At 47.9% G+C, this 57,671-nt stretch carries 52 protein-coding genes and 1 pseudogene (1 of these 53 running past the window's edge); 9 read left to right on the forward strand and 44 right to left on the reverse strand.

The window, feature by feature from the left end; translation table 11 throughout:
* The 3 genes from RSX24_RS29725 to RSX24_RS29735 all read right to left on the reverse strand — a co-directional run.
* On the reverse strand, positions 1–824 hold an 824-nt coding region (locus RSX24_RS29725), incomplete at its 3' end, for a hypothetical protein (protein ID WP_343262649.1).
* 286 nt (positions 825–1,110) lie between these two features.
* Positions 1,111–2,694, reverse strand: coding sequence for an RHS repeat domain-containing protein (locus tag RSX24_RS29730; protein ID WP_343262650.1), 1,584 nt, complete (start codon positions 2,692–2,694; stop codon positions 1,111–1,113).
* 153 nt (positions 2,695–2,847) lie between these two features.
* Positions 2,848–3,315 (reverse strand): hypothetical protein, encoded by a 468-nt coding sequence (locus RSX24_RS29735; protein WP_343262651.1) that lies wholly within the window; start codon positions 3,313–3,315, stop codon positions 2,848–2,850.
* 515 nt (positions 3,316–3,830) lie between these two features.
* Between RSX24_RS29735 and RSX24_RS29740 the strand changes: the two genes are divergently transcribed.
* The 3 genes from RSX24_RS29740 (at position 3,831) to RSX24_RS32390 (ending at position 5,013) form a co-directional block, all read left to right on the forward strand.
* Entirely contained in the window at positions 3,831–4,148 is a 318-nt protein-coding gene (locus tag RSX24_RS29740; protein WP_343262652.1) for a transposase, read from the forward strand.
* Positions 4,149–4,285: 137 nt separating this feature from the next.
* Entirely contained in the window at positions 4,286–4,498 is a 213-nt protein-coding gene (locus RSX24_RS32385) for an IS3 family transposase (RefSeq protein ID WP_438286906.1), read from the forward strand.
* On the forward strand, positions 4,480–5,013 hold the full coding sequence (locus RSX24_RS32390) for an IS3 family transposase (RefSeq protein ID WP_438286907.1): 534 nt from the start codon (positions 4,480–4,482) through the stop codon (positions 5,011–5,013). The genes RSX24_RS32385 and RSX24_RS32390 overlap by 19 nt, the downstream gene beginning before the upstream one ends.
* A 45-nt stretch (positions 5,014–5,058) precedes the next feature.
* On the opposite strand, the gene RSX24_RS29745 is transcribed toward RSX24_RS32390, so the two are convergent.
* From RSX24_RS29745 to RSX24_RS29780, 8 genes are all read right to left on the reverse strand, one after another.
* Positions 5,059–5,418 (reverse strand): hypothetical protein, encoded by a 360-nt coding sequence (locus tag RSX24_RS29745; RefSeq protein WP_343262653.1) that lies wholly within the window; start codon positions 5,416–5,418, stop codon positions 5,059–5,061.
* A 60-nt stretch (positions 5,419–5,478) separates the two neighbouring features.
* Positions 5,479–5,853: a hypothetical protein gene (locus tag RSX24_RS29750; protein ID WP_343262654.1), complete on the reverse strand. Its 375-nt coding sequence runs from the start codon at positions 5,851–5,853 to the stop codon at positions 5,479–5,481.
* Positions 5,854–5,934: 81 nt separating this feature from the next.
* Positions 5,935–6,486, reverse strand: a complete 552-nt coding sequence (locus RSX24_RS29755; RefSeq protein ID WP_343262655.1) for a hypothetical protein — start codon at positions 6,484–6,486, stop codon at positions 5,935–5,937.
* 284 nt (positions 6,487–6,770) lie between these two features.
* On the reverse strand, positions 6,771–7,109 hold the full coding sequence (locus RSX24_RS29760) for a hypothetical protein (protein WP_343262656.1): 339 nt from the start codon (positions 7,107–7,109) through the stop codon (positions 6,771–6,773).
* A 596-nt stretch (positions 7,110–7,705) separates the two neighbouring features.
* Positions 7,706–8,092 (reverse strand): hypothetical protein, encoded by a 387-nt coding sequence (locus tag RSX24_RS29765; protein WP_343262657.1) that lies wholly within the window; start codon positions 8,090–8,092, stop codon positions 7,706–7,708.
* 1,033 nt (positions 8,093–9,125) lie between these two features.
* On the reverse strand, positions 9,126–9,983 hold the full coding sequence (locus tag RSX24_RS29770; protein WP_343262658.1) for a hypothetical protein: 858 nt from the start codon (positions 9,981–9,983) through the stop codon (positions 9,126–9,128).
* A gap of 912 nt (positions 9,984–10,895) precedes the next feature.
* Positions 10,896–12,614 carry an RHS repeat domain-containing protein gene (locus RSX24_RS29775; protein WP_343262659.1) on the reverse strand — a complete coding sequence of 573 codons (1,719 nt, stop codon included), beginning with the start codon at positions 12,612–12,614 and terminating at the stop codon, positions 10,896–10,898.
* Positions 12,615–12,858: 244 nt separating this feature from the next.
* Positions 12,859–13,569 (reverse strand): hypothetical protein, encoded by a 711-nt coding sequence (locus RSX24_RS29780; RefSeq protein ID WP_343262660.1) that lies wholly within the window; start codon positions 13,567–13,569, stop codon positions 12,859–12,861.
* A 921-nt stretch (positions 13,570–14,490) separates the two neighbouring features.
* On the opposite strand from RSX24_RS29780, the gene RSX24_RS32395 reads away from it, so the two are divergent.
* On the forward strand, positions 14,491–14,649 hold the full coding sequence (locus RSX24_RS32395) for an IS3 family transposase (RefSeq protein ID WP_356724755.1): 159 nt from the start codon (positions 14,491–14,493) through the stop codon (positions 14,647–14,649).
* Between the two features lie 340 nt (positions 14,650–14,989).
* Here the strand turns inward: RSX24_RS32395 and RSX24_RS29785 are convergent.
* From RSX24_RS29785 to RSX24_RS29885, 21 genes and pseudogenes are all read right to left on the reverse strand, one after another.
* Positions 14,990–15,645, reverse strand: a pseudogene (locus RSX24_RS29785) (hypothetical protein).
* Positions 15,646–16,168: 523 nt separating this feature from the next.
* On the reverse strand, positions 16,169–16,606 hold the full coding sequence (locus tag RSX24_RS29790; RefSeq protein WP_343262661.1) for an SMI1/KNR4 family protein: 438 nt from the start codon (positions 16,604–16,606) through the stop codon (positions 16,169–16,171).
* A gap of 275 nt (positions 16,607–16,881) precedes the next feature.
* Positions 16,882–17,337: a DUF6630 family protein gene (locus tag RSX24_RS29795; protein ID WP_343262662.1), complete on the reverse strand. Its 456-nt coding sequence runs from the start codon at positions 17,335–17,337 to the stop codon at positions 16,882–16,884.
* A 14-nt stretch (positions 17,338–17,351) separates the two neighbouring features.
* Positions 17,352–18,329: a hypothetical protein gene (locus RSX24_RS29800; protein ID WP_343262663.1), complete on the reverse strand. Its 978-nt coding sequence runs from the start codon at positions 18,327–18,329 to the stop codon at positions 17,352–17,354.
* A gap of 19 nt (positions 18,330–18,348) precedes the next feature.
* Entirely contained in the window at positions 18,349–21,135 is a 2,787-nt protein-coding gene (locus tag RSX24_RS29805) for a phage baseplate assembly protein V (RefSeq protein ID WP_343262664.1), read from the reverse strand.
* Positions 21,136–21,239: 104 nt separating this feature from the next.
* A complete protein-coding gene (locus tag RSX24_RS29810; RefSeq protein ID WP_236421140.1) occupies positions 21,240–21,716 on the reverse strand; it encodes a DUF4280 domain-containing protein in 477 nt (158 codons plus the stop codon).
* Between the two features lie 66 nt (positions 21,717–21,782).
* The gene (locus tag RSX24_RS29815) at positions 21,783–22,346 is read right to left on the reverse strand and encodes a serine protease (protein WP_343262665.1); all 564 of its coding nucleotides are present in this window, start codon (positions 22,344–22,346) and stop codon (positions 21,783–21,785) included.
* Entirely contained in the window at positions 22,343–23,614 is a 1,272-nt protein-coding gene (locus RSX24_RS29820) for a pentapeptide repeat-containing protein (RefSeq protein ID WP_236421098.1), read from the reverse strand. Before RSX24_RS29820 ends, RSX24_RS29815 begins: the two co-directional genes overlap by 4 nt.
* Before the next feature lie 143 nt (positions 23,615–23,757).
* Positions 23,758–25,182, reverse strand: coding sequence for a contractile injection system protein, VgrG/Pvc8 family (locus tag RSX24_RS29825; protein WP_236421099.1), 1,425 nt, complete (start codon positions 25,180–25,182; stop codon positions 23,758–23,760).
* A complete protein-coding gene (locus RSX24_RS29830; protein ID WP_236421100.1) occupies positions 25,179–25,817 on the reverse strand; it encodes a hypothetical protein in 639 nt (212 codons plus the stop codon). Before RSX24_RS29830 ends, RSX24_RS29825 begins: the two co-directional genes overlap by 4 nt.
* 80 nt (positions 25,818–25,897) lie before the next feature.
* The gene (locus RSX24_RS29835) at positions 25,898–26,668 is read right to left on the reverse strand and encodes a DNA and RNA helicase (protein ID WP_236421101.1); all 771 of its coding nucleotides are present in this window, start codon (positions 26,666–26,668) and stop codon (positions 25,898–25,900) included.
* A gap of 101 nt (positions 26,669–26,769) precedes the next feature.
* A complete protein-coding gene (locus RSX24_RS29840; RefSeq protein WP_343262666.1) occupies positions 26,770–29,421 on the reverse strand; it encodes a molecular chaperone in 2,652 nt (883 codons plus the stop codon).
* Positions 29,422–29,498: 77 nt separating this feature from the next.
* Positions 29,499–30,188, reverse strand: coding sequence for an iron-dependent peroxidase (locus RSX24_RS29845; RefSeq protein WP_343262667.1), 690 nt, complete (start codon positions 30,186–30,188; stop codon positions 29,499–29,501).
* A 6-nt stretch (positions 30,189–30,194) separates the two neighbouring features.
* Positions 30,195–31,487, reverse strand: coding sequence for a normocyte-binding protein (locus RSX24_RS29850; protein ID WP_343262668.1), 1,293 nt, complete (start codon positions 31,485–31,487; stop codon positions 30,195–30,197).
* Between the two features lie 39 nt (positions 31,488–31,526).
* A complete protein-coding gene (locus RSX24_RS29855) occupies positions 31,527–33,380 on the reverse strand; it encodes a serine/threonine protein phosphatase (RefSeq protein ID WP_343262669.1) in 1,854 nt (617 codons plus the stop codon).
* A 45-nt stretch (positions 33,381–33,425) separates the two neighbouring features.
* A complete protein-coding gene (locus RSX24_RS29860; RefSeq protein ID WP_343262670.1) occupies positions 33,426–34,298 on the reverse strand; it encodes a PP2C family protein-serine/threonine phosphatase in 873 nt (290 codons plus the stop codon).
* Positions 34,295–34,828 carry an FHA domain-containing protein gene (locus tag RSX24_RS29865; RefSeq protein WP_236421106.1) on the reverse strand — a complete coding sequence of 178 codons (534 nt, stop codon included), beginning with the start codon at positions 34,826–34,828 and terminating at the stop codon, positions 34,295–34,297. Before RSX24_RS29865 ends, RSX24_RS29860 begins: the two co-directional genes overlap by 4 nt.
* A gap of 43 nt (positions 34,829–34,871) precedes the next feature.
* Positions 34,872–35,429, reverse strand: a complete 558-nt coding sequence (locus RSX24_RS29870) for an FHA domain-containing protein (RefSeq protein ID WP_236421107.1) — start codon at positions 35,427–35,429, stop codon at positions 34,872–34,874.
* Positions 35,430–35,479: 50 nt separating this feature from the next.
* On the reverse strand, positions 35,480–35,947 hold the full coding sequence (locus RSX24_RS29875; RefSeq protein WP_343262671.1) for a DnaJ domain-containing protein: 468 nt from the start codon (positions 35,945–35,947) through the stop codon (positions 35,480–35,482).
* 119 nt (positions 35,948–36,066) lie between these two features.
* Positions 36,067–36,492, reverse strand: coding sequence for a membrane-associated protease 1 (locus tag RSX24_RS29880; protein ID WP_236421108.1), 426 nt, complete (start codon positions 36,490–36,492; stop codon positions 36,067–36,069).
* Positions 36,493–36,621: 129 nt separating this feature from the next.
* Entirely contained in the window at positions 36,622–38,790 is a 2,169-nt protein-coding gene (locus RSX24_RS29885) for a transcriptional regulator (protein WP_343262672.1), read from the reverse strand.
* 809 nt (positions 38,791–39,599) lie between these two features.
* Between RSX24_RS29885 and RSX24_RS29890 the strand changes: the two genes are divergently transcribed.
* On the forward strand, positions 39,600–41,675 hold the full coding sequence (locus tag RSX24_RS29890; protein WP_343262673.1) for a vWA domain-containing protein: 2,076 nt from the start codon (positions 39,600–39,602) through the stop codon (positions 41,673–41,675).
* A gap of 104 nt (positions 41,676–41,779) precedes the next feature.
* Here RSX24_RS29890 and RSX24_RS29895 read toward each other — a convergent pair whose 3' ends face one another.
* Both RSX24_RS29895 and RSX24_RS29900 read right to left on the reverse strand, forming a co-directional pair.
* Positions 41,780–42,769, reverse strand: a complete 990-nt coding sequence (locus RSX24_RS29895) for a serine/threonine protein kinase (RefSeq protein ID WP_236421111.1) — start codon at positions 42,767–42,769, stop codon at positions 41,780–41,782.
* A gap of 238 nt (positions 42,770–43,007) precedes the next feature.
* Positions 43,008–43,883, reverse strand: a complete 876-nt coding sequence (locus RSX24_RS29900; RefSeq protein WP_236421112.1) for an alpha/beta fold hydrolase — start codon at positions 43,881–43,883, stop codon at positions 43,008–43,010.
* Positions 43,884–44,364: 481 nt separating this feature from the next.
* Between RSX24_RS29900 and RSX24_RS29905 the strand changes: the two genes are divergently transcribed.
* On the forward strand, positions 44,365–45,369 hold the full coding sequence (locus RSX24_RS29905) for an outer membrane protein assembly factor BamB family protein (RefSeq protein ID WP_343262687.1): 1,005 nt from the start codon (positions 44,365–44,367) through the stop codon (positions 45,367–45,369).
* Between the two features lie 84 nt (positions 45,370–45,453).
* On the opposite strand, the gene rnhA is transcribed toward RSX24_RS29905, so the two are convergent.
* Positions 45,454–46,116 (reverse strand): ribonuclease H, encoded by a 663-nt coding sequence (gene rnhA, locus RSX24_RS29910; protein ID WP_339273934.1) that lies wholly within the window; start codon positions 46,114–46,116, stop codon positions 45,454–45,456.
* A 118-nt stretch (positions 46,117–46,234) separates the two neighbouring features.
* A complete protein-coding gene (locus RSX24_RS29915) occupies positions 46,235–46,618 on the reverse strand; it encodes a hypothetical protein (protein ID WP_236421115.1) in 384 nt (127 codons plus the stop codon).
* Positions 46,619–46,844: 226 nt separating this feature from the next.
* Between RSX24_RS29915 and RSX24_RS29920 the strand changes: the two genes are divergently transcribed.
* A complete protein-coding gene (locus RSX24_RS29920; protein WP_343262674.1) occupies positions 46,845–47,501 on the forward strand; it encodes a DUF421 domain-containing protein in 657 nt (218 codons plus the stop codon).
* A gap of 87 nt (positions 47,502–47,588) precedes the next feature.
* On the opposite strand, the gene RSX24_RS29925 is transcribed toward RSX24_RS29920, so the two are convergent.
* The 4 genes from RSX24_RS29925 to RSX24_RS29940 all read right to left on the reverse strand — a co-directional run bounded on the left by RSX24_RS29925 (position 47,589) and on the right by RSX24_RS29940 (position 51,024).
* Entirely contained in the window at positions 47,589–48,179 is a 591-nt protein-coding gene (locus tag RSX24_RS29925) for an NADPH-dependent FMN reductase (RefSeq protein WP_236421117.1), read from the reverse strand.
* A gap of 361 nt (positions 48,180–48,540) precedes the next feature.
* Positions 48,541–49,107 (reverse strand): nitroreductase family protein, encoded by a 567-nt coding sequence (locus tag RSX24_RS29930; protein WP_343262675.1) that lies wholly within the window; start codon positions 49,105–49,107, stop codon positions 48,541–48,543.
* Between the two features lie 38 nt (positions 49,108–49,145).
* Entirely contained in the window at positions 49,146–49,913 is a 768-nt protein-coding gene (locus tag RSX24_RS29935) for an ABC transporter ATP-binding protein (RefSeq protein ID WP_343262676.1), read from the reverse strand.
* A 1-nt stretch (position 49,914) separates the two neighbouring features.
* Positions 49,915–51,024: a FecCD family ABC transporter permease gene (locus RSX24_RS29940; protein WP_339273939.1), complete on the reverse strand. Its 1,110-nt coding sequence runs from the start codon at positions 51,022–51,024 to the stop codon at positions 49,915–49,917.
* A 148-nt stretch (positions 51,025–51,172) separates the two neighbouring features.
* Here RSX24_RS29940 and RSX24_RS29945 point away from each other — a divergent pair, with 148 nt between their 5' ends.
* A complete protein-coding gene (locus tag RSX24_RS29945; protein WP_343262677.1) occupies positions 51,173–52,252 on the forward strand; it encodes an ABC transporter substrate-binding protein in 1,080 nt (359 codons plus the stop codon).
* A gap of 96 nt (positions 52,253–52,348) precedes the next feature.
* Here RSX24_RS29945 and RSX24_RS29950 read toward each other — a convergent pair whose 3' ends face one another.
* Positions 52,349–53,707 (reverse strand): amino acid permease, encoded by a 1,359-nt coding sequence (locus RSX24_RS29950; protein WP_236421142.1) that lies wholly within the window; start codon positions 53,705–53,707, stop codon positions 52,349–52,351.
* Between the two features lie 293 nt (positions 53,708–54,000).
* On the opposite strand from RSX24_RS29950, the gene sigK reads away from it, so the two are divergent.
* Positions 54,001–54,702, forward strand: a complete 702-nt coding sequence (gene sigK, locus RSX24_RS29955) for an RNA polymerase sporulation sigma factor SigK (RefSeq protein WP_236421123.1) — start codon at positions 54,001–54,003, stop codon at positions 54,700–54,702.
* Between the two features lie 121 nt (positions 54,703–54,823).
* Here sigK and RSX24_RS29960 read toward each other — a convergent pair whose 3' ends face one another.
* The 3 genes from RSX24_RS29960 to RSX24_RS29970 form a co-directional block, all read right to left on the reverse strand.
* The gene (locus RSX24_RS29960; RefSeq protein WP_343262678.1) at positions 54,824–56,065 is read right to left on the reverse strand and encodes an MFS transporter; all 1,242 of its coding nucleotides are present in this window, start codon (positions 56,063–56,065) and stop codon (positions 54,824–54,826) included.
* A gap of 37 nt (positions 56,066–56,102) precedes the next feature.
* On the reverse strand, positions 56,103–57,026 hold the full coding sequence (locus RSX24_RS29965) for an ADP-ribosylglycohydrolase family protein (protein ID WP_236421125.1): 924 nt from the start codon (positions 57,024–57,026) through the stop codon (positions 56,103–56,105).
* A gap of 330 nt (positions 57,027–57,356) precedes the next feature.
* Positions 57,357–57,671, reverse strand: the 3' portion of a protein-coding gene (locus RSX24_RS29970) for a DUF8580 domain-containing lipoprotein (RefSeq protein WP_343262679.1). It continues 591 nt past the right edge of the window; 315 of the gene's 906 nt are visible here — the last part of the coding sequence; its start codon lies beyond the right edge, outside the window; it ends in the stop codon at positions 57,357–57,359.

Genomic DNA, 57,671 nt, shown 5'->3' on the forward strand with positions numbered 1-57,671 from the left:
AAATCATCGAAATGCGTTGGATTCGGCAAACCTTGCTTTTTTCGTACATGAAGCAAAAACAAGATTTCATATGGATAAAAGGTATAGCGAAAATCTCCGAATTCTAATGACTGCCCCAGCTCCGCAGCTAGCACAGAATGGTACTCTGACATTTTACCAATCAGTTGTGTGATCTCATCCAGGTCAGGCGTGTTCCAACGCTCTAACACTTCACTGTATATGCCAAGTTCTTCCGGAATAATATCATGATCCAGACCTTTTTCAGCCAGCTTCGATCTAACCCTCGTATGGATATTTTGATTCACACCAAAAAGCGTTTTGTCAGAACTTCGCAAATATAACTCAAGCAAATACCAAACATGTCGATTATCATCATTGGCCCTCATGATGTTTTCCCCGAGATATTTTTCAATAAAGTCAAAGAAGACAGCCTCTTCTTTTTCCCATCCATACATGTTGAAATGAATTAGAGCGACTATACTTAAATCAAAAGAATAATGAATCAACATCATGTTCGGGTAACAATCTTTATATATATGTCGGACCATACATTGGTAAAAAACAACCTTTTGTGCCTGCTTTAGCCCCATTGCATTTTTCTCACCTTTAATCAGCACGCGATATTTCCATTCCGATAACCAGTAAGAAGATATTCGAAACATCCTAACTAGTAACTTATGGTCCTGCTCTACTTCATGGTGTTCTATTACATTAAAAATTTCTCGTTGTGCCTCTTCGTATCTCATTTGAACGTCTTCGATACCATCCATAACATTTTTCACGTATCTCTTGTATGCCAATTGCAACTTTTTAGTGTTTTTCATCCGTCTCTCCTACAGATCTTCATGAATTATTTGAGTGTTTTACTCCAATCCTTCACTTTTACAACATCCACGCTAAATCCAGCATGTAACATCTATATATTGCCTAGTTTAGAAGCCCCTTCTCCAAAATCACTTTTCTTAGAAAAATCGTATGTATTTATTCTTCAAAACCCTGACTATATGTATATCGGTTTCTTAATCAACATTTGTAATAATACGGATGTAATTGATAAATTGACCACAAAAGTAACAATTGTTATTCGAGTTCTTTAGCATCCACAATTTATTATCGCAGCCAGAAGCAACAGGTATGAAAATAATTATCGTCCGACGTTTCTGTCTTTCGTTGCAATGATTTAGACAGCGTAATATGCTCAACAAAATGTGCTCCTGGTATTGAATTTTCCATTTGTAGCAGAATACGATATGCATTATCCTCTGCGAGTGCATTCATTCTTGCAGTACGCTCACTTGGCGATAAATGTTTGTACTTATCTCTTAAGAGTTCGCCAGGAGATTTATATACATTCCCCTTATCCTCACACATATACCCACTCGGGTCCACATATCGGATCGGGTTGTTGGCAACATACGCATACAGGTTCAGGCCGTCTCCACGGTACGTGTCTTCCTGTGTAAATCGCGCGATGATCGGATTGTAGAACCGGGCGCGCAGATAGTAATGTCCTGTCAACGCATCTTGCATTTCTCCCGCATAACGGAACGGATTTACGCGTTGCTCTCTTGCAGACAGCATGTTCCCAAAGGCATCATACGTATAAGCATTCAGGATCTGGCCCTGTGGTCCAGTCAGATGGGTTACATCACCGTGGATATTATTTACATAATAAGCCACATCGCCCTGATCGTCCAGTTGCGTTAGCCATTCATGACCACGGATATAGGAAGCCTGTACCCGCTCTGTTTCATCCAACTCGTTGACGACATGCCAGCCATCATGCACAAAATGACGTACGGTTCCGTCCGTGTCCAGCCTGCTTCGCAAACCTTCGGGGTCGTAGCCGTGCTGCACGATTCGTCCATCCGCTTGTTCGACTCGAATGGTACGGTTGAATCCATCATAGACGTAGCTTGTCGTCTGCTCTCCTTGATGCTCCTGAATCAGATTGCCTTGCGCATCGTAAGCGTAACGGATGTTTTTCCCGCTTGTTCGCTCATTCGCTCTACCTTGTTCCTCGTTCTCTTCCTGCAATGCTTCCTCAATCAGGCTGAGCAGACGGTTCCTTGTATCATACGTATAGCTTGTCCGTTGTCCGTTCCAGACACGGGAAATTCGGTTACCTGCTTCGTCATACGCCAGTTTCTCCGTGCCATATCCGGCATACCGGGCTTCCACCAACCGATCCAGTGCATCGTATCGATACTCGGCCTGATCCTGTGTGCCATAACAGCCGATCGTATTCCCGCTCCGGTCATAGGCATAGCGGTTGTCCAGCAGGACCGTTCCATCTGCTGCCCGGGTGTGGAGCCGCGATACCTGCCCTTCAGGCGTGTATTCATACGCCGTTTGCACGCCGTTGCCGTACAGCATGGACGCGATTCGGTTGCCCGCTGCATAGGTGTACCGGGCCATTTCGTTCTCGCCCTGCCGAATGGCAACTACCCGGCCCAACGGATCATACGCATACTCGACGCGTGTTCCGCCAGCATCTGTGCGGGCTACCGTCCGGCCTTCCACATCATACTCGTAGCGCAGCACGGGACGTGGCGTTGCATCCGTTGTCCGTTCGCCGAACCGGCTCTGATATTTGGCCGTGAGCAGACCCTCTTCGTTATAGTCGTAGTCGTAACGCACTTCGTTATTCGCGGACGAAGTCAACAGGCCATCTTCGAAGTGAAAATTTAACAAAAAAGCAGATTAATCATGGTGGAATTCCCCATGATTAATCTGTTCAATGAAATACACTCATATGAAATGGAAATTCGAATATTTGTAGAAAAAGTAATTGTACAACTTTATACGTTTACCTTTTAGAAAATCTTGAAATCAGTTTCAACATATTTATATAATCTGTTGTTCTTTTAATAGTTCGTACCACTCATCTTTACCAATAATCTCAATATAACGTTCTCCAAAAACATAATTCTCCAAAAAATCATTCCATCCTTCATATGATTTAATCTTTGAATCTTCAAATAAACAATAAATCATCCCATTTTTTTTATTTATAAATAATGGATACGGATCAATCTTTCCAATACAAATCCATTCTTCAAAACCACCAGGCATTTCAGCAACAGGAAACTGAAAATCAGTTAATTCATTTTGCCCGAAAATAATAATGCTTCCACATCTCATAGATGCATATTGTCTTAAAAAATTATAATAATCTCGTAATTGACCATCCTTGAAGTTGAAATCAGCGTCAGAAGCTATTCTCTCTTGAATTTCTCCTATCACTAGGTTAAAAGGATCTTCTTCGAGAACATTCTTCATCAAAGTTATCTTCTCTTGAATTGTTTTTCTCATATTCATTCCCCCTCAACTATTATTTTTATCCTAGAACCGCAAGGAACACTTTTCATTTGATTTGCGAGATTTGTACCCATTCTTCTATTTGTAAACCAATCCATCAACTTAAGGTTTCGTTTATTATCCAATCCATCCAATTGTAACTCCCAGCTGTGATCTGGATCCATACTCTTTGATACTTTGTCTATTAATCTTCTTGCACCTTCTTTGTCGGTACTATAATACATTCGGATAATTCTTTGTATAACATCCTTTTTATACTCTCTAGTAAGCAGTTACTAATAAAAAAAATAGCAAAAAACAGGTCAATCATGGTAGTATCCGACCATAATCAACCTGTTCAGTGTAACGGACTAGCGTTGTTTTGGTTTATGAAATTAAAGCATTTGATATGCATACAACCGAAATGGAGAAATTTTTATACGAGCGTTATATGGGTTATGCAGCTAGAATAAAAAGTGGACACCCGTTAACGGACAGAAGGATAATAAGACTAACGGAGGTGTGTCCACATGGGAGAACAACGGCAACGCTACAATGAAGAATTTAAAAAGCAAACGGTCAAGTTTATCCAAGAACAGACGAAGACACTCGGGGATTTGGCAGAAGAACTCAACATTCCGAAAAGTACGTTACACCAGTGGATGAGCAAGTATCGTGAACTGAAAAACGAGCCCGTAGCTAGCATGGATCGAGTGAAGGAGCTGGAAGCAGAGCTCCAAGAGATGCGCCGGTTGCTTCAAGAGAAAGAAGATACACTTGCAGATACGCAAGAGGAACTCGCTATTGTAAAAAAAGCAGTGCACATCTTCAGCAAGCCAAAGAGCTAAGATTTCAGTTTGTGGAAGACCATCGCTCCCAGTTTTCTTTGGAGAAGATGTGCAGAACTTTGCAAGTGTCACGGAGCGGATATTACAAATGGCGAATAGATCGAACAAGCGCGCAACAGAACCGGAGAGCCGAGGTCATGAAGCGTATTCGGTATCATTTCTACGACCACCAGATGCGGTGTGGGAGTCCTAAAATCACGTATTTGCTCCATCTGGAAGGGTATAGAATCTCTTCACGTACCGTCAGTATATACATGCGTCAAATGAATCTTCGTTCCGTGGTAAGTTCCAAATATCGTGTCCAAACCACGGATTCCAAACATGATCATCCATCGCGCCGAATACGCTGAATCAGCAATTTAAAACGTCCAAACCCAATACGGTATGGGTCACCGATATCACCTACATTCCCTGCCGAGGAGGTCGTCTATATCTCGCGAGCGTTCTGGATTTGTGTACGCGTGAAATTGTAGGCTGGCGCTTGTACAACCATATGGAAACAAGTCTGGTGCTGAATGCATTGAAGGATGCGTACCAGGCCAAACGTCCCGCTCCGGGATTGCTCCACCACTCGGATCGCGGCTCTCAGTACACCTCAAAAGAATATGTGGAGCAACTGAAATCATACGGAATGGAATCGAGTATGAGCCGCCGAGGAAACTGTTACGATAACGCGTGTATCGAGTCATGGCACAGTATTTTAAAGAAGGAACTCATATACTGTAGCCCTCGTTTTAAGACGCCGGAAGAAGCTTATACCGCAATCTACCAGAAAATCCGTATCGTAAGTGTCTACTTTCTTGACATAAGTCCATTATATCTGTTATTGGTTGAACGATGTTCGGTACTGGGTAGCCCCACCTAAAAGGAAATCCCGAAAAGCACGAAGTCAATTTGAGCAAAATCAAGCTCAATTGTAATAACCTTCTCCGGCTTGCCATAACAAACACTCAATTTTTTCAACAAGTTCCTCCTTATCTCGGGTATCAAATGAAAACAAAGGATTGCTCCAATTATGGTCTTTAATTAATTCAAGCCCATAAGACCCCGTAGGGTCACCTTCAGGATACCAACCAACATCTAGGAGAATATCATACTTTATATGTTTTACTTGAAGTAAGTCTTCAGTGAAGTTACACCATATATTCTCATCATCTTCTTTTAATAGACATGGGTCTAGTTCAATTAGCGAATTATAGCTCATCTCCCAACTAGATGGGATTCTTAACGGAAGTAGTTTGATTTTTGGCGGAACTAAATGAGATTTCAATATCTTCACCTACTTTTTCATTATCTCGGTCGAGCTTTTTTTAGATAATCATTCAATCGCTCACCTGCTATTGGGTGTCCATGATAGCCCCCCAGATGTCAACCCAGCTCTTATCCAATTTGTTTCTACTCCTAGATCATACCCTACTGGTTTGCCTCCATCATAAATAAAATAAATTGAACCCTTATCCCCTTGAACAATTAAACCTTTCTCTAGTGCTGTTTTTTCAAGAGTTCTATTATTTATGTCTGGCAAATATTGAGCATGCTTTCTTCCAGTTTCACTAAATCGTTCTGCATCATCTACAGTTTTTGCCTTTAAGTGCTTATAACCATGCTCTGAATATATGGCATTATAAATTTGTGTTCTAAATTTTTTCCGTTGATAATAACCACCGTATGCATCAGCAGAGTTACCTGTCGCTTCAGACAGCAAAGGAACCTTGAAGCAGAAACACTTCAAGGTTCCTTTAACAAAAATAATAAATATTGAACTAAAAACACAATCTCTTAATCATCATTCATCTTCTTCATTCAACCAATTAAACCAATATTTTGCCATAAGAGAAATTCTTTCGATGTCCGAATCGCAAGCCCTTGATATAAACTCTATACCTTCTTTATCTCTGATCCAGATAAGAGTTTCAAATGCTTTTTTTAAAATTTCATCAGACCATACAGGATTATTTGATTCAATAATTTGTGTAAGCTCAGGTACAGCACTCACAGAGATTGATTGAGGCATATATGCCAAGACGTCAAGGGCTCTCCAATAAGGCGTACTAGCATCTTGAATTTTTAAAATCTCCAATAAACTCTTCACATAAGTTATAGATGGTTTTTCAAGGACAGCGACAAACCATAATCGATTGTCTCTCCCCCAACTATGATTTATAATGGATTCTTTCAGATAGACTTCGATTTCTTTTTCAACATCTTCTAGTAATTTTAACTTCTTTGAAAATTCTTTAAGAACTTCTGCTACCTTTAAATGCGGATAAACATTTCTTGCAGCTTCTAATTTAGGCATGTAAATCTGAATTAGATTCGTTACTGTCGTCTCCATCATTTTTTGAATATATCCTTCCACTTGTTATTTGTAATATCTGCCACATGTATACTTTTTATACTTTCATTAAATAACTTCAGCCCCTCTGGGCTAGTACCGAGTCCTAAACTTAGCACTTCATTTCTTTCATACTTAACTTCCACTAATCCAGACCCAGGTTTAAATAACGGTAAGCTAGGAAAATCATCTTCAGCTGATATAGTGTGGAACGTGTACAGTTTTAATTCAAAAAAAACCTTGATTGAAGTTCAATCAAGGCTCAGTCTCTTTTGATAACTCGCAAGTTACAAAGTGTCGAATAGCTCTTTATATATATTAATTAAAAAACCCTTTTTGTCTAATATGTCATCACACGGAGAGGACATTTGGAATAGTTCTTCTATTACTTCTTCATCTTGATTAATACACAACTCTAAGACGCATTTCAATCGCTCACGTCCTTGATTATCATACTCAGTTTTCACTCGTTCAACAATCAATTTTCTTATGATTACTAGCTGTTCTTCCTTTAAATTAAAGTCATAATCCTCTATTTGATCATAATCTTCTTTGCTCATGTATTCCGTATGAATGTATCTTAACAAATTAAGTAAATCAATAGGTTGTGGTGAATTCCCCTTCACTTTAGTGTATTCTCCTTTTAAAAATTTATTATCTACCCCATATTGGAAATGCAGTGACCGGCTGAAGAGTGTTGTTGTTATAGAACACCTGTCCTGTTCTTGATACTCCGTAAGCTAACGAACCACGTTGATAACCTTCTCCAATATCATGATTAAAGGTAGTGGGTCTAGATGCAAGATCTAGTCTCGACGCAAGATCTAAATGACTATTATTTTCAAAGATTGTCTGAGACCGCTGTATTGTCGTCAGTTGGTCCCTGTGTGAGAAAAATCTTATTGCAGCCGCAGGGACAACCCTTCCCCTCTTTGTTTGGGTTACACCTGTAGTTGGATTTCCCCCCGATCCGCTCGATTGAATTGAGCTAGCAACATCGTTTGGGCGCTGTCCGTTCCCATTCAATAGGAAAGCACTATTTCGTTCACGAATAGATCTTCTACAACACAATTAATAATGTAGTGTTATTTTTAAAATTTTACCAATTAATACAAGAATCCTGATTGGAATAAACCATATCAGGGCAAAATTTTGATGAAGATAATCTAGTTATAGTCTTATATTTCATATAACAATTTCTCAATCGTTTCCATTTCCGGGGCTATCTTTCTTCAGATAATTTTTCGAGCGCCTCTGACTCCCACCATTTCATATTTGGACCAACTCTATGTCTTAACAGGTACTTTCTCCCCTTTTCGGAATTTATTTTTGATAGAGCTATAATAGCAAATGCTGAAATGGAACCGAGCTTATATTTTTGAAGAATTAACAGCTTTTCTTCTACTTTTTCTAGAAGCTCTTCTTCAAAATGTGAGATCCAATAAGATGCCCCCGCAGATGCATCCGTAGAGTAATCATCCATAGCGATCTTGATTAATAAATTCAATAAGTCAGGATCATCAAACCTTTCCTCGAAATACTTTTTCGCTTCTTCCACACCATGTATTGCATCAATTAATTGTTCTCTGATAAATTTTCTTGAATACATTTATCATCACCTTTACTTAATCCCAACTCCATAGCCACTACATTACCACACCTTCTTTTGTTCCCTTTTGAACGGCGTAATTTTCGAACCCACCTTGACTAGGTGGCGCAGTTAATTTGTTTAAACTAGTTGCAATCCACTTAGCAGAATCCGTTGCATGGATTGCTGGTTGAAGTTGCTTGGTTTCTCGTGCATATTCCCGAAGGCATCATACGTGTACGCGTTCAGGATCTGGCCTTGTGATCCGGTCGGGTGAGTGACATCAACGTGGAAATTATTTACATAATAAGCCACATCACCCTGATCGTCCAGTTGCGTTAGCCATTCATGACCACGGATATAGGAAGCCTGTACTCGCCTTGTTTCATCCAACTCGTTGACGACATGCCAGCCAAATCATGCACGAAATGGCGTACGGTTCCGTCTGTGTACAGCCTGCTTCGTAACCCCTTCGGGTCGTAGCCGTGCTGTGCATTGCAAGCATGAAAAATTCGTTTAGGATCTGAGCCACAAGTTATAAAAAAGGCCTATTCCCAATAGGAATAGACCTTAGACATTTAATGATTTGCTTGCTCATTGAAGTATTGGGCAGATGTCGCACTTCATATTACAATCCGTCATATAAAAATCCTAAAGCTCACTCTATTCGTTCCTAAGATCATCATATGCGTCTCCTAAAGGTTCAAAATCATCCTCATCCCAGTACCATGTAGTTCCTTGTCCTCTTGTTTTAACGAGATTGCTTCATAACTCTGTAAAGCTGTTAGAAATGATCGCAAAACTCCCTGCGACAGCATCTTTATCCCAATGACTATCGTAACATCTTCCTAATCGGTCTCTATGGAGGTCAATTGTTAAATAATCTCCATTCCGATCATCAGCTATAATGTACCAATTAGAATAAATGTCATATTCCCACAACTTTAATGATAACTGGATTTGCCAAGATAAATTCTTCTGGAGAAACAATATCAACTCCAAAATCTTCATCTTCAAATAGTTTATCTCTATATAAATATTGAACGAATGATTTTTACACAGATTCACTATTTGGGCAATCTGGCAGAGTATATATTGTCTCAAGCGGATCCTTACCTTCGAAAAATTGATCATACAGTTTTCTAACTTCAATTGAATCTAATTCTTCTCCTTGGAGATTGACTAACATATCCAACTCTTCTAACACACTCACTTCTTTTTTTGATAAAACCCTTGACTTAATAAGTCTCTCTTTCATATTTGGAAGTAACCCCCTAGGCCAACAATCCTCATAAACACCCCTATATGAATCATACAAGAAAGTGATCTGACTTATTCCTGCATACTTTCGAATGTGTGGGTGCACTAATAATAAAAATTGGGCAATAATCCCAGAACGCTGGCTTATATAATATCCTTGACGTGCTTCCTCCATCACGCAATTTTGGTCTTCAACAGAATGAGAAAGATAATTAATGTACAATCTTGATAATACGCTTATTAAGCTTTCCTTTTCTAAGTTCTCCTCCAACTTCTTTATTATCTCTTCTTCCTTAATACCCGCTTCTAAAAAACCAATCAAACACGTTGACAGTTCACTCAGATCCACAACTTCTTCAGCCACGCATAACATATACTTATCAAAGATTTCCTTTATATATTTCTCACTAAATACGTATATATCCAAGCACTCAATTAATGTTTCTATTATTAAAACCTGATGAACCCTATCTTCTACACGCATGAGAAGATCCATCATATGCTCAACAAACTCTTCTCCATAATACTCTAGTAAGATAGGATTATATTTTATATTTTCTAGTAAAGCAAAAAATGTTTGATACTCTTTTGAATCAATATTTTGTGTCATATATTTGAACAGCTCATTAGCATAGATAACTTTTTCATTCACTTATTTTTTTCCTCCTCTACTACTTGATATGTTAAATTATCCAGTGTACTTTCAACAGATAATAAGCAATAAACTAGCTTATTTTTACCAGGGTGCTTAGATGCATCTCGAGTTGGTCTAACTCTCGTTTATTATTCCTGTTTTTCAGGAAAGACAACAGGTATTCAGTTGCTAAACTTAAGAAGTATTCTATCTACTTGTTTGAAATTACACTCGCGGAAATAAGTGTAGAGTCTTGAGGTTTCTGGTTCCAAAAACTTTGCTTCTAGTCGATGCGACCACTATTGCATTGAAAAAAATGTTTTTCGCACCCTATTATAGAGAATAATTTGCTTTCAGCTTAATTTCTCATCAAAAGTTGAAAGTAGACAACCAATACCGTCACGGAATGTTCAACTTTAAACATGATGGTACCCTCTACGAAACTTTGGAGCATCCAAAATATATTATTGTGATAGAGCCCTATGGCAATTGAAACATTTGAATTGATATACAATCAAAAATGTACTCCTTTGTGATTTGCTACCACGCAAACATTCCATCTGGTAACGCCAATGCTCTATGGCGGTAACCTCGCAAGTTTTTTTGATCATTCAAACTTTACCTACCAGCCTGATATACTCAACTTTCTTTCAAGCTAATTCATCCATGTGATCATCATTCTTGATTTTGAAGTTAGGAATTCAGATGGCGCCAAACCGAAAGTCATAACTACTGCACAAATCTCTCAGATTAACAAACCTATATAGCAAATTGAAGTTTCCTTTGGGTGGATCAAATAATGGTTAAAAAGCTCTAACCTTTTCGATACTAATGAAAATGTTGTACTGGCTGTTAGGTAGAAAAAAGAGAATCTCTCGTCATGCAATTTTTTCGTTTTTTTGGATTGCAATTATAAAATAAATGACATTTCTAATGCCACTGAATAACGTTCCAATCAATACCATCGGAAGCTTGCTTATAAATGATTCGCATTACACCATTATTTCCATGCTCGTCTCTTATATAGACCGAATTCCATCCCTCAAAATTTTGCCCATTATTTCGATTTTCAAGAATATGGTCATTTAGAGAATTCAAACGATCTCTAGCTCCAATGTCACCTAAAGATCGCGCTGTAATATCATCCAGAATTGGATGAGCTAGATTTCTTTCATACTTAGTTAGATGACGACTTTTAGGTTTACCAGATACCCCGCCTCTTACCTGTATTTTTTGATTTAGAGAATCCCTTGGATTTGGTATATTTGCATGTGTAATTTTTAATAGTTGCTCAGGTGGTATTGAGTCTTTTACACTATCCCCTACAGACTCATTTGATGCATGTTTGTTTCCCTTATTCAAACAAGAATCAGAACTGCCTCCGCTTCCTGCTTTCGCATACCCACTCGGGTCCACATATCGGATCGGGTTGTTGGCGACATACGCATACAGGTTCAGACCGTCTCCACGGTACGTGTCTTCCTGTGTAAATCGCGCGATGATCGGATTGTAGAAGCGAGCGCGCAGATAGTAATGTCCTGTCAACGCATCTTGCATTTCTCCCGCATAACGGAACGGATTGACGCGTTGCTCTCGTGCAGACAGCATGTTCCCGAAAGCATCATACGTGTACGCATTCAGGATCTGGCCTTGTGATCCGGTCAGGTGAGTGACATCACTGTGGATATTATTTACATAATAAGCCACATTACCCTGATCGTCCAGTTGCGAGAGCCATTCATGACCACGGATATAGGAAGCCTGTATCCGCTCTGTTTCATCCAACTCGTTGACGACATGCCAGCCATCATGCACAAAATGGCGTACGGTTCCGTCTGTGTCCAGCCTGCTTCGCAAACCCTCCGGGTCGTAGCCATGCTGCACGATTCGTCCATCCGCTTGTTCGACTCGAATGGTACGGTTGAATGCATCATAGACGTAGCTTGTCGTCTGCTCTCCTTGATGTTCCTGAATCAGATTGCCTTGCGCATCGTAAGCGTAACGGATGTTTTTCCCGCTTGTTCGCCCATTCGCTCTACCTTGTTCCTCGTTCTCTTCCTGCAATGCTTCCTCAATCAGGCTGAGCAGACGGTTCCTTGTATCATACGTATAGCTTGTCCGTTGTCCGTTCCAGACACGGGAAATTCGGTTACCTGCTTCGTCATACGCCAGTTTCTCCGTGCCATATCCGGCATACCGGGCTTCCACCAACCGATCCAGTGCATCGTATCGATACTCGGCCTGATCCTGTGTGCCATAACAGCCGATCGTATTCCCGCTCCGGTCATAGGCATAGCGGTTGTCCAGCAGGACCGTTCCATCTGCTGCCCGGGTGTGGAGCCGCGATACCTGCCCTTCAGGCGTGTATTCATACGCCGTTTGCACGCCGTTGCCGTACAGCATGGACGCGATTCGGTTGCCCGCTGCATAGGTGTACCGGGCCATTTCGTTCTCGCCCTGCCGAATGGCAACCACCCGGCCCAACGGATCATACGCATACTCGACGCGTGTTCCGCCAGCATCCGTGCGGGCTACCGTCCGGCCTTCCACATCATACTCGTAGCGCAGCACGGGACGTGGCGCTGCATCCCGGCTCTGATATTTGGCCGTGAGCAGACCCTCTTCGTTATAGTCATAGTCGTAACGCACTTCGTTATTCGCGGACGAGATTAACAGGCCGTCTTCGAAGTGAAAAATTCAACAAAAAAACAGATTAATCATGGTGGAATTCCCCATATTCAATCTGTTCAATATAAAGCTCAGCACGAATCATCTCTAATATTTTGGATTAATTAATCCATATATCTCCATGTTTAAAAAATGGCAACCCATGGTAGTCATCTTATCACAATTAACCTGTTCATTTTTATGGAAATTGTAGTAAATATCTGTTTTAGTAAATGACTTTATTCATTATGATTCTTCCATACCCACCCACTTCAATCGAAAAGACCTCTACTCCTAATCTATTCGTGATTATAAATTTATTTTCTTCCCACTTGGATTTTTTAAAGTAATCTCTGCGATCTAAATAATTCGGTTTGCTGGTCAACCACTCCACTCTGGTCTGACCTGAGATTCCATTTTCTATTTCCACGCACCATACTTCACCAGATACTTTATTCAGGCATCTAAACACATCTGCTTTATATTTTCCTACCTTCGACTTTTTGGATAAGGTTTTCATTTTTTTCTTTAGTGAGAATTCCATTTCCCTTACTTGTTTAATGGTATCTTTTATCACGGTTCTTTTTTGTTCATCTTCACCAATTATGTTGGTTATATCAACTAATACCTCTTCAATAATACCCAAAATGAAACTTTCTGCATCTTCTGGGTTTAAGGTCTCCAAAGTCTTTATCTGCGCTTCTTCAAGATAATATGCCGAGGCATTAAACGCTTTATAATTGTTGTATTTCTTGGCGTTTTCTCTTCTATCCCTTGTAGCTAAAATAGTCAACTGTCTGTTCCCATCCAATTCAATATCAGGAAATAACTCCATAAATAATTCGGTTACATGATGAGACTTCCATCTTATAGGAAATAATTGATTTTCCTTTTCATATTTAGAATCTCCCTGTAAGATAATCGTTTTTAATTTCACAATAAAACCTCCTACAACAGATTGAATATCCCGCAATGTATTTCAGTTTTATTAATCCCTTACTTAGTAGGATTTTTATTTTCGAACAATTCCTGTATAAAGTCTACATACAGAGCTCGGTTTCCATGTCATGTATGACGCACTCACTAGGAAATAATTCCTTATAGTATGTAGGATAACCTCTAGATGTCATATTCCGCTTGCAAGGTACAAGCACTCTGAAACAAGCCATTCTATGTCAACAAGAAAACAAAGATCCACAAAACGAGTCAAGTATTTTGATTCTTTTGTACGAACTAACAGAGAAACCTTAATACAGGTATTAATTGGGTTAAGCGTGTTACTGGTTGAATGTTAAGTTCATTCGCTAATGCTGCCCTGGAGGATTCACTTATCACTATATAAACCGCAAAAAACATACACACGTTAACGGAGAGGCAGAACCAATCTGGAGAAGCAATGCGGTCGCCTTTATCACCGGATTTCCCCCTTGAAATAAGGAATTAAAAAAAAATCTGGGGATAACAGGAAGATGGTACTGCACTCACAGTGGCCTTGTGTGATTGATTAGTGCGGTTTATATAGAAAACCATGTTCCGGCCTTCTATACTCTTTCCTTCTTCTATTCTGAAACTTGCAAAGAATGATACAAAGACATTTTATTGATTAAAGACAGATTCATAGTGCAGATCTACACAAGGACGCTACTCTGATTTCATGCGCCTTTGCTACAGTACAGGGTGATTTGCGTTACATTCAGTGGTTTCATACGGACCGCGGTAGTGAATCTAAAAATCAAAGGATGGACGAGCTTCTGAAGACATTTGAAATCGGCCGATCTCTGAGCATGAGAGGCTGCACCTATGACAATGCTGCGGCTGAAGCCACTTTACAAAGTCATGAAAACGGAGTTCATCCCAGATAAGCTTTCAAAACCTTCGTCATCTGGAATTAGAATTATGCGATTACGTAAACTGTTTTAACAAACATCGAATTCACGGAACACTGGGATACATGACACCTGTTCAGTATCGCCATGCAGCCCTTAAAAAGCTGTCTGATTTAATATTAACAATCTAGTGGTCAGGGTTTTCGCTTACCCCGTCAGAATGGCTGTTGTGTCTCGCCCTCATTCTTTTCTAACGACGGCTTTGAAAATGCTCACCGTGTGCATGCAAAAAAAGCTTACTCCTTCTCAGCATTCAAGCTGGAATAAGCCTTTGATTGTTTATCAAGTATTGGCAGTTCTTTAGGGTTTGGTTTGCTGGTTTTATCTTTCTATCTTGTTGTGGGAGTTGCGAACCACGTTTCCACAAATCTTAACAAACTCCTGGCGTAGATCCATAAAATGTTATTCGAAAACAGAAAGGGTAATAAATGGATCGCTCCATTTTACCACCCTTCCTTCGATTACCTTGTGCTATAACGTAACAATAATTTTATTTTCAATAATAGTTCTAAAATTAGAGTAATTCCTCATCATATTATTACCGTATACACTCACAGCTTCATTCCCCTGTATCATACTCTCATAATTGTCTTTGAATACATTTTGTTCGTACTCGCTCAAACTCGCATAATACCTAATGCTCGCTTCTTCTGCTAATTCACGCGAACCATGATCTAACACAAATCCAATATCAATTATATAACCATTTTCGGGGTAGAACCCTTGCACAACAACTTCTTTTACGAAGTTATCCAAATCATTCATACATTTATCTACAATTGGCATGAATACACTGTCTAACCAGTTGGTGAATTCACTAACCACCTGGTTCCAGTCTTTCTCATTTGCTATATTCCAATGTAAACTTCCGCTTGGAATATTACATTTGTGGGTACTTGTATGAAAGATTTTATTTTTAGATTTTAGCGGAATAATGGCACATTCCCCATAAAACACGACAGTTTTATCAGAAATATTATTCCAACTTGAATAAAAAACACCTTATACATGAATTTTTTATCTTTTTTAGTCATCCAATGACTTGACTTAGCATATTTCCAACCATCGTCCTTATATTTCTCAGCTACTAAAGCACATACATTATCAAATGCCTCACTTGCCTTCATAATTTACACCTCATATATATGTCCATCGGGTTCATTAACTCTAAAGACAATCTGCAAATCCTGTGGCTCACCTTAAAAATTTCTAAATTTTTTTGCAATTTTCAGTTGGTTCATGCTTAAATTGTAAATCGAATATAAATCCATCTACTGACTTTAAATCTTGATAAATACTATAAATCAGGGAAGCCTTTTTCTTGATTTTCTGTATATATGGTGCAGTCTCAGAGCTTTTTTATTCTTGTATTTATAACATTACCATCTTTATCAGTTGCAATTGCATCAACCCTAATTTTTGTCCCATCGTTTGTTACAATCGTTATTTCTTTTTGCGCATTTTTGTATTGTTCTTTAAATTCCTCAAACTTTTCGTTGGAAAATATATCTCCTTACTCTCTAAGCTTCTCTCATTTTTCACTTGCTTCCTTCCATTCTAACATGCGTTACTGGTTGGATGTTTAATTCATTCGGCAATGGGTACCGACTATTTCAGTATTAATGCAAATTGTAACAAAACATATTAATTTTATTCATCATCATACAAACTACCAATAAATTCTTGAATATTTTTCGCCAAGAAATGCATGTTGTCCATAGCATCATCATACTCTTCATCGTGTATCCAGAAAAAAATCTGATCATAGAACTCTTCTCTTATACCTAAACAAATTTGATTACCCCCGGAATCTCTCGCTATGGGAATAAATCCAATTTCTAATATCTCCTCAAAAAATCCAATCTTCTTTTCAAGATTATTTTTCATATTACCAATTCCGTAAAAAACATTTAATGCACTTTCACCCTCATCAGATGAAATTTTAAAAACATTCGGTTCTACACGCCCCCCATTATACTCCAACAAAAAATCTTTATATAACTTAGGTAATTCGATCTCATTAGTTTTCTCAAAGTTCTCTACCTGTTCTAATGATACCGGTTCATGGATTTTTACAATTTCAGCCATTCTTATTACTCCTCACTTTTTTTATTTTTACCGTTGACATTTCTAAGTTCGCATTTGGTAACTCCTCTGGACGTTTCAATGGAGATGCATGCAACTGCCCTTTAAACAACGGGGTTTCCTTTCCCGTATTATCTGTAGAGCACTAGGTCTAGTTTTGGTGTATCAGAAATATGTATTTCGCCAGAAAGTTTATATTTAGAACTACTCAAACCGCCATTCAAAACAAGCAGGCTCCGGTTGTCTTAACCGGAGCCCCTTACACTTTTCAACAACCTTTAAATGTACAATTGAATATAACGCTCTCGTTCCGGGATATCTTCATCTCCCAATAAATCGACCTGACTAAACGCATGGTTATGCTCCAGTTCGGCGATAAACAACGCGTAAAAGTCTCCTGTCGTTGGATAGGTAAACAAACCATAACCTTTAGGTGAGATTAACTTGTTCACTTCCCTAATTTTCTCCGGAAGATAGGCATAGTCAAACTCTCCCAACACCTCTAATTCTTCTGCAGTTCCCAGTTCAATGTCGTGAGCAAACTCATAATCCAAAATATAATTGACGATTTCCTGTCCCTCTTCCCCCTTGTAGTCCAAAAATAAAAATCGTTTCGTCGCTAAACCATGGTTTAGCATGCTGAAGTATACCAACGATTCGTCAGGATCATTCAAAATTTGATCAATATCCTCTGCATTTTTGAATATCAAGGGCACCAAATCTTCATCGTCCATACTCTTTTCCTCCTCTATTCAAACAGCATTCCGTACTTGTTCGGAATATACTCAGGGTAGTTTTTACGATAGTAACCATCCACCAGTTGCAAAATGGGATCCTGATCCGGATACGGCTCGGGGTCTTGAATCTCTATTTTAGCTTCGGGCGAATTCATGAGGAAATCATCGAAATGCGTTGGATTCGGCAAACCTTGCTTTTTTCGTACATGAAGCAAAAACAAGATTTCATATGGATAAAAGGTATAGCGAAAATCTCCGAATTCTAATGACTGCCCCAGCTCCGCAGCTAGCATAGAATGGTATTCTGACATTTTACCAATCAGTTGTGTGATCTCATCAAGGTCAGGCGTGTTCCAACGGTCTAACACTTCGCTGTATATGCCAAGTTCTCCCGGAATTAAGTCATAGTTCATACCTTTCTCTTCCAGCTTTAATTTAACTATCATATGGATATTTTGGTTTACACCAAAAATCGTTTTGTTAGAACTTCGCAAATACAACTCAAATAAATACCAAATATGTTTATTCCAGTCATTGGCCTTCATGATGTTTTCCACGAGATACTCTTCAATAAAGTCAAAGAAAACATCCTCTTCTTTTTTCCATCCATACATGTTGAAATGAATTAGGGCAACTATATTTAAATCAAATGAATAATGAATTAACTTCATATTCGGGTAACGATCTTTATATATATGTCGGACCATACATTGGTAAAAAACAACTTTCTGTATTTGCTTTAGCCCCATTGCATTCTCCTCACCTTTAATCAGCACATGATGTTTCCATTCCGATAGCCAGTAAGAAGATATTCTATACATATTAACTAACAGGATATGATCCTTTTCAGTTTCGTTATTTTCCACAATATCGGAATTTTCTATTTTAGCCTCTTCATACTTCTTTAACGATTTTTCCAGTGTTAATCCCTCAGAAAAATTCTTGATATATCTTTTGTATGCCATTTGCAATTTTTTTGAATTTATCATCGCTTTCTCCTTAGCAGAGTTATTTTATAGCCTTATTCCAATCCTTTACCTTGACAATATCTACGCCAAATCCAACATTCGTTTTTGAAATGTCTACTTCAACCCTTATGAAATCAAATTCTAAGCCAGGGTTTTCTCTTACCAATTTGTCGAATTTTTCCTGAAATCCTTCATATCTTGAATCGCCGTTTTTCAGCATATTATCAAAATACCCATCACCACCCATTTTTTGATTTGTTGAATAAGTGAAATTTGCCCATTCAGAAGTTTTTGCTTCAATCATGGTAATTTTAGGCGGTGGACCTTTTGATAAAAATGTACCGTCAACTCCATTACGACCAACTTGGAACAAATCCGATATATCTTCGCCAAAATTATTATCTTTGGCAATTTTTCTAGCAACTTCCTCGCCAAAGTCACCTTTATCGTGATGATAGTACTTTGTATTATCGATTTTACGCTCATACCCTTCCACATTAGATAAATTGTAGTTACTGCTTATGTCATCTGGAGTATCAAGTTGATTGGCAAGTTTACTTCGTTCACGTTTAATTTTCTTTAGTTCTTCTTTATCCGCCCCTTCTTTTTCCATTTTCTTAATTTTCTTATCTAGGGCGTCAACTTCTTTTTTAATTTGTTTCTGAGTTTTTCCTTTTTTCTTTTTCCCGCCGCCTCCAGGCGCACCCATTAGCACCATTGAAGCCATCATAACAATGTTGTTATCGCCATATCGTCCCAACATATCTAGCGCGGCGCTAAACATGGCATCAGACATAATGTCGGTCATCAAATTCATGCTAAATGAATTAGCCATATCTAATGCTTTAGTCAACATCGGCGATTTCATCATCAGATCATTGAGCTTGCCCTTCAGCTTGTTCGCCAGATCCATCGGGCTGAAATTGCTCGCCAGACCCTTAGCTTTCGTTAGCACCTTGCCCAAGGCACCGGAGATCGCATCTCCCGTCTTTTTCGCCAAATCCCCAACAGCTTTAGCTACTTGTCCAGCTTTGTCCATCACCTTGCCGGCGACGCCCATCACGCTATCCACGACTTTGCCGGCCTTGGACAACAGCTTGGAACCCTTCACTGCAAACTTTGCACCCGTCGCCGCCCAACCTACGAACGGAATCGCAGCTGCGGCGGACAATGCGGCATTCACATAATCTCCCCGTGCCGCATAGATTCCTGCGTTGGCCAAGTCCGCTACCTCTCCAATGACAGGGATCATCCCGGCAACGTCAAGCACGGTTTGGGTAACGTCCAGCACTTTTCCCCAGAAGCCTTTTTTCTCCTCGGGCTCTTCTTCCACCTGAACCTCGGATACAAAGGGGGCCTCCGGCACTGGCTCCAAATCCTCGACCGTCACTGGCAACTTGATCAATCCATCGAGCAGCACTTCACTGCCCTTCAAATCGGTCATGCCATCCAGGATGACGCTGCTATCACCGCACTGAAGATAGATGGTCTCCTGAGCCTCAATCCCTATCTTCTTCTCGCTTTCCAGTATGAATTCCTGCCCGGCTACCGCTACAATTCCGGTATCACTCTGAATGTTGATGCCGCCACCATCCAGCGTAATGAACAGGCTGCCTTCGGTCGCAATCAGGGACATCTCGGAATCGGTCATTTTCATCTCTTTGCCATAGTTCGTTCCCCAGCTCTTGGTGGCAGGATCGGCCGTCTTTGGGGAAGGCTGACCTCCACGTCGAACCGACCCCATGGCGAAGGCATCCCGTTCCCGGCCCGTCGAAAAATACACCTGGACTGCATCTCCGGATTCGGGCATGCTGTAGAATCCGCCGCCGTCCCCGGCGTAGACCGCCGAATACGGCATCCAGCTGGCCTCATCTTCGGACTGTGAGGCATCTACGTCCAAATGTACCTTCACGGTATCTTTGGATACCCCGATGATCTTGCCGTCCAGCGCTGCGCCTGCAATGTCATCATTCACGATCTCGTTCTGGCGTATGCCGCTCTCCGGGCTTAGCGTCACCGTATGCCGCAGCATGCCTCCCCGTAGCAGACTCACGCTGGCTTCCACTTTCAACTCTTCTTCCTGGAACAGCACGGTATCTCCAAGTGCGAACCAACGGTGTGTATCCACCGTATATCTCGTAAAATCCTTTTCCGTCACGCCTGCTGCACCCACGGCCCACGCTTCCTTCAGCGCCTTCATGTCACGGGTTAGCGTGTAGCCTTGATCCGGCAATTCCGAGAATCGTCCATCCGGAACCCCGATGTAGAGCTTCGGTGAATCCGCCGTCACCTCCGGAATAATTACCGCCCCGAACCTCGAAGCCATCCGCCGCAGAAACTGCCAGTCTGTCTCCCGATACTGCAATGTCAACGCACCCAGTTTCGTACCGCCGCTGACGTAATCGATGACATCCGACTTCGGATAGGCGGTCAGCACCTGGCGAATCACGTCTTCACAATCCTGGTCCTTGTTCTGAAACGAACGGATTCGCGGCTGAATATCCAACAGGTAAGAATAGGATACCGCCTCGAGTTCCAACAGATAGATCCCTTGCACCCGGCGTATGCTCACGTCCTGCACCATGCCCTGGAACAACTTGCGCACTTCCTGCCCCTGATCTCCGGTTTCGATCAACTGCACATTTTCCGACTGAACAGCCCGTTTCAACTCCCGATCCTGTTGCTCATCCGGCACGATGCCTTTGAGAAACAGCCTTGCATGATCTCCTGCCCTTCGTTCGAGCCGCAATTCCTGAATGCTCTGCAGCGTATAGGGCGACAGGCACCGGATGTTCCCCGCTCCGACAGCCGACTCCACGATGCTCATCGTTCTCCTCCTCTCCTCGCCTTCATCCTTGCCTCATCCCTACATCCGTTGATCAAGGACATATAGTGATGGTCCTCTGTAGACCTACATGCCAGCACTTTCGATCAGCGGATATTGCCTCCGAACCCGGTTGTTCCGCCGATGGACGATCCCCCCAATTCCTGTCCATCGTCTTCAATCTGGATGTATCCGCCATACAGGCACATGTTCATGCAGGTGCTTAATAGCGCAGGTTCGTTTTCGATCAGCACATCCGTCTTTCCGCCCATCCACGGCGTGCTCACCACGGGGATGCAAGGTGCCTTCTGCACGCCTTCGATATCGAATTCGCCCGCCTGTACGGCCGGATTCAATTGACTCGTGCAGTTGCCAAACGGCATGATGTGAATCATCGGCGTGGCATCTGCCACATTCAATTGCGCTTTCTCTTTCAAATGCACGCCGTGACTGTACGGAATCTTCAGCCGATTCAGCTGCGTTCCGCAGGAACAGCTCAGAATGGCCCCGGCGACGACGTAAGCCGGCCCGCCGGCCCCCTCATCCACTACATCCGGTTTCGTTGCTCCGATTGCCTCTGCCATCATCATTTCTCCCTTCGGGTCGGCAGCAATGCGGCTGCCCATAGTTCAACTTGACGTTCATGCCTCTCAGCGTTGTAACTCCCAAGTGGTCAATTCCACCCGTTCCAACTTCAAACCAATGAATTCCCGTCTCAGTATCGCTTCCGCCAGTGCCAGATTGACGAGCAGAACCGTTTCCTGCAAACGCTGATCCGTGAGCTGAACGACAGGCCATGCAGTGCGGTTCAAGCGATCTCCATCTACCTGTAAGCGGCGCAGACGCCCGCTCCGATCGAATTCGCTGCCACCAGCCAGCGCAGCGATTCGTGGCGGAACCATGAACCAATATGGATATAACTTTTGGCGCTCCAGATCCATCAGTCCAGTCACACGAAACAGCAGTTTTGGCGCAAAGGCCTGCATCACATATTTCAGATCATCAGACCATAAAGGGTAAGGCTGCTCGATCAGATCAACAGCAACCGGGCTGCGGCTTGGGCGAATCGTAAATTGCAGTGTTGCCTGCTCCAGCTCATGAAGCAGCTCCCCCCGCATCCATTCCGGTTTTATCCGCTCCTTCACATGCAAAGGTTCAATCGCATCCGCAATCCGCTGATCCTGCGTAATCCGAAACCAGCTTTCTTTCATCATCTCTGACCTCCCACTGCTCCAATCTGCTGCATGGCTTGCTTCAGCTCTTCCGGGGAATTTCCGATCGGCTGACCATCCGGCAGCGTCCGTTCCCTGGCTTCCGGGCGACCATGAAGCAAACAGAACGCTCCTTCGTCCATCCGTGCTTCTGTCAGCAGAGAACCGGTGAAATCCGTTTTCGTTACATCCGCGCCGCGGAAATCTGCTCCCGTCAGATTACACACGCCGAAGACGGCTCCCCGCAGATCGGCTCCGCGAAAATCAGCTCCTCCAAGATTAGCCAGCATGAAATCCGCTTCCCGCAAATCGCATTCGGCAAACGAAATCTCATCGAATCCCGGCCCGTTCCATTGTTCTGCATCAGGCAACCCTCGCTGTGCGTTCACTCCATAAAATGTGGCTCCAACCAGCCGGCTTCCTCGAAACCGTGTCCCATACATGTCGCTTCGATCCCACCGAGTATCCGTAAGTTCGCACCCTTCCCACGATGTGCCCGTCAAGTTACAAGCCTGGAATCGTCCGCCGCCGAACAACAGACTGCGAAAAGCCGAAAACCGCAGATCCATCCCGTCCATATTCATGCCGGATAGATCCATTCGTTCCAATGTGCCGTATCCGTAAGCCTCATCGTTGCCTTCCGACAGCCATTTGCGAATGGCTGCCTCGTCCTGATCGGCATAATCTCTCCGGTACACCGATTCGCTCACATCCAGGTACTCGCCCACCCTTACCTCGAATGCATCGCATTTGTCCAATTGGTCGAATGCCTCGCAAGCCAACGCGTCTGGCAACGCATGACGAATGAGCGAGGTAACATAGGCATGGCCATGCGCAGACTCCTGAATCAGCAACCGCTCAACATCAGGACGGTGAATCGCTCCCCGAAACGGCGATCCGGGCCGTTCCAATTCCTCTTCCCAACAGCTCTTCATGACGTTCAGGTAACCAAAGGCCCACGCGGCATCATAACTGCTCTCCACCGAACGTGGATCAAACAGCCATGTTTCGTCCGAAGCTTCGGCCAGATACAGAAACCGGCCTTCAAGCATGGAGGTCCGGAGCATAGAGTAAGTAACGTGACCAATCGGCCCGTGCTCTCCAATCTGCTGCTCATGCAGAACCCGCTCGCAGAACTGGCCAAAATGATGGACGAATTCTTGCTTCAATCGTTCGCGTTGTTCGACATACAATCGCTCCCAATGGAGTAACACCCGACTACGCACCGGAACTACAACCTCTTCCTTGAACCTTTCAAGTGCCATATTCATGCATAACCCACCACCTAGATAGCATTAATATGTTGTTATATGAATATCAGACATAACTTACATTCATCTGACCGAATGGGGGAATCCGCCCGGCAAAAGCCATGTTGTCCAAATTGCTTCCGCCCCGATCCCGATCCGATCACCTAATTGGTTTTCAATTCTGTCCCGACCAATGCGGTCGTTCCGTCAAGCTTGATGTTGCTTTCCTTGCAAGTCAGGCTGATCTCCTCTTTTGCGGACAGTACGATGCTTTTCTCGGCATTCATCATGATGTCTTCCTTGGCGGTGATTTTGACCTGCTGGCTGCTTATGATCTCGATTCCTCCGCCTTCGCTGAGCCGGATGAAGATCTCGCCATCCTTGCCTGTCACAATGACCTCTTCCGGAGTCATCTTGAGCTCCTTGCCTGCCGCGGTACGGAAATACTTGTGGTCCGGGTTGCTGACCTTATTGTTCTCTCCGTCATCGCTGTTCTGGCGGACAGAACTTGTAGCCACGCCTTCTTCTTCCCGGTTGCTTGGAAAATAAATTCGAACACTGTCGCCCTTCTCGGGCATAACGTACCAACCGCTGTTGCCTTCCGCCGTGTACACGGATTGATAGGGGAAATCATGAGCACCAGATGCGCTCTGCTCTTTGTCAATGTTCAGATGAACCTGCACCTTGTCTTTGTTGATGGCGATCACGCTTCCTTGTAAAGAGACGCCTATGATTTTGTCATTGTGAAAGGTATTTTGGCGCAAGCCGCGATGTGTACTAAGCGTATAGCGATGTTTCAACAGGCCGTTCCTCATCTCGGTCATGGCTTCATAGACGTAGAGCAGGCTGCCCTTGAATTCGATGGCATTACCGAGATCCAGCACCCGGTTCGTCTCGACCTCGTAGTACACGTAATCGTCTTCGCCGACTTCTACTTTCGTGTTCTGGGAAGTATAACGATATTTGTCCATCCGTTTGCGCACCCGGTAATTGAAATCCTCAAGCTTGCCTTTGGATGACGTATCGAAGACGCCGAAATAGAACTTGGGCGTATCGAATACCGATGCTGGCATAAGGCCCGTGCGCAAGCGGGAAGCAATCCGCTTCAGAAATTGCCAGTCCGTCTCTTCGTATTGCAACGTGAACTTGCCGATGGCCGCACCATCTGTCGCAGCATCCATGATATCGATATTGGGGTAATCGGACGCAATGGCGTCCAACAATTGGGGGTAAGTCATGCTGTGGTTTTGGAATGAACGGCTTTTGCGACGGACATCCAGATCATGCGTATGAGAGATGCCTTCCACTTCCAGGGTGTAGACCCCGCCGTTCGCGGTTACGCTAACGCTGAGAATCAAACCGCTGAATAACACGGAAGTGCCTCGTTCCTCATCCACTTGACTAATCTCCACCAGCGTGTCCGAGCCGCTTAATCGGACATATGAATCCTTCTTCTCTTCGTCAACAATTCCCGTAAACTTCATGCGGGCATGCTCGTTCATCTGTTTCGTGATGGATAGTTCCTGAAGACTGACCAACTCAAACGGGCTGACTCTCACATTCTGGTAAGACAATGCTTCTATGCTCAATTCAAAGCACTCCCTTCATGCTCATGTTCGACTTGAAAACGGATAGAGTTCATGATCGCAGAAGCAATCGGTTGCCAGTCCTCCATCTCCCGATCGGTGCAATTGAACGTACACATCAGTGCCCTGTCCTCCAGTGAAGTGAACAGCATGAAGTGATAGAGATTGGCATTGACGACTGGGGTAAGGAACTCGCAAATGGCCACATCCCTGCCATCGATCTTACGATCATGATCCCCATACCATTTGGTCAATTTCTGAGTTTGGCGCAAAATTTGAATCATGCTCTGCTTAAAAAGCGGCAAGTCTTCCTGCGGCAATCGGTTGGTCGTGTGGTTCACTGCCACATTAATGGTGCCGTCCGCATTCGTATAGACCCATTTCGGCCGATTCTGGGATGGATATTTCAATTCCAGCATTTGGGGAGACATCGGTTTGAACGTACGCGGCAACATCAGGTTGATTTTCCCGTCCAGACATTCGGTTTCCTCAAAAGAGTATGGTTCGTCTCCGATCTGCACAAATTCAGCATGAAGGTCCGGTTCGGGTTCATCCGGGATATGACCATAACCATCATCGGTTGGCGATGTAGACATGCCGTTCATCATCGCCATAATCTTTTCGTCCCAATGCTTCATCACGCTCATCCTTTCTACTTGGAGTACAACATGTCATTCCGTGAATTAACCGTTTGAGCCGCAGCTTTCTCTCGCTCCTCTTAATCCACGATCATTCGCTGCGGACCGCTACCCAGGTAGCCCGGGCGTCCGCCACGGCCTCCCGCTCCGGCCAAGATCCGGTCCAGGTAGCGATGAATCTGGGCATTGCCGTAGTCCCTAACTTCCTGTCCGAGCCTGCTCGCAATGTAATGCTGGATCACCCGCCGATTCACGATCCCCTCGTTCAGGCACATCATGGCAAACGTCAGGTCCAGCGGATCGGTCGTGCCGGTACGCATCAGCCGGTCCGCATAATCCCTCATCATGAGCGGGGACAACGTGCTGGCCCCTTCGGCCGCATAAGGTACATGGATGACGTGCAAGGTGTTGAACTCAGTCGCCAGATCCGCGAACGTCTGGTAATCCTGCCGGAGCCTTGCACCTTCTTTCAGCTTGAAGCGACCCAGCTCCAGTTCGCCAGCACTGCATTCCTCTTCATCCAGCACAAGCTCCATCGAACCTGTTGTGATATCCTGTATCGTGGTTTCTTCGAGCAGCCGAACCTTCAGCAGCGTCATACGGCCTGTCGCCACGTAAGACATGTCTATTTGTTCGGTCAGCATATACAGTTTGCCGTGGTACAGCACGATGCCGGGGGATATGGACAGCTTGTCTGCCTTTACTTTAACCTCCGCCCCAGCAATAATGCCGTTTGCATAGTTGCGGTAGCGGAGTTCCAGATAGTCGCGCGGATAATCTCGAAGCTGCTCCAGCATGGCGGTTTTGAGAATGCGGCCCTTCTGGAAATGCGGATACGCATGCGTGAACATCAACTTCTCCCTCCCTTCGAACCGGAGCCAGCGCCTGACGACGCACTCCAGGCAATCTTCACGGGCACTTCATCTTGTGCCATTCCCTTGGTCCGGTTTCTCTACTTCATCCCGTCAAAGAAGTCCAATTCCGACAGATCCGGCTCGAACGGAAACAGCTTCTGCGGACCAAGATAGAGCCGTTCGTTCTTTCGAGCAATCGGCAGGACGTAGAAGCCCCAATGGCGATCATCCGGGAAAACGAAAAACTTCGTCTCGCCGTTCACGATCGAGTCGGTATCATCCTGCGGAATTTTGCCTTGGTATTGATCGCGAATGTCCTCATACAGCACTTCCTTGTACATGTTCGGACGGTTGCCATATACCAGCTTGTGTCTGAGAAATCCGTCGCTGCCGCTGACGTACAGCTCGACTTCGGTCGTCTCGGACGGTCTGGAGATGCTGCCCGGCATGCCGTCGCTTCGATCCAGGCTGCTGATGAGTGCCTTTTCCCGCCCATTGTGGGTGTATGCGCTGATTTTGTATGGAATCACGGCGGCATCGTGGGTAATCTGCGCCCGTACCGTGCCGTTCTTCCGCGAGCTTAAATACCGGATTGCCCCTCTAAGGCAAGCGAGCTTCAGATCCGGCACCCGGCCTTCCGCCGGTTTCTGGCGAAATTCAATGCTTTTGCCTGGTACGAACTCTTTCAGCGCTTCCCGGAAAACGTCAATCCGGCACGACTGACCTGTCAGCTTGATGATCGAATATTGGCTCATCCGGCCCTGCCTGTAAAATTCATCAAGGAACTTGCGCACGACATCGTAGATGTCTGCTTTGATCAGCTGCGTAATTTCCTTGATGTTGAACACCACATCGGGGAATTCGTACTCATCCTTCAGCACGCCGTCCCGTTGGACCGACAGGAACCAGCGCTCCATGGTCGTAATTTGCAAGTCGTTATCGCCGTCATCCTCCAGTTCCGAATGGAACCGATTACGCAGAATGCCCGTTTTGCGAAAAAACTGCTGCTTCATTTCCTCGGCGATTTCCCATAGAAAATAAAAATTGCCCCTGACTCGCAAATACTCGTCGCGCGAAGCGTTCTCCCGCCGGGCAAAGGCGGTCGGGATAAGCCTTTCCGCTTCACGGTAACGTTCCTCCAGCTTGGCGTACACGGCCTGTACCCCTTCCTCGTCCACCTGACGGAACACGTCCGCGCCGGGGGCTTCGATCAGGCTGTCGATGTCGACCATGCGGCGCTTGCCCTCGTAATAATCGGCAAACGCGATTTTCATGAACTGCATGATGCGATACGTCAGGTTATGTCCGCCGAAGTTGGTATCCCCGTTCTCATAGGTGGTGTGAATGTCGAGATGGTAGGCGATCTGCCCGTCCTCGACCGTAAAGGCACATGACGACAAATCGGTCGTTCCCCCGCCGCAATCGATCACCAGCGCATGATACGTCTGCCCTTCCATGAAGGACCCTCGTTCCATGCCGTCCGCGAGCGTGTTGTACAGAACCGCCATTCCTTCATCCAGCGCATATTCCCGTTCGATGTTGTACTCCGGCAGCATCTCTTCGAACATTTGCAGAAACTGCGCCTTCATCTTCACCGGACTGGACAAATGCACGTGCCGGAACCGGCACTTGAACTGATGCTCCGCCGTACGGATCACATAGTTCATATACGCCCGCAGCAGATCCATGCGCGTCACGATGGCGGCATTGCCGTGCGGGTCCACGATCTCTTCCTTTTTGTTGTAATCATTCACCCAACGCTTCATGTTGCGGAACAAACTCGCCCTGCTGCTGTATCCCCCGCGCCTCATGCTGCGCAGTGCCTCGTAACCGAATTCGTAACGAATGTTCGCAGGATCGGAACAATCGGCCACGCCGACAGCGGTAGGCAAAACCTCGATCCATTCCGTCTGCCTGTAGGTCGGATCGGGAAAAGCCACGTAGTTGATTTCGTCCAGACGAACCCGGCCATTCAGCAGATCCTGGCTGCTCGGTGCCTGAATGTAGCCGGTATGCAAATAGGCGCCTGCCGTCGTGTTGGAGGTGCCAAAATCAACCGCAAGCACGGCTTCCGTCGGCTCAAGCTCCCGGATTTCGAGATCGGCCAGCGGAATTTGGGTGTATTGAATATGTACCGGAGGCAGCGGCCTGTCGGAATAATAGCTCTGATAGAGGTATTCCGAATCCCTTTTCCGGAAAAACAGCAAGCTGTACTGCCTGTTGCCCGTCCGTCTCCAAGTCGAACCGGGAGCTGCGGTCAGATAGAACGTGCCATGAGCCCCTTCGTCCTTTACCAGATTGAAGATGCCGCATAACTCCATCGTTTCGTTCACCAACAGCACATTGGACTCGACCAATCCTCCCGGCGCCGTGACGATGTAGCGGTCCAGCTTGTCCACCTTCAGCCCTTCATAAAGAATCAGCCTCGCTGGAACGCTTACGCCCCCATCACTAGTCATCGGCGTGGACATATTACGAGAAATGGCCTTCTGCAGCCGCTCGAACCCGCCCTCGCGCTGTTCCCGAATCCACAGCACATCGTCTGCGCCCAGAAATTTCAGAATGATGCGGATCAACTCTTCACGCTCCGTTCGGGCCCCGATCCCTTCGACCAATCTTTCTTTGTAGCAAATATTGCGCAGCTGAAAAGTGGTCATGTCCATCAGCTCTTCACGCGTATAACGCATCGTTCCGCGGGCCCGCTCCCGTCCGGCAGCGTCTGGATACAGCCTGTATGAATATCCGTTCATGGTTCCTCCTTCTTGCAGGCGGCTGAAGCCAACCGCTAATCGTCCTTTGTACTCTATGGATGGGCGTTGCTTGGCGATCAATACAGCGCGATTCCATCCTGAACCAGCGTATAGTCCGCATCCAGAATGCCAAAGTGATGCTCCCAATAGATCTCCGTATCGAACCTGACCGGCAAAAACAGTTCCAGAATCAGTTCCAGCTTCTCGCGCGCCTCGGTTCGTTCTTCCTGTCCGATATACAGGAGCAGTTCATCCTTTTCTTCGCAATTGGCATACAGCGTCGAGCGCGGAAACATCCGTACGAGCGTATCCCGAAGCAGGTGAACGGCCTCTCCGGTGTCGTACAACCGAAGCAAGTTGCAGGCAATGACTTCCTGCTGCTCCCGATCGAACAGTTCGAGTCTGCGGCGTATGCGTTCACCGTAAATTCCCGAGCGCATGTCCCTCAGAATGAAACGAATGTGATATTCACGTTTGTTCATTCCCTGCATGAGATCCATGTCTGCAAGGAAATGCATGACCAGATCGAACAAGGTTTCGCGCAGCTCCACGTACTCCTCGTTGTTGATATCGAAAAGATCCCTGAAAATATCGTAAAACCGGTAATACGGGTTCACTTCGACGATCTGTCCGACATCAGCAGCATTCAAGTCGACCTGGCTGAGTTCCATGTAAGGAGAGTACACTTTGGCCGGAATGAACGTGAGCTCCCGCAAGTCTGTCCCATTTTGCTTCGCTCGAATGATCAGATCCCAAATGTAGTTCATGGCTCGTCACACCCATTTCCCTTCGCATCGATATTCCGGGAAGGACAGCTGGATCTCCGATACCAGGAAGCTGAGCAGATCGTCCAAATAAACGTCCTGATCCTGCGGGGCAGCCCGTTTGGCGAACTTCATGATCATCCGGCGTTTGTCCGCCTCGACGCGAACGTGGTCACTCATGAACGAGTTCAGCGGATACGTAACGCCCGTCGGGATTCCCGGAGGAGCAATCTGCACGTCTTCCAGCTCCAAGCCTTCTGCAGCCTGAAACGCATGGATCATTCGCGCAATTTCCCCCTTGGAACGGACAGATCGACCTTCCTGCCGGGCGTACTTGCCTGCAAATCCTTCCCGCTTTGCATTGGAGAACAAGGGGTAATCCATTTTGCCAATGCGGGTAGCTACGGGAACGGTCACTTTCATGACCGTCCAGGAATCCGATTTCTCCAGCGGAGAGACGATCGTGATGTCCTCCTCCGACCGTTTGATGTATCGAATGTGCGCTTCTTCGCCATCGACCAGGTATCCATGCTCGGTCCCCGTCTTGCGAAGCGGCAGCACATGCTCATAATTGACGCGGTCCGCTGCGGGAACGGGAAACCCGCCGGTCTTCATGTCCAGCTTCTGAATGTTCCACAGCGGAACGAGGTTGGTCCGTTTATATCGTTCGAATTCTTCCAGATGCACCGTCAGTTCCTTGACCTGTTGTCCCGTATCCCACATCTCTCCATCTTCGGATGCAACGAGCACGCAGTCGACGAATTTGTAAGCATAAGGCGCATTCACCGTCTTCCAGGCAAGACTGTTTTTACGAAAAATCCGATACAGTTCCTCGATTTTGCTTACATATAACGTGCTTGGTTTCAACTTTACCTTGATCCCGTAACGGCCCTCGGCCGTAACGATCTCCCCGGTGAAAGTGCGCTGGCTGTTCAACAACTTCCCTAACTCATACTGGCTGCAATCCATGTAGAAGGTGAACAGCTTGAGTTCTTCCTTTTTCGCCAGAGCTGCGGCTGCGTCGCTCAAGTACACGGTCTGCGGCTCCGCATCCTCCGGCAGCATCGGATACAGGTATTCATGAATCGGGTCCAGATCTTCCCGGGAGCTCAGGGTGACAAAGACGTCATGGCGCTCCTCCTGATTCTCCACCTCGTCGAACACGCGCTGCTCAATCTGCCGGTTCAACTCTTCCTGGTATTCGACCAGGTTCAGGAACACGCCGGTCATCAGGTTTTTCAACACGCGGCGCTGCTCCAAGTCTTCCATCTTGTTCAGCCGGTCACGGATAATGTCCTTCATCCTGTCTCTCCCCTCCCGGGTTAATGATCGTATTGATTATTACTGCTCCTTGTTCGTGCTGACCGCTCCCGATCGGGCTTCCCCAACCTCTGATGGTAAATCGCTCTCGCCCTCATGATCAGAGGAGCCGGACGAGCTGGTGCCGGTTGCGCCTGTGCCCGCTGACTGGCCCGAACCCGCAGCGCCGCTTCCGTTCGAACTCGTCGTGCCTGAAGACGTCGCGGGCCCCGAAGAACCGGCCGGGCTGATGCCTGTTGGTTCCGCTGAGCCGGACAGATTGGACGACAGGCCCGCGGAATCCAGGCCAAGACCTGCATCCAGTCCGCCGTCCAGCAGCGGATCGGTGGCCGGAACCGGCGGGTTCAGCTTTTCATCGAGCTTGTTGATTTTGCGTTCCATCGCCAGCACACGCTCCAGCATGTCGATCTCCTGGTAAATGCCCTGTGCCTTTTCATAAGCTTCCAACGCACCGGCGTAATCCCCGGCTTCGTTGTACCTGTCACCCTTCTGCTCCAGCGTATCGGCCTGAAGCTGGCGCGATTGGCGCTTGATGTCGGCACGTTTCGTCTCCGCTTCCTCCAGCTTGGTCGCGATTTCCTTGAGCGCTTCCTTGTACGCCGTTTCCGTCGCGGCCGTACGCGCTCGTTTGTACATGGTGATCGCTCCGCTGTAATCCCCGTTCTGCATCTTGATATCGCCTTCGGTCACCCAGTCCTGCACCTGCTGGAAGGTCGTCATTTGCTCCAAACGTTCCTGAATCGATGCCCGGTCGAACATGCTGTACGGCTCGGATTGCTCCAATGCCTTCGTATAACTGGCTGTCGCCTTGGCAATATCGCCTTCTTTGAGATGGGCTTCGCCGTCAACGAGCGTCTGAGCCGCCGCCATCTTGGCCGTAAGCAGTTTTTTGTGGATCGGGTCCTTGATCTTGATCGAGTTGTTGCGGGCCAAGCTGTAATCCGATACAGCCTTGGCGTATTCCTGCTCCTTCACGAACTGGTCCGCACTCTGCTCGTATTCCAGCATCTCCGTCGCCCACTCCGCCTTGTTCGCCGCCGTTTTGATTTTGTAGAACAGTCCCGCTCCCCCGAAAATAAGCAGCATGACCAACATGATCGCAATGCGTTTGATCCACTTTTTGCGGTTTTTCGGTTCTTCGTGGAAAATTTTGTTCACGTAGATTGCGGCAGCCGTATAGTTCTCTACCCGGCTTCGCTGTTTGCTGAGCATGACCTCTTCCAGCGTATCCACCAAGGTGCGCGGATCGTTCGCCGCTTCCGCGGCATCGATCATTTCCGCGTCATGCACGCCTTCCCAGATGCCTGGCGTACAGAGCACCAATGCGTCCCCATCGGCCAGTTTGATTTTATCGGACACAAACGGCGTGATCTTGCCCGGCTTGCCCGCATATTCATTCAGGTTGCCGCGCTCGTCATGCTGATCGATCCGGTCCTCGGGGATCTGTCCGTCCGAAGCCAGCTGGGCCGCCATGCTGTGATCCCGGCTTTTCAGCACAAGCCGGTTCCCCCGCAGATGGTACAGGCGGCTGTGGCCCGCCGAACCCCAGACCATGCGGGTATAATCCGTCACAACGATGACGAAACCGGCTTTTAATCTGACCCGGCGGCTCTCGTGTTGAAGCCATCCATGCGCTATACTGATATACTCGGTCAGACGCCGTTTCGATAACGTCGGTTTGTCCATGAAAGACTCCAACAAGGCCTGTACCAGCATCTCGGCGCTGTTCACTTCGGCATCCGTATCCAGTCCGTCCGCGATGATATAGCAGGCGTAATCCTCAAGCTCCACGCAGCCATAGTAATCCCGGTTTTTCAGAAATGACCCTGCCTCCGAGACAAAGGCCATCTTGAAGTCGCTGTTCTCCTTTCTCATCTGTCTCCCCATTTCATGTGTCGGTGCCCCGCTGTCCCGAACGTTCTACCATCCCTGTTCCAGAATGATGATCGTGGCGTTATCCTGATGCACCAGTCGTTTTTCTTCGATCAAATCGATGATGTCCTGTGCCGTATCGTGCGGAGACTGGTCCCGGGCAAGCAGCGTTTCCAGCTCCATCTCGGTCAGCGTGTTGTACACGCCGTCGCTGCACAGGACGATCTTGTCCCCCGGCTGCAGCGCAAACGGCTCGTCCGCGATTTCCATCTGCCTGAAATGCTCGTAGCCCAAATAGTTGACCAGCCTTTTGCGCTGCGGATTGTCCAGGGCCTCCTGTTCCGTGATCTCGCCGGACATGTACTGCTCTTCCAGCTGACTCTCCAGCGTATGCTTGTGATTGATCGGAACGAGCTCGCCCTTGCGAAATACGGCAAGAATGCTGTCTCCGACCGCTCCCCAGTACAGGTTCCGGCCCCGAATCAGCGCGCTTACCAAGGTTGTTCCTCCCGGCACGCCCTGCTGTTTGCGCAGAATGGCTTGATTGGCCATGTGGGATGTGTTTTGATAAAACTCCTGCACGTCCGGGAAATGCTCCTGTTCCTCGAATTCGCGAATAAAGGTCTCTACGGCCGTCGTACTGGCCATCTTGCCCCCTGACAGACCGCTGATGCCGTCGGCGAGTACAGCCAGCAAACCAAACGGCATGGATGCGCTGGCAAAATAATCGTCCTGTTCGCTGCGTGCCCCGATGGTCTGACCGTTTCCAATCTGTGCTTCCAAAGGCACGTCGTCACGCTGCCGCACCGGATTTATTCGGCTTCGGACGAACAAGAGCAGCCCGACCAGCATGCAGCCGCACGCAAGTACCCAATACGGGGTCAGCTCCTTGTCATTCCACAGGATCATGAACGTACTCACTGCTGCTCCCACTCAAAGTGCACGCCGCACAATGGAATGAAGAGAAATTTGCTGCGTCCGAGCTGAATGACGTCATATGCGGCCAACTCTACCGGTGAATAAACGGCCTCGTTATTGTGGTAGGCAAGCCCAGAGGCATCGCCAGGCAGCAGATAAAAATTGCGCTTCTTCGGATCGTACACGATGACCGCATGATTGCGGCGGGAGATCGTATTGTCGCCCAGAATCCGTACATGCATCTCTTCGGAACGGCCAATGAAATTTTTCTCCGCCATAATGCGGTAATCCTGACCCATCTGCGCGCCTTCAATGCACACCAGCCAACCGGTTACCGGCTCAATGCCCGTGGTTTCGCCCAAATAAGGCATCGTTTTGTCGTCTTCCGCCGTGCGGGGCGCACGCGGTACGGCTGCCGCGGTTCCCCCGCTAGGCGCAGCTGGCGACTCCACCGTCAGATTGCAGTATGGGCACGTATTTCCATGCCTTCTCGTGCTGAACATATGTCCATTAGCGCATCTCGTCAGACTCATTTCGTTTCATTCCCCCGTAAGCTTGGTTATTGTCGCCCGCCAACTACTTGACTAAAATCCGCGTGTTGGCAATATAAATTAAGTCCCCGGCCTCGATCAGGCTGGGTTCCTCGATTTCCAATTTGTTCGCTCGGCTCTGATTGCCCTTGCGTATGCCGACGCCGCTGGTCGAATCGATATCCTCGATGTACCATTGGCCGGATGCCTTGTTCAGCACGGCATGCTGCGGGCTGATCAGGGAAGCATACGGCGTGTCGGACAGATCGATATCCGCTTCGATCGATTTGGTGCTTTTGCCGATCAGGACGCTCGTTTCGCCCTGGATATACCATTCCTTCACGCTGGTTCCATCGTCATCGAGAAGCACCAGCTTCACGATACGAGAAGACACCGCGGTTTTCTTCCTGACCCTGCTTCCTTGCGATGCAGGCAAATATTTGAGCAGCAAATACGCTCCTCCGGACAAAATGACGATAACACCTGTTACCCACTGGGCACCCATGTCCCGATTGATAAAAAATATGTAATATAACACGGTTAACGAAATTGCGGCGACGCAAGCATCCAGCGTCATCGTTAATACCGATCTTCCTCGTCTCACCTTTCAAACCCCCGCGTGCACCGGATGCGCCCATTCGCTGGATTTCCGGCCTACTTTTTTCGCACTCCGAAATAACGCTCAAACATGGCGGACATGTCCGTTGGATCTTTGGCCCCTGTTTTACTCCCGTTCGCGGCATCCTTGCCCTTGGAACGATAGCCGAAAAATTGCTCGAATTGTTGTTGCATCCGCGACAGGTCTCCCCAGAACTGACCAGGATCTTTCATGTCCTGATGGGTTCGGGCCGAGCTGCCCTGCCGTGCATCAGCTTGCGCTGACGAACGACCTTTGCCGCTACCCTGGGATCCAGGATCGGGCTGTCGGTCATACGCGGCTCTCAACTCCGGGTTCCCCAGCGTGCTGTAGGCTTCATGCACCAGCTTGAAGCGTTCCTCTGCATTCGGGTCGCCTTTGTTGACGTCAGGATGGTACTTTTTGGCCAGCCTTCGGTACGCTTTTTTGATTTCTTCCGCCGAAGCGCCTTTGTCCACCTCAAGCACCGCATAATAATTTTTCATCGTATTCGTTGCTCCCTCTCTGCGGTAAGAGTAAAATAAAGATTAAGGGGCACAAGTGCCCCTTAACCTGATGGTGCGTTCGGTGCCGGTGACGGCCGGCCCCGAACGGAAGCTCCCTCTTAAACCGGGAAGCCGCCTTCAATTTTGGTGAATTCAGTTTTGTCTTTCTTCTGTTTGATGAACAGGCTGAATTCACCAACCCCTTCGGTATCACCGAAACGTTCGTTGTAATCCACGACGAATGCGTTCGGGAAGTAGATTTTGCGTACCACTTGATCGGCTGCAATGACTTCCAGCGTCACTTTGCGGTAGCAATCCGCCTTCTCGGCAGGAACGAGGGACCACAGCGCAAGCTTCATCGTATCGTCGGCATTGTCGCCGTCCGTTGCGGTGATGATTTTGCCGCTGATGCGCAATGTTGCGCCCACATCCGTGGATCTTGCGTTGGAGTCATCCGGTGTATCCGTGTCGTAAGCGACCGTGCGGATGTTATCCATTCCCAGCTCGATTGTTTCTGCGCCTTCCACTTTCAATACAAAACCCATGAATTGTTACCTCCTTGGAATGATAAAATGTCTCCGGCCTTGGCCCGTTGAACGGAACCATTCCGGAATATATGTTATAAAGGTACGCCCTGAGGCGAGACCTCTAAAACCGAAATGAATGGGTGCCCACTACGCTCTCATGGCGCTGGTGCCTTTGGTAATCATGACTTCGAGGTTCTTCACGTTGCCGTTGAACACCAGGTCAATGTGGCACATGTTGCTCTTCTCGTCGATGATATAGCTCATGTCGTCGCCTTCCTGAATGATCGAATTGACCGATCCCCGGCTGCCAAGCCATTTGCTCTTCTGGCTGCTCGGATTGTTGCTGAAGAACTTGACGATGTTTTCATGCTTGAAATCACCGGTTTGGAAACGCAGCAGGCGTTCGATGTAGGTGCTGACCAGCGTTTTGTAGATCGAATCATAACCGTCCTCGGACATGGCCATGCTTCTGGCTTTGTACACCGTAATCCGTTTGATGTCGCTGTCCTGCAGCTGCGCGTTCTCTGAAGAGAAGATGAAGCCGAAGTTTTTCCGGTTGATGGCATCCTTGATCGTATTCGTGAACCCGGAAATTTCCTTCGTCATCGTGGTTACGACGCGCAAGCTGTTGTCGCCCGCCTCGATATCGAAGCGCACCCCCGGATAATCGCGATTGACGTTTTTGAACGCGGCCCGCAAATATTCCGGACACTGGTACGCGGCAACGATACCCGCAGCGACATAGGAAGCCCCCACATACACGCCTTCGATCCAAAGCTTCAAAATGTCTTCCTTCTCTTTGGACAGTTCCACGCCATGTTCGGTCTGGAGCATGCGGCTGTCGATAATGACGCCTGACTTCTCCTTCGGAATGATCGTGAAATTCGGTGCGCTCGGAATGGCGAATTCGCTGTATTCCTTTCGGGTCAACATGGCGCATTTGTCGACGTACTTGTCGATCCCGGCCGTCGCCATGCTGCTGAACGTGGAATCTTCCCCGGATTCGAAGCTGAAGAAGACCTGGATTTTGTAATCCTTGATGACGTTGAGCAGCATTGACAGCGATTCCATGCTGTTGCCGTCCTGTTTAACGACCTTGTCGTTACCCCGGAAGCGTTCGCGGCTTACTTTGACGTTGCCGGTATTTTCAAGCTCCACCGAAGGGACGATGCCGAACCAGATCGTGTCGGTGAAATCGTTTTTGGCATTGACCGTGTTCAGGTACGTTTCGAGCCGCGGAATATTGCTGCTTTTCACCAGCATGTCAAGCTTGGCATTGGTGATCAGCATGGACGGCTGCATGCCTTTGTTTTTGATCGCATATTGGTCAAAGTACATTTTGACGCCCAAAATTTTCTCGACGAGCGGTTTGACCGTTTTCACGAAATCATCCTTGGCCGTCTTGTAGAACTCCAGGTATGTATTGTAGTTCTGCACCTCAACGGCCGTATCCACTTCGCTCTGTACCGCCGGAAGCGGGCAGAATGTACGGACAACCAGATCCTGAACGTAAGGGGATGGCGATTCGGACAAGGAATCGTAATCATCCGCGAACACCTGTGTCAGATCCGTGCTGGAAGACTCATCGAGTAGCATCAACTCGTTGTTATCACTCTTCGGAGCTTCGATGATTTTCAATTCTCCGCTCTCGCCGATCGTCAGTTGACCAACTTGAATCGCTTCGGATGCCGTCTCTTCCTGGGCCCTGCCGAGCAGAAGCCGGGTTTTGATATCTTCGATCGCGAGCGGCAGCATCGCCATCACGTTGTTGTAGTTCCGGCTAGCTTCCTCGAACATGACGTTCAGCTTGTCCCCGACATCCAGCTTCTTCGGATCTCCGTCGTCCAGCTTCTCGTATTGCCCGTACATGTAATGGATTTCCTTCCGGACTTGCCGGATGTCGTCCATCACCTTTTTCGGCGAAATCATGTCGAGCAGGTTCTCGAACTTGAAGTCGACGTTGGTAATTCCCTGGCTGCGCTTGGTATCGATCAACGTAAACAGCATTCTCAGGAAATCATTGCTGTGATCGATCTTGATCTCCGAAACGGCCTCGTCCGGAATGTTTTCCGGCTTTTTAAGCGTATACATGACCTTCTGATTTACCGCATTGAAGAAGGAGTACACGCTGGGAGAGAACTTGTCGAGAAACTCGTCAAAGCTGCGAACCAGCAAATGCTCGTTGATTTCTTTGACCTTGTCGTCACTCAGACTGTCGATGCCTTTGACATCGCCCACGATCGTGATCAGGTCCAGCTTCTCCGGGTTGATCTCTTCGAAAAGCATCGTTCGGTTGGTTTGATTAATAATGTCCATTCAGTCAGCGCTTGCCCGGAAACATGGGCATTTGGAGCAAACGCTTACCTCCCTCCATCAATTTTTGACACTCCGCCCGCCTCCATCCGCCTTTGGTCATGAGCTTGCAGAATCATCAGGATTCGGCAGACATGCGACTGATAGATCGTGCCGTCAACATACACCCGGAACTTGCGAACCAGATTTATGCCGTTTATTTGGAGATTTATGGAATTCATCTTAATCATCAGCAATATGTTTTGTCAACATTCTCCTATATAGGACTAAAAGCTCAATTTTGCCTGTCGAATATTCCTAAAGGACTAATTTTTGTAATTTACTTCATTTCCTGACGGAGCGTGCCGATGATATAGAATATACTAGAATTTGGATGAGATACAATCTTTTTAAACGGATGGGGTTTACCCCCTATTCAAGATTTAAAATACTTGTAAACAAACCGATTCGCTTAGCTTTTATATACATAACGACATGTAACCCGGTTAAATCGAGCGCCAGCAAAGACTTAAAAAATACATAATTTATCACGTTATATAAACCGCAAAATACAAACACACGTTAACGGAGAGGCAGAACCAATCTGGAGAAGCAAAGCGTTCGCTAAAAGCTTTCTGAAAGAAAGCTGCATCGGAAGCATAGGCTTATCACCGGATTTTTCCCCTTAGAAAAGGGAAATCCCAAAAATCTGGGGATAACAGCGATCGGAAGATGGTACTGCACTCGCAGTGCCCTAGTGTGAATGATTAGTGCGGTCTATATAGCTTGAAACAATCATGTACTCGACCAGAAAGGAGCTTCAAATGCCTCTCATGAAACGAAAAACACTCAAACTATGGATGATGATCATGCTCTTCATCCCCCTGATTTTGCCTCCATTTCATTCGGATCGAGCTTCTGCCGCTTCGGCAGTCAAGACCCAGTCATATCAGGGCCTCGATGCCATGTTTGTGCTGGATGTCAGCTATTCCATGAATGAGACTGACAAGGATCGCATTGCCGAAGAAGTCATCCATATGTTTATGGACATGAGCAGCGGACCCAAGACAAGGCTGGGCTTTGTCGCTTATAACGACAGGATCACTTCCTCCATACCGTTAACGGATATCTCCTCTTCCGGAGCCCGGAACGCTCTTCGGGGCCGCATTGACGGTCTGAAACGTTCCGGTTATACGGATCTGGGACTCGGATTGCGACGCGGTGCAAGTCTCCTTGCCCAATCGGGCGATGATCAGCGCAAACCGTTCATGATTTTGCTTTCCGATGGCGAAACGGATTTGCGCGGGTCCACGAACCGAACGGTCTCCGATTCTTCCAAGGATGTGGACAACGTGATCGAAATGGCCCAAAAGGCCGGCTACCCGATATACACGGTCGGGCTGAACGGGGATGGCACGGTCGATCCGGCAGAGCTTGAACGCATCGCTTCCGAGACGGGCGGTTCATCATACATTACCGGCAGCGCGGACGATCTGCCCGAAATCTTCAACCGGATCTTCGCGGATCAGATTCAATCCGTTCTGGTATCGGTCGCTGCGGTTACCGCTACCGGGGCGATGCAGGAGGTCACGGTGGATATTCCGAATTCAAGCATGGCCGACGCCAATATCATCATGCTCTCTGACCATGCCGTTTCGGAGGCCCAGCTGTATTACCAGTCCAGCAACGTCAGCTTCATCCGATCGGACAAATACGCCCTGATGAAGATTATTCGGCCGGTCAAGGGACAGTTCAAACTGAAATTCAAGGGGCGCAGCGGCGATTTGGTTAAAATCAACTTGCTGGGCAACTATAACTTGTCCGCAGCGGCCACCATGGCAACGGAGAAGCCGGCGAAAGGCACAACGATCACATTTGAAGCGGCACTGCATGACCAGACTGCGGAATCCAAACCGATTGAAGATTTGAACGTGTACAAAGGGCTCAAAGCCGAACTGGTCATTACACCTTTGAAGGGAAACACGGAGCGCGTTCCTTTGAAAAATACCGGAAAAGGTTTTACAGGGGAGTATGTGTTTGCCCAATCGGGCTTGTATACATGGGGTGTGCGCATCGATGGACCTGATTTCTACAGGGAGATCACGCCAGTCAAGGTGGATATTACGAATCAGGCTCCTGCCGCAACGGGGAAAATCATGGACTTGTCGAAGGATGACGGCGACGCGCTCGTTGATCTGAATGCTTATTTTGAGGACGCCAATAAGGACCCTCTCACCTACCAGCTCGTTGAAGGCGACAACGGCAAGTTCGAGAAAGCTTCGATTAACGGAAATATATTGCAGTTGTCGTCCCTGCGAACGGGAAATTCCTCCATCCAGATCACGGCAACAGACCCCGAAGGAGCAAGCACCACGGCGGAGATTTCGCTTCAGGTTCATTCCTTTCGCGAGAAACTGATGCTGTATTCGGGGCTGGCTATCGTTGTTGCGGGCGGACTGTTCGCGCTGTATTGGTTCGTGCTGAAACCGAAGCCCGCGTTCCGCGGCAGATTGGAAGGATATTTTCTCGCAACGGCAAGCGGGGAGGACATTCCGGTTACCCATTGGCCGCTGACCTCGATTGACCGCCGCAAAGTGAATCTTGGGGAGTTGTTCGACCGGATGGACATCGGCATCAAGGTGCCGGAATCCGGACGAATCTGGCTGGAAGCAGGCAAAAAAGAAACGCTGCTGGTCAGACACGACACCAATTGTACCGTGGTTCGGGGCCGGACGCCAATTCAACGCAAACAAACCGCTGCACTGGAATACAATGATAAATTGTATATCACGTTTGAAGACGGCGTTACCGAAATCGAAATTAGGTACAAAGCAATCAAGCCGAGCACTAACATTTATGTAGGGCAATCCAGAGAACCGCATCAGAAGTCCGGAACATCGGCGATGTAAAAAAGAAAGCCGACTTCGCCTTGCGCGCAAGGCACTTCCATTGTTTTCAAGCAATGAAGAGTGCCTTGCCGCTATAAGGCGAAGCCGGCTTTTTGAGTTTTCGTTCACGCTGTTTCATGCTTGGAGCCGGTTCGGGCTTCGTACACTTGCGTATGCTCCTGATCCGACTCGGCCCATTCCACATTCCCAGGTTTGCGCACTTTCCACACCATGGCCTGAAGCTGAAGGGCACGTTTGATCCAGCTTAGGGAAGAGCAGCGTTTCTCGGAACGGACCGTCAACCCCCAGCGAATGACGGAAGAAAGCCATCGGGTTACATACTCGTTATAGGCACGAACCGCGAGCAGTTCATCCCGGAACAAACGCTGTTTTACATCCGTCGGCGGCTGGCCGCACGTCCAATAATACAACAAGGCTGCCAAACTATACAGATCCGAGGTCGGTCCTTGCACCGATTTCTCGGAATAAAACTCAAGCGGCGAATACCCTGCTGATGTAAAAATCGTTTGCTTCTGCCCGGCGTCCACCGGACAGCGCACGGCAGAGCCGAAATCGATCAGCTTTGGCGTGCCGTCTTCCAGCACCATAATGTTGGTCGGTTTGATATCCCGATGAAGGATGCCCTGCTTATGCACGTATTCGATCGTATCCACCAGCGGCAGCAGCGTCGTGCCGATAAAGTCGGCATCAAGCCGGTGGTTATGCTCCTTCAGGTAGTCATTCATCGGCACGCCGTCGCAATACTCCATGATCACATACCCTGTGTCATTGGCTTCAAAATGGTCCACATGCCGAACGATGTGTGGATGATCCAGTGCCGACAGCAGTTCACCTTCCAGCATAAACGCAGCGAGAAGCTCCCGATATTGCCCGCCATATCCCCGCGAAGCGCAATATGCGCTTTTGTGATCCGACTTGCGGCCCGCCAATCTTCGTGGAAAAAACTCTTTGACGACAACCTTGGCACCCGTGGACCGATCTCTTCCGGCATATACGATGGTCAGTTCGCTTCGGGCGATCACCCGTCTTACCTGATATGTATTGTTCAAAACGGTGTTGCGCTGCAGCGCGTCTTTTTCGTTGCCTTTTCGCATGACTTACCTCTTTTCAAGCTATTCCTGCACAACCGGTTTCATGTGCACCATTTGAAGCATCCACAGGGATCCAGCTGGAAACGTAATCCCATGGTTTACCCCAAACGATGCACTTTGAAACACGGTCCTGCTGTTCAAGGCTTAAATCCCGTCGTTTTAACACGGTTGAACTACCGAATGGCATCAGGTCACTTCGGTCCCAACACCCGTCCTTTAAATTTACTTTTACAGCTGGATGCTATGATCCATAGTTCTCCCGAAGAAACTGACCGATGTCCTTATTCATTTGCACCAGCGCTTCCTGGGATGGATAATGGCCCGTATCATACGTGATCGTCCGTACGTTCGGAATAATCTCCCGCGCACGTTCCACCAGTCTGTCTGCCGGGAAAAAGATGTCTCTTTCCCCTGCCAGCAGCAGAGTGGGCGCAGCATAATCCTTTAGTTCTTCCTTCTCCGTCAGCTTGGGCAGATCCTGCTCCAAACTGACGTGTTTGAATATTTTGCCGACGATATTTTTATCCGATTCTTTCATGCAGCCACAGGACACGTTATCCGCGATCTTTTGCAGTGAAGCGGCAGAAGAAGTCATTTTGTATTTGAAGAACGGAAGGATGACGTCTTGCGCCATTTTGATCTTTGAACCGGCAGCAATTCCCGCAGGCATGACCAACACAGAGCAGGCGATCCGGTCCGGAATGTACGTAGCCAGCCTCAGTACGATGCCGCCGCCAAAAGAAGCCCCGATAAACGCGCTTTTTGGGATCTCGTAATGGTCCAGCAGATCGGCAGCCCACATCGCAAAGCTGTCAAACCTCGCAGAGATTCGCGCTTCCTCACTGTAGCCTGGATGTCCGATCGTGTCTGGAGCAATAATCCGGTAATCGCCGAACAACGAAGAGAACCATGCCAACGTCATCGGATTCACGCAATTGCCGCCTTGCAAAATAAACAGCGGTTTGCCATCCTCCGGTCCAGTCAATAACACATGGGTTTTGCCGAAGCGCGTGTCCACGTACTCCCGCCGAATATCCCCGCCGAGCTGCCCCAAACAGGCCTCGTATTCCTCCAGAATGCTGCTCTTTCCTTCTTCACTTCTATAAATGGAACTCATGTCTGCCTCCTGCAATATAATGCCATTCTTCTTGACATAGAAAAAAGCCCGTCAGTGACAAGCTCCCTCGCATGTAACTATCATTTGGAACTGATTATAAATTGGAAACTGGAAAATGTAAATAACGATTATTGCAGACGTTGTTTTTACGTCATTATGGCCCCTTAATTTGCGATATGGACGGGATTTCACCCCTTTTTATAAGAAAAAAAGGCTTTGTTTTCGTTAAGCTCCTTTTCGCTGTTTCTTTTCCTCGCTTCCGGCATTATACTTATCGAGGTAAAAATAACCAAAATTAAATCCAAGGAGGAGTACTATGCGTAAAGGAAAATGGTTGTATTTCATGTTGATGGCAGGATTAGCTGCAGTCCTATCCTTAAGTGGGCCAGCATCTGCATCCGCCGGATCATCATTGCCCAAGCCCAATTGGGGAAAAACGTTAGCATCTGAAGCATACGGATTTCCCCAAGCACCTTATCACGTGCCAAATACCAATACGGTATACATTCATTCAACATCATCCGTCCAATCGGAAACCAAGATATGGGAAGTGGGGATCGTTTCAGCCGTCGATCGAACAACGGGAAAAGAAAAGTGGTCTTATCCTTTTTATAAAAAAGGGATGGCCTATCCTTGGAGTACCAAAATGGCTTATAGCGCTAAAGGCTCCGTATATGCCCTCGTAGAAGATGGCAGGGGTACAAAGCTATATTCGGTCAATTCGTCCGGTAAACTGAATTGGATGCTGCCTGTACCTGCAGCCAATGAACTTGTTGTGATGAACGATGGAACCATTATATTGATCAACCCCAGCAAACGGGATGCCAATGGAAAATTTGTCCCATGGGCCTACGCCTACGGCACAAACGGGAAAAAGCTGTCGGAGCGAGCTCTCGGGGATCAGTACAGCGTAGTGGACGGGACATATCTGGTTTCACAGGTTGGAGGTTTGGTTAAATCAAAGATTGACGTCTACGGCTCCAAATTGAACAAGCAGTTTACATATACACCACCTAGCAATGCGTATATTGATGTTGCGGGATTTTCCTGGGTTTATAATAGCAGCGATCTCCTTCTCCGCATGAACGTGCCTTCCAAGGGGAACCAGTTAATTGCTCTCAATGCTAAAGGAAAAACGTTATGGGTCCGCAGCATCGCCGGGAATGCCACGGTTCAGTCCGTAGGAAAGAACTACGTGGTGTATGAGAATGGAGAAATGAAGGTATACGGCGCCAAAGGATTGCTTCTTAAAAAATCCATGAAACTGACCGATCCGATGCAGGTCGTCCATAAAACGATCGACCATCAATTGTTAATCCACGAGAACGAGTACAAGAGTGTCTTGGACCCTGCCACGTTGAAAACGATCTATCATCTCCCTTATGACGAAGAAACATCAAAGTATTACTATGCGGGGAATGGTTACTTGTATGAGGTAAAAGATTTCTTTAAGTTGTCCCAGTATACATTGCCAGCTGTACGATAGGTTTATAAAAACAGCAGCCGTTTCTGCAACGGACTGCTGTTTTTTGGTTTGATCGTTCCTTTTGGAAAATGGAGCATGCCGGCCTTATTTACGTCCGTAATCCGCCTTGATTTCGCCCCATTCCTTCGTTTGCCATTTCAATACCTTGTTGGGGTACGTATTCGTCTGCAGCCACCGCTCCGCACGGTCGATCATCAGCCAGATTTCTTCCGTTGAAGCATCGCGCGGCAACGTCGTGGATACCTTTTTCTGCTTCAGCCATTTCATGGCATTGACGGAATCAGAGTATACCGTCTTGCTGCTTCCTCTTTGTTTGAGGTACGCCAAGGCATGCACGATGGCCAAAAATTCTCCCAGATTGTTCGTTCCCTTGTTAATCGGGCCCACCGAGAACAGAATCTCTCCCGTCTTGGTATCCACGCCCTTGTATTCCACCGGCCCCGGGTTGCCGCGGGTACCCACATCCACCGAGATGCTGTCGTAATCGACGGTTTCTGACGTTTCCATCCCTGCACTCCGTCCGGCACTGCCCGAGCGGGCTTTGGACGAAGCGCCCGAACCGGCAGCGCCGGAGCCCCAATTGCCTTTCCAGCCTGCATGGTAAGCCTGCTCTGCCGCTGCTTTGGATTCGTATGACTTGTATTTTGCACCTGCATATTGATCGGTCTGAGCCTTGCATTCGGCCCAAGTGCTATATACGCCGGGTTTCTTGCCTTCCCAAACGACATAATATTTCTGCTTTGCCATATCCCTTTACCGCTCCTCGGTTTACTGCATTCAATACATTCAATAACCTATTGTAAACGATCGGAAGGACGGAATGAAAGCCGTTGTTTCATCTTTTTCCTATGTATGACGGTTATCTTCATCCCTTTAATATTTCCGAGGCAACGACCAAAAGCTTATTTTCATTATGTTTGATCTGGCATTCCAAGCTTTCCAGGCAGCTCTGGATTTGTTGGTCGGATAGCCTGTCCTTGATTTGCTCCAACAACATCAATGCCTGTGCGCTTACTTCCAGAGCGGGATCACCGATATATGGAATGATGTATTCTATATGTAAAATATAATCCTGTTGATCAAGTGAGGATAATGCAATAGCGATTTCGTTTCGCAATCTGTCGTTTTCCGTTGTTTTCAGCAGTTCAAATAGTACATTTAATGGAGAAATGTCCTTGTTCTGGGCCATTTCCGTTACTTGTTGAATCACGTCTTCAGAATCTTTCCCGGAAAGAAGTTCTTGGATCATGTTCGAATACATCGTATCTATCTTGCATCACTCCTCATTGGTTGGAAAGGCTACCTTATATTAATATCGGTCATTCTCGCATCCTGGAATCTAGGATAATGGTCCTTTTTATCACTTGGGACTTTTTTCCTCGCCCCCTTCCTTTCGGGGATAGAACTGCATAATTCACCCATACCGCGAGAAGACTAAAAAAAAGAACAGGACCGTACAGAAAGGAAGGCTGCTCATGGACTGGATATGGAAATCCATCTTGCTTGCGCTGACGGGCATCATTCTGCTGCGGATTGCGGGACGCAAATCCATCTCGCAAATGAGCGTCGCCACGACGGTCATCATGATCTCGATCGGAACCACGATCGTACAGCCCATTGCGAATCACGAACTCGGCAAAGCGATTGGATCAGCGGCGGTTTTTATTGCGATTTTGCTCGTGGTCGAGCAGCTTCAGCTGAAATTCAATATTTTCGAGCGGCTCATGAGTGGAAGTTCCAAAATGGTGGTAGAAGACGGAAAGGTGATTATCCCCAACCTGAAACGCATGCGTTACACCGTGGACCATTTAGAGATGCAACTGCGGCAAAATGGCATTTCGAGCATCAGTGATCTGGAATCGGCTACAGTCGAGCCCAATGGTCAATTGGGCTACGTATTGAAACGCCATGCTCGTCCCGTAACGATCGGGGAACTGGAAGAACTGCTGAACGGCAAAATGCTCCTGGATGCCCAGCATGCTGGAGTCAAGGCAGCGGACAACGAAGCATCCAGCGATGTGCAGCCGAAACACCCCCTCGGTCCTTTGCCCGAAAACGGTAACTCCACGGATATTTTCGAGGAAGTCGGCACGGGCGGTCACACCATACCGATCGATCCCAAACTGCAATAATCGTTATGATGAACAGATCGCCTGCGGCGGCTCCCAAATAAAAAACTGACGCCGGTGGTTACCGACGTCAGTTCTTAGTTAGGGACATTATCTTAATGTTTTTAAAGCGCCGCTCCAAGCATTCACTTGGTCCAGCATGGCATTCACATTATCAAGGTGCAGCGCCTGCGGTTTGAAGGCTCCGTTCTCGAAATCCGTGAACAAAGACAGTGTCGGGTGTACCCGCACGTCGGCGATCAACAGTTCGCCCATAATGCCGCGAAGATGTTCAGCCGCACGCGCACCGCCCGTCGAACCGTAACTTACGATCCCCGCCGCTTTGTTGTTCCATGCTTCGCGCGCGAAATCCAGGGCGTTTTTCAATGCACCGGTAATGCTGTGGTTATACTCTTGCACGATGAACACAAATCCATCCAGCTCGTTGAGCTTTTGGTTCCACGCTGCGATGCCCGGTTCTGAACCGTCGGTTGTGCCAAGGAATGGCAATTGGTAATCCGAGATATCCACGATTTCATAATTGGCATCTCCGCGTTTGTCTGCAATTTCTTTGACCCATGCCCCTACCTGCGGGCTTACGCGGCCTTCGCGAGTGCTTCCCAAAATGATTCCGATGTTCAATGTAGTCATGGTTACTTCCTCCTCGGACGTTTGTCCAAATATTTTTTTCAAGAAACCCATCTTTCATCCATCCAATCCATATTACGGGTATTTTATTGTTGACCTGCAAATCAATGCGGCTTTGTTCATCCTGCTGACTTCCTTCATTGAACACTACATGAAAAGGCAATTCTCCTTACGGATCGTGTCCTCTTAATGTCGTGTGCTCAATTTAAGTTACTTTATGTAAGTGATTATAATTTCTTCACTGAGTATTGTCAAGTAAGTTGGTGAAATATTTTTAAGCGAGTATAGACGACATATATTATGCGTACAAAAACAAAAAAAGACCACTTCTAGCCATCTTAATGGCTTGGAAATGATCCATGCTATTCCACGCTGCTTATAGCCCCCCCCCTCCGAAACCTCACGGGCTACGGACCTAATTGTAAATGGTAAGCTTCTCTTCGGCTGCCGTTCTTGGACGCGGCTTGGGTACAACCTCCGGATAACCGATATGCAGCACGCCGACGACCCGTTCTCCGGGCTGAACGCCCGCCATCTCGCGGAACGAAGGCGCGAACTGATAAGCATTCGTTTTCCATACGACGCCAAGCCCCTGTTCCCACGCAGCCAACTGAAAGCATTGCACCCAGCTGCACACTGCGCCGAAGTCTTCGATCCATTGTTTCGGACGCGAGTCCTCTTTCATCACAACCACCAGGTGAACGGGAATCGTCATGTACTCGGCTCTTCGCGACTCTTCCACCCTTCTGCGGTCGTCCGCGGATAATGCATCCAGCACGGCTTCCGTGAAAATATGGCGGGAATCGCCCGAAAACTGAATATATCGCCAGGGTTCGCGCAATCCATGCGTAGGTGCCCAATTGGCCGTATCGAGCAAGGAAAGCAGCATGTCCTGGGATACGGTATCACTTTTGAACTGCCGGATTGACCGGCGTTCTTTGATGGCTTTGGCAACAGGTGTATGCTCCACCGTGTATTTCACGCTATCCCTCTCTTTCCGGACTCCCTCTTTATCGTGTATTAGCGCGCGTTAAGATACGCAATACCAAGCCCGCCCGTAACCGGGTTTTGATAGATTTCGCAGTCGACGTCGAACACTTCGCCAATCATTTCGGGGGTGAGAATATCTGCCGGCTTCCCATGCACCACGATCTGCCCCTTCTTCACTACGTAGAGGTAGTCGCAGTATTCTGCCGCCAGTTCAAGGTCATGCAGCGCAGCCAAAATGCCGATGCCCAGTTCGCGGACCGTGTTCAGGATCTGCAGCTGGTATTTGATGTCCAGATGGTTCGTCGGTTCGTCCAAAATAAGAAATTCGGGCTGCTGCGCCAGTACGCGGGCAAGCACCACGCGCTGCTTCTCTCCACCGGACAAGGAAATGTAATTGCGATCCGCATGTCCGGTCAAATTCACCTTGGCTAGGGCCTGCTCCACAATTTCGTAATCCTGATCATTGTCGGTTTCAAGCAACCGTTTATGCGGGGTTCGCCCCATCATGACCATTTCGCGCACCGTAAAATCAAAGCTCAGCTCATTGAACTGGCCTACCACGCCCATATGTCGGGATACGGCCTTTGGGCTTGATTTCAGAATGTCCATGTCGTCCAGAAAAACGCTGCCCTGCTGCGGCTTGATCACCTTGTATATACTCTTGAGCAAGGTGGACTTTCCGCAGCCGTTCGGGCCGATCAGGCCGACGAATTGTTTGCCGTTGACCTGCAGCGAAATGTTGCGAATGATGTCGGTGTTCAGCACCGAGATGGATACATTTTCAACGTTCAGTTTCATTTTACTTTCCTCCAAAGCCGTATCCTTTTTTGACCAGCATATACATAAACATCGGCGCACCGATCATGGCCGTGATGATTCCGATCGGCAGCTCCACGCTGGAAATCAGCGAGCGCGCAATGACGTCCGTCCAGATCAGGAAGAGCGACCCGAACAGGATCGATACCGGCATGACTTTCCGGTGATCCGAACCGACGAGGCCCCTCACGATATGCGGAATGATCAATCCGACAAAACCGATCATGCCGCAGCTTGCCACCATAACTCCTGTCACCAGGGCGGTCAGCAGCATATAGATCCGGCGGAATACGCTAAGGTTGATGCCCAGCGTCACGGCTGCTTCATCGCCAAGCAGCATGGTGTTAAGCACGCGGGACTGCAGCAGGAAGAACAGAATGCCTGCCAGCACAACGGTTGCAATCAACGGCAGTTTGTTCCAGCCGGAAGCGGCAAGGCTGCCCATCGTCCAGAAGGTGACCGTTTTGATGCCCTCGGCATTGTTGGCAAAATAAATAATAAAGTTGGAAAAGGCGGTACAAAGCGCGTTAATGACCATCCCGGCAAGCACCAGCTTGACCGATGTCATTTTGCCCCGGATGCCCGCAAGAGCGAGAACCAATAGCGAGGCCCCCATAGCACCGGCAAAGGCCCAAAAAGCTACACCCGTCTGACCCAGCCAACCTGCCGCGCCAAAACCGATCAGAATCGCAAAGGTCGCTCCCAAGGAAGCACCGGAGGAGATGCCCAAAATATACGGGTCGGCAAGCGGATTCTGCACGGCAGCCTGCATTACCGTACCGCACAGCGCAAGACCGGCACCGATGAACATTGCCATCAGCACGCGCGGGAAACGGATCTGCCAAATAATATCGGTAAATGATCCCGCTTCAACAGGCGTCGCTCCCCACTGGAATCCCGTCAATTTGTACCATAAAATTCGGTAAGACTCGGTTAATGGAATACCCACCTGACCAATGGACACTGCAATGCCTACCGAAATGAGCGTCAAAACCAGCAATGCTGCAATCAGTAGAGCAAAGCCTGCCCGACTGTGGATCAAAGACTTTCTTTTCCCCGCTTGCGGTGCATGAACCTGAACTGTCTGTCCCATCTTTTCCCCCATCATTCCGTTAGATATGAATACATTTGACTTCCAAAATCAATAACGCTGCATTTTCCTCTTTACAACGCATTTTCTCGGATTATAATTGAGAATGATTATCTTTGTCAATTCAAAAAAAAGAAAAGGGGATCATCCAATGTCGAACATTGTATTCAGAAAAACGGCGCTGCTCTGCTTGAGTCTTATGCTTGTCCTGCTCACGGCATGCTCCAATGCAGCATCCTCCAACACCACCGAAAAAGTCGCCGACACGGCAGCCTCTTCCGCCGCAGCAACGCCAACCGAAACAACAACGGAAACGGCTGGCAAAACGACCTATCCGCTCACCATTGAAAACTTCACGATCTCCGGCGAAGGCGGCGAATGGAAGCCGAAATCCCAAACGTTCGAAAAAGCGCCTGAACGCGTCGTGGCCAACACCCAATCGGCAGCCGAAATGCTGATCAAGCTAGGCTTGACCGATAAAATGGTCGGCGTCGCCGCCCTGTACGGCACGGTTACCCCTGACGTGGCGGACGAATTTGCGAAAATTCCGGTATTGTCCAAGGACTATGTCGGCAAAGAGCTCGTTGTCGGGGCCAACCCGGATCTCGTCCTGGGTCGCGGCGACCTGTTCGCAGATGCCGATTGGGGCGTAGGTACGGTGGATGGCCTGAACGAAATGAACATTCGCACATTCCTGCAAACAACCAACCACAAAGGAACGCTCGACAGCCTGTACAACGACATTAAGCAGCTCGGCCAAATCTTTGACGTACAAGCTAAGGCGCAAGAGTTCACGGACAGCCTGAAAGCCCGCGCCGAAGCGATCAAAGCCGCTGTGGCCGCTCAGCCTGAACGCACATTTGCTTATATCGTTCCGGCGACCGAAGATTCCGTTACGGTGAGCAGCATGGCAAACGACACGTATCAGTTGGACGCGCTCAGCCTGTTGAAGCTGAAAAACACATTTGACGGGGTACAAGGCGAAGTGAGCGTGGAGCAGCTGATCACCGCCAACCCGGATTACCTGCTGCTGTCCGGTTATGCCGGTTCCCCGGATTTGGACAAGCTGGTCAACAATCTGTACGCAAACCCGGCGTTCCAAAGCATGAATGCGATCAAAAACAAACAAATCTACGTCACCGACTTCAGCCAGTTCTGGGGTTACGGCTATCAAATTTTCGACGGCATCCAGAAGCTGAAACAGGAAATGGACGCAAATCCGATCAAATAATCGATCTTGGCATGCAGTCATCAAAAAGAGCAAGAGGAAACGCAATTCCCCTTGCTCTTTCTTTCATTTCAAACCCCGGAATCCGATCTTATCCGATCAGCGTCTTGCCTTCCCATTACGCATTCGGAAAGCATAGATGCCGAGAAGAAGGACAAACCACACTGGCGTGACAAACAATGCCGTTCGCGTATCGTCCGCCAATGCCAGAATGACCAGCACAAACGCCAGAAATGCCAGGATGACGATATTGGAGAACGGGTACAGCGGCAATCTGAACGGGTTGTTCCTAGCCAGCTCTGGCCGGGTACGGCGGTATTTCCAATGGCAAATGACCATGATCCCCCATACGAAAATAAAACATACGGTGGAAACACTCGTCACCAGCGTGAATACCCCTTCGGGCATAATATAGTTCAGGACAATCGCGATCAAAATGACGGAGGTGGAGAAAAACAAGGCATTGGACGGGATCTTCCGTCCATTCAGACGGCCCGTCATACGCGGAGCATTGCCGTCTTTGGCCATCGAATAGATCATGCGGCTTGTACTGAAGATGGCGCTGTTGCATGCCGAGGCTGCCGACGTCAGCACGACGAAGTTAACGACGCCTGCGGCGGCTGCAATCCCCACTGCGGCGAACACTTGCACAAAAGGACTCTCGCTCGGTACGATCGCGTTCCAAGGATAGATGCTCATGATAATCAGCAGCGCACCCACGTAGAAGATGAGCACCCGGATCGGAATCTGATTGATTGCCTTCGGAATGACCTTCTGCGGGTCACGGGTCTCTCCTGCCGTCAGGCCGACAAGCTCCATGCCAACAAACGCAAAAACGACCATTTGGAACGACAACAGGAAGCCATGCGCCCCATGCGGGAACCATCCGCCGTGAGCCCACAGATTGGTAAAGCTCGCGGCCCCTTTGTCCGTGGTGAAACCCTGAATGATCATGTAAAGACCGACGACGATCAGCGCAACGATCGCCAGCACCTTGACAAGCGCAAACCAGAACTCCATTTCCCCGAACAGTTTTACGGTAGCCAGGTTCATCAGCAGCAGAATCACAAGCCCGATGAGTCCCGGCATCCATTGGGGAACTTCCGGAAACCAGAACTGCGTATACAGCCCCACCGCCGTAATGTCCGCCATCGCGATGGATACCCAGCAGAACCAATACGTCCATCCCGTAACGAACGCGGCCGTATTTCCCAGGTAATCACGCACGAAATCCACGAAGGAATGATACTGCAAATTGCTCAATAACAGCTCACCCAGCGCCCGCATCACGAAAAACAATACGATGCCTGTGATGATGTAGGCGAACAGAATGGAAGGCCCCGTAAGCTGGATCGTTTTCCCGGCCCCGAGAAAGAGCCCTGTTCCGATTGCACCCCCAATCGCCATGAGCTGGACATGCCTGTTTTTTAATCCTCTCGTTAACGTTTCTTCCTGCATGGTTGCAATCACTACTCTCTTTCTTTCTGTACATGCTCTCTTGGTTGTAAAATAGTTTATCCATTATCATATAATAAAAGAGGCGGAATACCTATCATTTTTTTCATGCTCGCACCGTCCTAACAGACATCCCATTTTTAATATTCAAATTCAGTTTAAGCCTTCTTGCAAGCGAATCCGCTCCTTTTTGCGGCGTACATGCACTTCTGGGCAACCGCCTACATACAATAGATCGACCCTGTTCCTTCACATGCTCAGGCCAGATCGTTGTAAAACTGCAGGAGGTGTCACCCGTGCCCGGATTATTTACTGCCATTGCCCTGTTTATCAAAGAGTTAACGCTGCTTGTATCGTATGTCAAAAACAACGCCTTCCCCCAGCCCCTCGCCGAGGACGAGGAAGCCAAGCATTTGCGCCTCATGGCTGAAGGCAACGCCCACTCCCGCAATCTGCTGATCGAACACAATTTGCGCCTCGTCGCGCACATTGTGAAGAAATTCGACAATACCGGCGAAGACCTGGAAGATCTCATCTCCATCGGCACCATCGGTTTGATCAAGGCGATCGAAAGCTTCCAGCAAGGCAAAGGGACCAAACTGGCTACATTCGCAGCCCGCTGCATCGAAAACGAAATTCTGATGCACCTTCGTTCGTTAAAGAAAACCCGCAAGGACGTTTCCCTTCATGATCCGATCGGTACCGATAAAGAAGGCAATGAAATCACCTTAATTGATATCCTCGGAAGCGAAGCCGACGACGTCGTTGACAAGGTGCAGCTAAAAATCGAGAAAAGCAAAATTTATCGCAACCTGGACATTCTCGATGACCGTGAAAAAGAAGTCGTGATTGGCCGTTTCGGCCTCGAAGCAGGCGGCGAGGAGCGCACCCAGCGCGAAATCGCCAAGGAACTGGGCATCTCCCGTTCTTACGTCTCCCGCATCGAGAAACGGGCGTTAATGAAGCTTTATCACGAATTTTATAAACAAAAGAACTAAACGACAAAACCTCCGCTCCACGAAGACCCGTGGTAACGGAGGTTTTGCCATAGAATCAGATGTTATGCTGAGGAATACCGGGTATGCTCAAACTCGCCTCTATGTCATGCCGTACACAAATTTAGTGGACAGGCACCGTCTCCGTCCCGTCTGCCGTTTCCGGAAGCCCTTTTTTGCGCTCAGTGGCCACGCTAAGCAGCAGTCCGAGCAGCCCGAGGGCGGCAATCGCTGCCCCATAGAGCGGAACCGAGATCAGTCCCGTATGCGTGATCGCCAGCCCGCCAAGGTACGCGCCGCCAGCGTTTCCAAGATTGAAAGCCGAGTGGCTGGACGTGGTCGCCAGGAGCGGAGCTTCGCGAGTCATGTTCATGATGCGAATCTGCAGTCCAGGCATGATGCCAAAAGCAGCGACGCCCCAACAGAAAACGGTCGCAACCCCCAAAATCGGATTGCCGAGCGTCAACGTTAACAGAGCAAGGATCGCGGCCAACACGCCGAAGTTGACGACCAAGGACGGCATAAGCTTCCAGTCTGCCAAACGGCCGCCAACGATGTTGCCCAGCGTAACTCCGACGCCGAACAGCACCAGGATCCATGTCACGCTCTGTTCGGCAAACCCGCTAATGTCAGTCAGGAGCGGCGTAATGTAAGTAAAGACCACGAACAGGCTGCCGGTGCCGAGCGCGCCGACCAACAGTCCAAGCAGTACCTGCGGACGAACCAGATTGCGGAACTGCTGCCCCAGATTTGCCGGTGCCCCCTGCTCAAGCACGGGAATGAAACGAATAATCCCGAGCAGCGACACGATGCCGAGAATCGTGATTGCGCCGAATGAGGCGCGCCATCCCAGCTGCTGGCCGATGAATGTGCCAAAAGGAACGCCGACGATGTTGGCGATCGTGAGCCCTGCCAGCACGACCGACACCGCTGCCGCCCTCCTCTCGGGAGCAACCAGGCGCGTAGCCATCAGCGAGCCAACGCCCAGAAATGTGCCGTGGGCGAAAGCAGTCAAGATCCGGGCCGAAATCAACAATCCGTACGTTGGCGCAACCACGGATAATGCATTGCCTGCGATGAAAATGCACATCAGCAGCACCAGCAGTTTTTTCTGCTGAATTTTATGCGTGAATACGGTAAGCAAAGGAGCTCCGACCGCAACGCCAAGCGCGTACCCGGTGATCAGCTGGCCTGCTTGCGGAATGCTTACGCCCAAATCCTGCGCCACATTGGGCAGCAGCCCCATGATGATAAATTCGGTCATGCCGATGGCAAAAGCGCCGATCGTCAAACATAACAGCGATAACGGAAACGCCCGCTGTTTGCCGGAGCCTTTTCTTGAAGCTGTTGAAGCCGTGTTTTTCATATGATGTTCTCTTCTCCCATCCCGCTTGTCTGTCTCTCTATGTGTTCCCATGCTTCTTCCATAAACCCTGTATCAGGTCATGCAGCGTATCTTTCATGGCCAGCTGCTCGCGCCAGCGCTGCGGGATGCCTTCCACACCGTAATAGGCGCCTGCAATCTGGCCGTATACGGCGCCCGTCGTATCCGCATCGTCGCCGAGATTGACGGCGAGCAGCGCTCCCTCTTCAAAAGAATCGGATCGGTCAAACGCCCAGAGCGCCGCTTCGAGCGAACGAACGACATACCCGCTGCCTTGAATCTGCGGAGGCTCCTTATGACGGTACGAGCCTTGGACAATCTCTTCGATGGCTGGCACATAAGGGCGACCTGCCCGCCAGCGATGCCCCGTCTCCGCATGCAGCATCTGCTGCTTGTCCGCCCCTCGAATGCCGGCGACCAGGATGGCGGCGAGCAGTTCGCACGCTTCCACGCTCTCGGCAGCGGCATGCGTCGTGCGTGAACTCAGCCCCGCATAATGCACGGCATCCTCCGGTACGTGCGCGTACGCCATCGCAACCGGAGCCAGACGCATGATGGAACCGTTGCCTGCCGTCATCGGGTCCGTCGACCCGCTGTAAGGCTCGCCGGTCAACTCGAAACGGTGCAGCGCATTTCGGGTAGCCCCGCCTATGTCGAAGCAGGTGCCCGTGCTGCTCATGTAACCGACTTTGTACCAATTCGTATACCTGCGCATCTGGTCTGCAGGGTCGAAGCTTTCTTTTCGAATCAGACTCTCTGCCAGACACAACGCCATCGACGTATCATCCGTCCATTCGCCTGCTTTCAAACCAAATACGCCCCCGCCAACCATGTCGGTCATCGGTTCGAATGTACCAGGCTTGCTGAACTCCACCGTCGTGCCGAGCGCATCTCCCGCAGCCAGTCCGATCAGACAACCTGCGAAGCGATCCTTTTGCAGCATGTCAAGCACCTCCTTTGTTACTGTCAGCTGCCAGGATTGAAGGGTCGAATCGACAATCCATGAACAAAGCTTCTCTTTTATTGTAAAATGTCGAATCGTGTTGATTTGCCCAGCGGGCTCTTTGGCTCAAAAAAATCCCATAAAATACAGCTGGACATAAGTGTATCCGGTTCACTGCTATCATGTAAAGGCCATAGCGCCAATGCGGCCTCCGAAACTTTTACGATACGTGCCATATCAGCGCTAATGACATGCTTAAGGATTAAGAAATACGCAAGAAAACCGGAAGGATTCCATGCGCGATGCATCGTTCCTTCCGGTTTTTTACGATTATTTGGCGATCTCGGCATCGTTCTTGATGGAGTTCAGCGAAGCATATGCCATAGGCAGGAAGCCTTCGGACGGCTCGCCTACCGGTGCATCGATTCGGAAAACGAATCCATGGCCGTCAAGTTTCTTCACGATAAAATACTGCGATTTATGCTCATTCTGGGCCATCATGTAGAGACGGGCATCGGCCATTGGGCCCTTCGCCAGCTCTTCTTTGCTCAGCTCTCTGACTTCCCCCGTCTCCGACAGCTCTTCCTTTGCATCCATTGCCAGTTGATCCAGATTAAAATCCGCAGGCAGCTTTTCAATGTTTAC

Origin of the sequence: Paenibacillus hubeiensis, assembly GCF_032334105.1 — a bacterium.
GTDB classification, from domain to species: Bacteria; Bacillota; Bacilli; order Paenibacillales; family Paenibacillaceae; genus Paenibacillus; species Paenibacillus hubeiensis.

Excerpts from the sequence above, each read along its gene's own strand:
- RSX24_RS29735 (WP_343262651.1), bottom strand. The coding sequence starts at position 3,315 with ATGAGAAAAACAATTCAAGAGAAGATAACTTTGATGAAGAATGTTCTC.
- RSX24_RS29740 (WP_343262652.1), top strand. The coding sequence starts at position 3,831 with ATGGGAGAACAACGGCAACGCTACAATGAAGAATTTAAAAAGCAAACG.
- RSX24_RS32385 (WP_438286906.1), top strand. The coding sequence starts at position 4,286 with ATGAAGCGTATTCGGTATCATTTCTACGACCACCAGATGCGGTGTGGG.
- RSX24_RS29755 (WP_343262655.1), bottom strand. The coding sequence starts at position 6,486 with ATGATGGAGACGACAGTAACGAATCTAATTCAGATTTACATGCCTAAA.
- RSX24_RS29765 (WP_343262657.1), bottom strand. The coding sequence starts at position 8,092 with ATGTATTCAAGAAAATTTATCAGAGAACAATTAATTGATGCAATACAT.
- RSX24_RS29790 (WP_343262661.1), bottom strand. The coding sequence starts at position 16,606 with ATGGCTGAAATTGTAAAAATCCATGAACCGGTATCATTAGAACAGGTA.
- RSX24_RS29795 (WP_343262662.1), bottom strand. The coding sequence starts at position 17,337 with ATGGACGATGAAGATTTGGTGCCCTTGATATTCAAAAATGCAGAGGAT.
- RSX24_RS29800 (WP_343262663.1), bottom strand. The coding sequence starts at position 18,329 with ATGATAAATTCAAAAAAATTGCAAATGGCATACAAAAGATATATCAAG.
- RSX24_RS29805 (WP_343262664.1), bottom strand. The coding sequence starts at position 21,135 with ATGAGCATCGTGGAGTCGGCTGTCGGAGCGGGGAACATCCGGTGCCTG.
- RSX24_RS29810 (WP_236421140.1), bottom strand. The coding sequence starts at position 21,716 with ATGGCAGAGGCAATCGGAGCAACGAAACCGGATGTAGTGGATGAGGGG.
- RSX24_RS29815 (WP_343262665.1), bottom strand. The coding sequence starts at position 22,346 with ATGATGAAAGAAAGCTGGTTTCGGATTACGCAGGATCAGCGGATTGCG.
- RSX24_RS29820 (WP_236421098.1), bottom strand. The coding sequence starts at position 23,614 with ATGAATATGGCACTTGAAAGGTTCAAGGAAGAGGTTGTAGTTCCGGTG.
- RSX24_RS29830 (WP_236421100.1), bottom strand. The coding sequence starts at position 25,817 with ATGAAGCATTGGGACGAAAAGATTATGGCGATGATGAACGGCATGTCT.
- RSX24_RS29835 (WP_236421101.1), bottom strand. The coding sequence starts at position 26,668 with ATGTTCACGCATGCGTATCCGCATTTCCAGAAGGGCCGCATTCTCAAA.
- RSX24_RS29840 (WP_343262666.1), bottom strand. The coding sequence starts at position 29,421 with ATGAACGGATATTCATACAGGCTGTATCCAGACGCTGCCGGACGGGAG.
- RSX24_RS29845 (WP_343262667.1), bottom strand. The coding sequence starts at position 30,188 with ATGAACTACATTTGGGATCTGATCATTCGAGCGAAGCAAAATGGGACA.
- RSX24_RS29850 (WP_343262668.1), bottom strand. The coding sequence starts at position 31,487 with ATGAAGGACATTATCCGTGACCGGCTGAACAAGATGGAAGACTTGGAG.
- RSX24_RS29855 (WP_343262669.1), bottom strand. The coding sequence starts at position 33,380 with ATGAGAAAGGAGAACAGCGACTTCAAGATGGCCTTTGTCTCGGAGGCA.
- RSX24_RS29865 (WP_236421106.1), bottom strand. The coding sequence starts at position 34,828 with ATGAGTCTGACGAGATGCGCTAATGGACATATGTTCAGCACGAGAAGG.
- RSX24_RS29875 (WP_343262671.1), bottom strand. The coding sequence starts at position 35,947 with ATGAAAAATTATTATGCGGTGCTTGAGGTGGACAAAGGCGCTTCGGCG.
- RSX24_RS29880 (WP_236421108.1), bottom strand. The coding sequence starts at position 36,492 with ATGGGTTTTGTATTGAAAGTGGAAGGCGCAGAAACAATCGAGCTGGGA.
- RSX24_RS29885 (WP_343262672.1), bottom strand. The coding sequence starts at position 38,790 with ATGGACATTATTAATCAAACCAACCGAACGATGCTTTTCGAAGAGATC.
- RSX24_RS29890 (WP_343262673.1), top strand. The coding sequence starts at position 39,600 with ATGAAACGAAAAACACTCAAACTATGGATGATGATCATGCTCTTCATC.
- RSX24_RS29895 (WP_236421111.1), bottom strand. The coding sequence starts at position 42,769 with ATGCGAAAAGGCAACGAAAAAGACGCGCTGCAGCGCAACACCGTTTTG.
- RSX24_RS29900 (WP_236421112.1), bottom strand. The coding sequence starts at position 43,883 with ATGAGTTCCATTTATAGAAGTGAAGAAGGAAAGAGCAGCATTCTGGAG.
- rnhA (WP_339273934.1), bottom strand. The coding sequence starts at position 46,116 with ATGGCAAAGCAGAAATATTATGTCGTTTGGGAAGGCAAGAAACCCGGC.
- RSX24_RS29915 (WP_236421115.1), bottom strand. The coding sequence starts at position 46,618 with ATGATCCAAGAACTTCTTTCCGGGAAAGATTCTGAAGACGTGATTCAA.
- RSX24_RS29920 (WP_343262674.1), top strand. The coding sequence starts at position 46,845 with ATGGACTGGATATGGAAATCCATCTTGCTTGCGCTGACGGGCATCATT.
- RSX24_RS29925 (WP_236421117.1), bottom strand. The coding sequence starts at position 48,179 with ATGGGTTTCTTGAAAAAAATATTTGGACAAACGTCCGAGGAGGAAGTA.
- RSX24_RS29935 (WP_343262676.1), bottom strand. The coding sequence starts at position 49,913 with ATGAAACTGAACGTTGAAAATGTATCCATCTCGGTGCTGAACACCGAC.
- RSX24_RS29940 (WP_339273939.1), bottom strand. The coding sequence starts at position 51,024 with ATGGGACAGACAGTTCAGGTTCATGCACCGCAAGCGGGGAAAAGAAAG.
- RSX24_RS29945 (WP_343262677.1), top strand. The coding sequence starts at position 51,173 with ATGTCGAACATTGTATTCAGAAAAACGGCGCTGCTCTGCTTGAGTCTT.
- RSX24_RS29950 (WP_236421142.1), bottom strand. The coding sequence starts at position 53,707 with ATGCAGGAAGAAACGTTAACGAGAGGATTAAAAAACAGGCATGTCCAG.
- RSX24_RS29960 (WP_343262678.1), bottom strand. The coding sequence starts at position 56,065 with ATGAAAAACACGGCTTCAACAGCTTCAAGAAAAGGCTCCGGCAAACAG.
- RSX24_RS29965 (WP_236421125.1), bottom strand. The coding sequence starts at position 57,026 with ATGCTGCAAAAGGATCGCTTCGCAGGTTGTCTGATCGGACTGGCTGCG.